At 28.6% G+C, this 52032-nt stretch carries 53 protein-coding genes, 2 tRNA genes, 2 pseudogenes and 2 other annotated features; of the genes and pseudogenes, 50 read left to right on the top strand and 7 right to left on the bottom strand.

The genetic code is table 11. The annotated features are described in order from the left end of the window. Positions 1-420, top strand: a pseudogene (locus BMW96_RS07700) (hypothetical protein); the annotation flags it as partial. Positions 421-725: 305 nt separating this feature from the next. On the opposite strand, the gene BMW96_RS07705 reads toward BMW96_RS07700, so the two are convergent. From BMW96_RS07705 to BMW96_RS07720, 4 genes are all read right to left on the bottom strand, one after another. Further along, the gene (locus tag BMW96_RS07705; RefSeq protein ID WP_092354158.1) at positions 726-3083 is read right to left on the bottom strand and encodes a homocysteine S-methyltransferase family protein; all 2358 of its coding nucleotides are present in this window, start codon (positions 3081-3083) and stop codon (positions 726-728) included. After that, positions 3065-3697, bottom strand: a complete 633-nt coding sequence (locus BMW96_RS07710) for a vitamin B12 dependent methionine synthase (RefSeq protein ID WP_092354160.1) — start codon at positions 3695-3697, stop codon at positions 3065-3067. The genes BMW96_RS07705 and BMW96_RS07710 overlap by 19 nt, the downstream gene beginning before the upstream one ends. Next, a complete protein-coding gene (gene metF / locus BMW96_RS07715; RefSeq protein ID WP_092354162.1) occupies positions 3690-4580 on the bottom strand; it encodes a methylenetetrahydrofolate reductase [NAD(P)H] in 891 nt (296 codons plus the stop codon). The genes BMW96_RS07710 and metF overlap by 8 nt, the downstream gene beginning before the upstream one ends. A 71-nt stretch (positions 4581-4651) precedes the next feature. Further along, complete coding sequence (locus BMW96_RS07720) at positions 4652-5200, bottom strand: DUF1836 domain-containing protein (RefSeq protein ID WP_092354164.1); 549 nt, start codon at positions 5198-5200, stop codon at positions 4652-4654. 125 nt (positions 5201-5325) lie between these two features. Between BMW96_RS07720 and trhA the strand changes: the two genes are divergently transcribed. The 4 genes from trhA (at position 5326) to BMW96_RS07740 (ending at position 7897) form a co-directional block, all read left to right on the top strand. Continuing rightward, positions 5326-5979: a PAQR family membrane homeostasis protein TrhA gene (gene trhA / locus BMW96_RS07725; protein ID WP_092354166.1), complete on the top strand. Its 654-nt coding sequence runs from the start codon at positions 5326-5328 to the stop codon at positions 5977-5979. A gap of 68 nt (positions 5980-6047) precedes the next feature. After that, on the top strand, positions 6048-6533 hold the full coding sequence (gene lspA / locus BMW96_RS07730; RefSeq protein WP_092354168.1) for a signal peptidase II: 486 nt from the start codon (positions 6048-6050) through the stop codon (positions 6531-6533). Next, positions 6520-7440 (top strand): RluA family pseudouridine synthase, encoded by a 921-nt coding sequence (locus BMW96_RS07735; protein WP_092354170.1) that lies wholly within the window; start codon positions 6520-6522, stop codon positions 7438-7440. Before lspA ends, BMW96_RS07735 begins: the two co-directional genes overlap by 14 nt. Next, positions 7433-7897 (top strand): deoxycytidylate deaminase, encoded by a 465-nt coding sequence (locus BMW96_RS07740; protein ID WP_092354172.1) that lies wholly within the window; start codon positions 7433-7435, stop codon positions 7895-7897. The genes BMW96_RS07735 and BMW96_RS07740 overlap by 8 nt, the downstream gene beginning before the upstream one ends. A 381-nt stretch (positions 7898-8278) precedes the next feature. Here BMW96_RS07740 and BMW96_RS07745 read toward each other — a convergent pair whose 3' ends face one another. Then, the gene (locus BMW96_RS07745) at positions 8279-9070 is read right to left on the bottom strand and encodes a ribonuclease HIII (RefSeq protein WP_092354174.1); all 792 of its coding nucleotides are present in this window, start codon (positions 9068-9070) and stop codon (positions 8279-8281) included. A gap of 107 nt (positions 9071-9177) precedes the next feature. Between BMW96_RS07745 and BMW96_RS07750 the strand changes: the two genes are divergently transcribed. The 11 genes from BMW96_RS07750 (at position 9178) to BMW96_RS07800 (ending at position 19154) form a co-directional block, all read left to right on the top strand. Then, positions 9178-9987: a CvpA family protein gene (locus BMW96_RS07750; protein ID WP_092354176.1), complete on the top strand. Its 810-nt coding sequence runs from the start codon at positions 9178-9180 to the stop codon at positions 9985-9987. A gap of 1 nt (position 9988) precedes the next feature. Next, the gene (locus BMW96_RS07755; RefSeq protein ID WP_092354178.1) at positions 9989-12301 is read left to right on the top strand and encodes an endonuclease MutS2; all 2313 of its coding nucleotides are present in this window, start codon (positions 9989-9991) and stop codon (positions 12299-12301) included. Next, positions 12301-14073 (top strand): excinuclease ABC subunit UvrC, encoded by a 1773-nt coding sequence (gene uvrC, locus BMW96_RS07760; protein WP_092354180.1) that lies wholly within the window; start codon positions 12301-12303, stop codon positions 14071-14073. The genes BMW96_RS07755 and uvrC overlap by 1 nt, the downstream gene beginning before the upstream one ends. Before the next feature lie 37 nt (positions 14074-14110). Continuing rightward, positions 14111-14314 carry a helix-turn-helix domain-containing protein gene (locus BMW96_RS07765; RefSeq protein WP_092354182.1) on the top strand — a complete coding sequence of 68 codons (204 nt, stop codon included), beginning with the start codon at positions 14111-14113 and terminating at the stop codon, positions 14312-14314. A gap of 333 nt (positions 14315-14647) precedes the next feature. Beyond that, on the top strand, positions 14648-15811 hold the full coding sequence (locus BMW96_RS07770; RefSeq protein WP_244881286.1) for a M15 family metallopeptidase: 1164 nt from the start codon (positions 14648-14650) through the stop codon (positions 15809-15811). 4 nt (positions 15812-15815) lie between these two features. Next, entirely contained in the window at positions 15816-16601 is a 786-nt protein-coding gene (gene murI, locus BMW96_RS07775; RefSeq protein WP_092354186.1) for a glutamate racemase, read from the top strand. Between the two features lie 76 nt (positions 16602-16677). Continuing rightward, positions 16678-17592, top strand: a complete 915-nt coding sequence (locus BMW96_RS07780; protein WP_092354188.1) for a hypothetical protein — start codon at positions 16678-16680, stop codon at positions 17590-17592. 46 nt (positions 17593-17638) lie between these two features. After that, positions 17639-18103 (top strand): metallophosphoesterase family protein, encoded by a 465-nt coding sequence (locus BMW96_RS07785; RefSeq protein WP_092354190.1) that lies wholly within the window; start codon positions 17639-17641, stop codon positions 18101-18103. Positions 18104-18159: 56 nt separating this feature from the next. Continuing rightward, positions 18160-18236, top strand: a tRNA-Arg gene (locus tag BMW96_RS07790). 135 nt (positions 18237-18371) lie between these two features. Beyond that, entirely contained in the window at positions 18372-18551 is a 180-nt protein-coding gene (locus tag BMW96_RS07795) for a hypothetical protein (protein WP_092354192.1), read from the top strand. Positions 18552-19077: 526 nt separating this feature from the next. Further along, positions 19078-19154: transfer RNA gene (locus BMW96_RS07800), tRNA-Arg, on the top strand. A 630-nt stretch (positions 19155-19784) separates the two neighbouring features. Here the strand turns inward: BMW96_RS07800 and BMW96_RS07805 are convergent. Both BMW96_RS07805 and BMW96_RS07810 read right to left on the bottom strand, forming a co-directional pair. After that, positions 19785-20972, bottom strand: coding sequence for an AraC family transcriptional regulator (locus BMW96_RS07805; protein WP_092354194.1), 1188 nt, complete (start codon positions 20970-20972; stop codon positions 19785-19787). A 107-nt stretch (positions 20973-21079) separates the two neighbouring features. Then, positions 21080-22084: a YeiH family protein gene (locus BMW96_RS07810; RefSeq protein WP_092354196.1), complete on the bottom strand. Its 1005-nt coding sequence runs from the start codon at positions 22082-22084 to the stop codon at positions 21080-21082. 107 nt (positions 22085-22191) lie between these two features. Between BMW96_RS07810 and BMW96_RS07815 the strand changes: the two genes are divergently transcribed. The 34 genes and pseudogenes from BMW96_RS07815 to BMW96_RS07965 form a co-directional block, all read left to right on the top strand. Beyond that, positions 22192-23070, top strand: coding sequence for a LysR family transcriptional regulator (locus tag BMW96_RS07815; RefSeq protein ID WP_100555327.1), 879 nt, complete (start codon positions 22192-22194; stop codon positions 23068-23070). A gap of 75 nt (positions 23071-23145) precedes the next feature. Next, positions 23146-23280: a hypothetical protein gene (locus BMW96_RS14685; RefSeq protein ID WP_257606874.1), complete on the top strand. Its 135-nt coding sequence runs from the start codon at positions 23146-23148 to the stop codon at positions 23278-23280. A gap of 38 nt (positions 23281-23318) precedes the next feature. Further along, a complete protein-coding gene (locus BMW96_RS07820; RefSeq protein ID WP_092354198.1) occupies positions 23319-24242 on the top strand; it encodes a hypothetical protein in 924 nt (307 codons plus the stop codon). Positions 24243-24335: 93 nt separating this feature from the next. Then, positions 24336-25619: a trigger factor gene (gene tig, locus BMW96_RS07825; RefSeq protein ID WP_092354200.1), complete on the top strand. Its 1284-nt coding sequence runs from the start codon at positions 24336-24338 to the stop codon at positions 25617-25619. 50 nt (positions 25620-25669) lie between these two features. Continuing rightward, positions 25670-27988 (top strand): endopeptidase La, encoded by a 2319-nt coding sequence (lon, locus tag BMW96_RS07830; RefSeq protein ID WP_092354202.1) that lies wholly within the window; start codon positions 25670-25672, stop codon positions 27986-27988. A gap of 60 nt (positions 27989-28048) precedes the next feature. Further along, the gene (yihA, locus tag BMW96_RS07835) at positions 28049-28648 is read left to right on the top strand and encodes a ribosome biogenesis GTP-binding protein YihA/YsxC (RefSeq protein WP_092354204.1); all 600 of its coding nucleotides are present in this window, start codon (positions 28049-28051) and stop codon (positions 28646-28648) included. Positions 28649-28711: 63 nt separating this feature from the next. After that, positions 28712-29635 (top strand): LysM peptidoglycan-binding domain-containing protein, encoded by a 924-nt coding sequence (locus BMW96_RS07840; protein ID WP_092354206.1) that lies wholly within the window; start codon positions 28712-28714, stop codon positions 29633-29635. Next, entirely contained in the window at positions 29622-30542 is a 921-nt protein-coding gene (locus BMW96_RS07845; RefSeq protein ID WP_092354208.1) for a hypothetical protein, read from the top strand. The genes BMW96_RS07840 and BMW96_RS07845 overlap by 14 nt, the downstream gene beginning before the upstream one ends. A gap of 22 nt (positions 30543-30564) precedes the next feature. Next, positions 30565-30766: a binding site (T-box leader), on the top strand. A 30-nt stretch (positions 30767-30796) separates the two neighbouring features. Beyond that, positions 30797-31435 (top strand): DMP19 family protein, encoded by a 639-nt coding sequence (locus tag BMW96_RS07850; protein ID WP_092354210.1) that lies wholly within the window; start codon positions 30797-30799, stop codon positions 31433-31435. After that, positions 31428-34049 carry a valine--tRNA ligase gene (locus tag BMW96_RS07855; RefSeq protein ID WP_092354212.1) on the top strand — a complete coding sequence of 874 codons (2622 nt, stop codon included), beginning with the start codon at positions 31428-31430 and terminating at the stop codon, positions 34047-34049. Before BMW96_RS07850 ends, BMW96_RS07855 begins: the two co-directional genes overlap by 8 nt. A gap of 228 nt (positions 34050-34277) precedes the next feature. After that, entirely contained in the window at positions 34278-34436 is a 159-nt protein-coding gene (locus BMW96_RS14125) for a hypothetical protein (RefSeq protein ID WP_169924251.1), read from the top strand. A 1-nt stretch (position 34437) separates the two neighbouring features. Next, entirely contained in the window at positions 34438-34581 is a 144-nt protein-coding gene (locus BMW96_RS14130) for a hypothetical protein (protein ID WP_172472314.1), read from the top strand. 64 nt (positions 34582-34645) lie between these two features. Next, positions 34646-35032, top strand: coding sequence for an SPOR domain-containing protein (locus BMW96_RS07865; protein WP_092354216.1), 387 nt, complete (start codon positions 34646-34648; stop codon positions 35030-35032). After that, the gene (gene radC, locus BMW96_RS07870; protein WP_092354218.1) at positions 35029-35706 is read left to right on the top strand and encodes a RadC family protein; all 678 of its coding nucleotides are present in this window, start codon (positions 35029-35031) and stop codon (positions 35704-35706) included. Before BMW96_RS07865 ends, radC begins: the two co-directional genes overlap by 4 nt. Positions 35707-35765: 59 nt before the next feature. Then, positions 35766-36620 carry a rod shape-determining protein MreC gene (mreC, locus tag BMW96_RS07875; protein WP_092354220.1) on the top strand — a complete coding sequence of 285 codons (855 nt, stop codon included), beginning with the start codon at positions 35766-35768 and terminating at the stop codon, positions 36618-36620. Continuing rightward, entirely contained in the window at positions 36613-37146 is a 534-nt protein-coding gene (locus tag BMW96_RS07880; RefSeq protein ID WP_092354222.1) for a rod shape-determining protein MreD, read from the top strand. The genes mreC and BMW96_RS07880 overlap by 8 nt, the downstream gene beginning before the upstream one ends. After that, a complete protein-coding gene (locus BMW96_RS07885; RefSeq protein ID WP_092354224.1) occupies positions 37121-37696 on the top strand; it encodes a septum site-determining protein MinC in 576 nt (191 codons plus the stop codon). Before BMW96_RS07880 ends, BMW96_RS07885 begins: the two co-directional genes overlap by 26 nt. Further along, positions 37689-38468, top strand: a complete 780-nt coding sequence (gene minD / locus BMW96_RS07890; protein ID WP_092354226.1) for a septum site-determining protein MinD — start codon at positions 37689-37691, stop codon at positions 38466-38468. Before BMW96_RS07885 ends, minD begins: the two co-directional genes overlap by 8 nt. A 48-nt stretch (positions 38469-38516) precedes the next feature. Beyond that, positions 38517-39092 carry a M23 family metallopeptidase gene (locus BMW96_RS07895; protein WP_092354228.1) on the top strand — a complete coding sequence of 192 codons (576 nt, stop codon included), beginning with the start codon at positions 38517-38519 and terminating at the stop codon, positions 39090-39092. Then, positions 39067-39810, top strand: a complete 744-nt coding sequence (locus BMW96_RS07900) for a site-2 protease family protein (RefSeq protein ID WP_092354231.1) — start codon at positions 39067-39069, stop codon at positions 39808-39810. The genes BMW96_RS07895 and BMW96_RS07900 overlap by 26 nt, the downstream gene beginning before the upstream one ends. 41 nt (positions 39811-39851) lie before the next feature. After that, positions 39852-39920, top strand: a sequence feature (ribosomal protein L21 leader region). Positions 39921-39934: 14 nt separating this feature from the next. Beyond that, positions 39935-40243: a 50S ribosomal protein L21 gene (gene rplU, locus BMW96_RS07905; RefSeq protein WP_092354233.1), complete on the top strand. Its 309-nt coding sequence runs from the start codon at positions 39935-39937 to the stop codon at positions 40241-40243. Beyond that, positions 40243-40566 (top strand): ribosomal-processing cysteine protease Prp, encoded by a 324-nt coding sequence (locus BMW96_RS07910; RefSeq protein ID WP_092354235.1) that lies wholly within the window; start codon positions 40243-40245, stop codon positions 40564-40566. Before rplU ends, BMW96_RS07910 begins: the two co-directional genes overlap by 1 nt. Positions 40567-40569: 3 nt before the next feature. After that, positions 40570-40854, top strand: a complete 285-nt coding sequence (rpmA, locus tag BMW96_RS07915) for a 50S ribosomal protein L27 (protein ID WP_092354237.1) — start codon at positions 40570-40572, stop codon at positions 40852-40854. A 63-nt stretch (positions 40855-40917) separates the two neighbouring features. Then, the gene (gene obgE, locus BMW96_RS07920) at positions 40918-42204 is read left to right on the top strand and encodes a GTPase ObgE (RefSeq protein WP_092354239.1); all 1287 of its coding nucleotides are present in this window, start codon (positions 40918-40920) and stop codon (positions 42202-42204) included. A 132-nt stretch (positions 42205-42336) separates the two neighbouring features. Then, positions 42337-43266: pseudogene (locus BMW96_RS14480) on the top strand (AAA family ATPase). A gap of 3 nt (positions 43267-43269) precedes the next feature. Then, complete coding sequence (locus BMW96_RS14485) at positions 43270-43899, top strand: PD-(D/E)XK nuclease domain-containing protein (RefSeq protein ID WP_244881287.1); 630 nt, start codon at positions 43270-43272, stop codon at positions 43897-43899. A gap of 177 nt (positions 43900-44076) precedes the next feature. Beyond that, on the top strand, positions 44077-44637 hold the full coding sequence (gene ruvA / locus BMW96_RS07930) for a Holliday junction branch migration protein RuvA (RefSeq protein WP_092354241.1): 561 nt from the start codon (positions 44077-44079) through the stop codon (positions 44635-44637). Positions 44638-44648: 11 nt separating this feature from the next. Further along, complete coding sequence (gene ruvB, locus BMW96_RS07935) at positions 44649-45641, top strand: Holliday junction branch migration DNA helicase RuvB (RefSeq protein WP_092354243.1); 993 nt, start codon at positions 44649-44651, stop codon at positions 45639-45641. Positions 45642-45671: 30 nt separating this feature from the next. Then, positions 45672-46130 (top strand): ComEA family DNA-binding protein, encoded by a 459-nt coding sequence (locus tag BMW96_RS07940; RefSeq protein ID WP_092354245.1) that lies wholly within the window; start codon positions 45672-45674, stop codon positions 46128-46130. Then, positions 46121-48118, top strand: a complete 1998-nt coding sequence (locus BMW96_RS07945) for a DNA internalization-related competence protein ComEC/Rec2 (RefSeq protein WP_092354247.1) — start codon at positions 46121-46123, stop codon at positions 48116-48118. Before BMW96_RS07940 ends, BMW96_RS07945 begins: the two co-directional genes overlap by 10 nt. A 48-nt stretch (positions 48119-48166) precedes the next feature. After that, complete coding sequence (gene holA / locus BMW96_RS07950; protein WP_092354249.1) at positions 48167-49117, top strand: DNA polymerase III subunit delta; 951 nt, start codon at positions 48167-48169, stop codon at positions 49115-49117. An 8-nt stretch (positions 49118-49125) separates the two neighbouring features. Next, a complete protein-coding gene (locus tag BMW96_RS07955; protein ID WP_092354251.1) occupies positions 49126-50340 on the top strand; it encodes an L-serine ammonia-lyase, iron-sulfur-dependent, subunit alpha in 1215 nt (404 codons plus the stop codon). Next, positions 50318-51424, top strand: coding sequence for a radical SAM family heme chaperone HemW (gene hemW, locus BMW96_RS07960; RefSeq protein WP_244881288.1), 1107 nt, complete (start codon positions 50318-50320; stop codon positions 51422-51424). The genes BMW96_RS07955 and hemW overlap by 23 nt, the downstream gene beginning before the upstream one ends. 318 nt (positions 51425-51742) lie before the next feature. Then, a partial coding sequence (locus BMW96_RS07965; RefSeq protein ID WP_177165830.1) for a PD-(D/E)XK nuclease family transposase occupies positions 51743-52032 on the top strand: 290 nt, incomplete at its 3' end.

Genomic DNA, 52032 nt, shown 5'->3' on the forward strand with positions numbered 1-52032 from the left:
GAAAGGTTATGTTATCTGTTTATAAAGAATGAATATACTGGTATAATAAAAGAGAAAGAAGAAGACATAATCGGGATGGTGGTAAAGATGTATGACAAGTTTAGAAATAATGAGCCAATGTGGTCAATAGCGAATCAGTTAGCATTAGCAAGAATAAGAACAGAATCATTTAAAGATGAGTATCACAGTAAAGGATTAGAAGAAGGTATTGAAATCGGGATAAAACAAGGAATTGAAAAAGGAATGAAAGAGGGATTAGAAAAAGGAAAAAGAGATATTTATATAGAAATGATTAACGGAAGATATCATCAGGAATGTAGAGAATGGATAGAAGGATTAAGTGAAAAACAGTTAAAATTAATAAACAAATATATATTTGAAGAAGATGAATTTGAAGTATTTAAAAGAAAGAATAGATAATAGTAATTAGCAAAAAAGACAATCGCATTTTGATTGTCTTTTTAATAAGATTTTTCAACAATTTGAACACAAATATAAAACTTTAGGTGGATAAAGAAGGGTAATTCAAATATTGGAATTTTTTGCTTGTGGGCTCGCTTCTTTACATAATTGATCAATTCTTTTGGCACAACCAGACATAAAATAATTGCTTGTAAATGGTTGTGTTTGACTATTGTTGTTCATAGTCAATGGTATTTTTTATATTTTAAAATGCTTTTATAGTTTTTTAGAGAGGGAGAATATTAATAATTCTCAAGATTTTTTTAGTCTATAATTTGATTCATTAGCTCTACTGCTTCCATAGCATCTTTAGAATAATAATCAGCATTAATTTCTTTAGCAAAATCAGCTGTTAAAACTGCACCGCCAACAAAAATAGGACACATATCATTAATCTGTTTTAACATGGTAATTGTTTTTTCCATCGAAACAACGGTTGTAGTCATCAAAGCACTTAGACCAATAGCCTTAGGCTTGTGTTTATAGAAAGCTTCAACAACGGTTTCTGGAGGAACATCTTTACCTAAATCAATCACTTTATATCCATAGCTTTCAAGAACAACTTTAACAATATTTTTACCAATATCATGGATATCACCATGAACAGTTGCCATGATGATTGGTCCTTTATTAGTAGCGGTTTCTTTAAAAGTATCTTTAATAGTGCTAAAAGCTGCTTTTGCAGTTTCTGCAGATTGAATTAATTGTGGTAAGAAAATGATATTTTTTTCGTATTGTTTACCAACCATATCTAAAGCTGGAATTAATATATTATTAATGATTTCTAGACCAGATGTTGTTTTAAGGAGTTCTTTAGTTGTGTTTACGGCTTCATCTTTTAAACCATGTAAAACAATCTCATTTAAACTAAAGTTTGTAGTTTCTTTTTTTGTTACTGGTTCTTGATTTGACTGATGTTCGATATAAATAGAAGCATCATGATCATAATTATATAATACATTAAAAGCATCAATTGTAGCCATAAGCTGAGAATCTAGAGGATTGATGATTGGTAAATCAAGTCCTGCTGATAATGCCATAGCTAAAAATGTTTTATTTAGTAAAGGCCGATTTGGTAAACCAAAAGATACATTACTAACACCTAAAACAGTATGTACTCCTAATTTTTTAACCATAGAAACGGCTTTGATTGTTTCCATAACTTCTTTTTGTTGGGCAGAAGCAGTTAAAACTAGGCAGTCAATAACAATATTATCTTTTGAAATACCATAGTCTTCAGCTTTTTTAATAATCTTTTTTGCAATTTCAAAGCGATCTCTAGCTAATGGTGGAATACCATTTTCATCAAGCGTTAAACCAATAACAACACCACCATATTTTTTAACAATTGGAAAAATTGTATCCATTGTTTCATCTTTACCATTAACAGAATTAATCAATGGTTTACCATTATAATAACGACAAGCTTGTTCAATAGCTTCAAAATTACTACTATCTATTTGTAGTGGTAAAGAAATAACTTCTTGTAATAATTTAATTACATGTTTCATTATCTTTACTTCATTAATTCCAGGTAGACCAACATTAACATCAAGTACATGAGCTCCAGCTTGTTCTTGTTTAATTGCTTCAACAATTAATTCATCATATCGTTCTTCTTTTAGAGCTAGTTTTAATTTCTTCTTTCCTGTAGGATTTAGTCTTTCACCACATACTACAACATGATGATCAAATTCAACTGTTTTAGTTCCGCTTGATACTCTTGTAGCATTAATAGGAGTCAACTTTATTTTTTTACTAGGAAGATTTTTTTTCAAAGCAGCAATAAATTCTGGAGTTGTACCACAACATCCCCCAATGATACTGACACCATTGATTACATGTTTTAAACTTTCGTTTACGAAAGTTTCTTTATCCATGTTGTAACAAGTTTTTCCTTCTACTAAACATGGTAATCCAGCATTTGGCTGTATCATTACAGGAACTGTAGCTGTTTTTAAAATATCATTAATAATTGGTGTTAATTCAATTGGTCCTAAAGAACAATTAACACCTAAAACATCAACGTTTAAACCTTCTAAAACATTAACCATTGTAATAGGATCACATCCTGATAATGTTCTTAAATTACTTTCATATGTCATAGTGACAAAGATTGGTAGATTACTATTTTCTTTAGCTGCTAAAACCCCAGCTTTTACTTCATAAATATCAGTCATGGTTTCAAATAAAACAGCATCAACTTTATCTTTAGCTAAAAGAACTTGTTTTTTTATAATCTCATAAGCTTCATCAAATGTTAGGGTTCCCATTGGTTCTAGTAATTGTCCAATTGGACCAATATCTAAAACAATATAACTATCATTTTCTCGATTAGCTTTTTTTCGAGCAATAATAGCATTGTTAATGGCAGCTTCAATCATTTCATCATAACGATAGGGAGCATCTTTCATTTTCAAGGGATTAGCACCAAAAGTATTAGTAGTAATGAAATCAGCTCCAGCATTTAAATAATTAAGGTGAATATTTTGAATTAATTTGGGATTAGTGATATTTAAACATTCAGGAATATCTCCAGCCTTCAATCCTGCCTCTTGTAATTGAGTTCCCATTGCTCCATCAAATATAAGTATTTCTTCTTTTAATCTTTTTTGTAGCATCGTTGTCCCTTCTTTCTATATATACAATTTTCTAAATTTATACATGAAAAACAATGTTTGTTTAGTTTTTCATCACCAATACCAATTAAACCAATCATAGATTTTTGTGGTAATAACAAATTATTCTCTTGAACTGTTAAACCAATATGTTTATCACAATTTAATGCATTGACTAATTTTTTATTAATCTCAAGTGGGACATTACCATATCCAGGGCAAAATCGAAAGGTATGTTTGCCAAAATTTTGCTTTTCTTCAAATTCATCACATTTAATTTCAATGTAACTACTAGCCAAAGCATCCATAACAGTCATTTTAGTCATATCAATTATTGCATAGTAACGTAATAACTTATCTAATTCAATTCCTAAGGTACAAGCAATGACTACTACTTTGTCACAACTATCAAATAAATCAATTAAATCAGAATATTCAAGGGATAAATTTAATTCTTTAATTAATAAAGGATGATGTTCTAATGAAAAAATTTGATACATAAATTTAGGTTTTAATTTTTCAATTTCCAATAAACATTCATTTAAAAGTTTATCTGTTTGTTGATCAACTTGATTATTTAAGTAGCCTAAATACTTTAACGCATTTTTTTTAATCATTGATAAATTCGGCAAAAATATTATTTGTTCTAAGCAAGATTTCTTTAGCTATTTCAGGTTTATTCATTGTATAAAGATGAATTCCATCAACACCATTAGTAATTAAATCAATAATTTGATAAGTTGCATAATTCAGGCCTACTTCTTTCATTGCGTAAGGATTATTTTTAAAACGTTCAATCATTGCAGATAAATTATAAGGAATATTACAGCCGCTTAATTTAGCTATATTTAATAATGATTTAGAATTAGTAGCAGGCATTATCCCAGCAATAATAGGTACATTGATGCCTCTAATTCTAGCTTCTCTAACCAAACGATAATAATAGTTGTTGTCAAAGAAAATTTGAGTGATTAAATATTCGGCACCAGCATCAACTTTTTTCTTTAATGCTTGTAGATCTTCTTCTAAGGAAACAGCATCTTGATGTACTTCGGGATAGCAGGCTCCACTTAAACAAAAAGTATCAGGATAATTTTTACTGATGAATTCATTTAATTCACTAGCATATTTATAATAGTGAGGGGCGTTTACTGGATCATATCCTTTAGGGTAATCACCTCGTAATGCTAAGATATTCTCAATGTTATTTGTTTTTAATGAATTGATGATACGAGTTAGTTGTTTTGGAGTAGCATCAATGCAGCTTAAATGAGCGACAGCTTCAATATTATAATCATTTTTTATCTTAGAAGCAATTTCTACTGTATTTTCAGTAGTAGAACCTCCAGCTCCATATGTAACTGAAATAAAATCTGGTTTAAGTTTTGCTAATTCATCAATTGTATTATAGATAGAACTTATATCTCCATCATGGTTTTTAGGAGGAAAGATTTCAAATGATAAAGTAGGTCGCTGATGTAATAAATCAATAATTTTCATATGTATATTCTCCTTAAATAAATTATGTTAATTATAAAAAAAACAAGAGTTTTAGTCAACTAAAACTCTTATTACTTAGTTAAATCATAATAGTTATCTATAATTCCTTGAATAATACTTGTTAATTGGTTAGATAGTGATGATAATGCCATAATTGTAATTAGCCTCTGGTCATTATTATTGATGTCTAGATTAAAAGTATTGATTATTTTTAAAATTAATGGTTTTAATTCTTCATTTTGAACTTTTTTTATTTTAATAAATTGTTCATAGATATTTTCAAGTGAATCATCATTATCATAAATAGGAGCTAAGATATGTTTGATTTCCTGAATTGTAATTGTATTTTTTAAATTATAAATCAATAACATACCAATTATTTGTTCCTTTGTATATTTTTTTCCTTTTACAGGTTTAATTATACCAGCTTTAGTATAATTATTAATCATTGTTTTAGTTAGAAGTTTATCTTCATTATAACGCTTATTATCTTGAAGATGTTCTTCAAAGAGGGTCATGATTTGATCCATATATAAATCTAATGAAGGTATATCAGATGCTTTTAAATCACTTTTATTTACAACTTTATCAATAATCTCTATTAATTCTAATTTTTCCATAGGATCACCTCATTAATATTTTATCTTATTTTAATAAATATTTCAAGATATGGTTGACATGGATGTAATAAATGATATTATATCTATATAATACAGTTATCAAAACCACATAAGGAGGTTGTGTGATGAAATTTTTTAGAAGAGCGATGGATCCAGTGAGTAGTGAGACACATTTTATTGGTGCAGCTTTATCATTAGTGACATTAATAATAATGATGGTTGTAGCAATTATTGATGGTTCAAATCAGCAAACAATAATTGGAATTACTGTTTTTGGTTTATCGTCAATTTCTTTGTATAGTGCAAGTTGTATCTACCACTATTATAATGCTAGTGAGGATAATAAAATAAAATTAATTTTACGAAAACTAGATCATTCAATGATTTATGTATTGATTGCCGGAACGTATACACCAATATGTTTGTCTTATTTGGAATTTCCACATAGTTTATATTTTTTAATTGCTATTTGGTTAATTGCCATTATTGGAATTATTATAAAATTATTTTGGATGAGGGCACCACGATTCATTTCGACAATATTTTATCTCTTAATGGGGTGGGCATTGATTTTTGATTTACCCGCTTTTTCTGATGTGCCATTAGGGTGTTTTGGATTAATTGCTGCAGGAGGAATTAGTTATTCGATAGGGGCAGTTATTTATATTTTAAAAAAACCTAATTGGTTTAAAAATTTTGGTTTTCATGAATTATTTCATATTTTTGTAATGGTTGGTTCTGCTTTTCATTTTCTGGCCGTTATTATTTATATTTTATAAAGGGCCTTGGCTCTTTATTTTATTGTGGTTATTGAAAGATTATTGTATAATGGCGGTGGGTGATAAAAATGAATTTAACAAAAAGAAATAAATTATTATATTTAATTACATTGATTGTACTAATTGGTGGTGATCAGTTTACAAAACATCTAATCTCATCATCGATGCAATTAGGGCAATCACAGGAAATTATTGATAACTTTTTTTATTTTACATATGCTCATAATACTGGGGTAGCTTGGGGAATGTTAGCAGGACATTTATGGTTGTTTATCATTGTTGCTTTGATATCAGCTGTTTTAATGATTATCTTTTTTAAACGGACTAGAAAAGAAGAAATACTAACACGATTTGGGTTAGTCCTTACATTTGCTGGAATGATTGGTAATTTGGCTGATCGTATAGTATTAGGATATGTTCGTGATTTTATTGATGTGATTATTTTTAATTATAATTTTCCAATTTTTAATATTGCTGATGTGGCAGTAGTAATTGGGGTAGCATTGATAATTATTGAAATTATTTTTGAGGAGCACATACATGGAAAAATATAATATAATAGTTGATAATGAAGATAACTTTCGACTTGATAAAATAATTGCTTTAAATATGAAAGATTTATCAAGAACTATGATCCAGGAGATGATAAATCGTGGTCTAGTTAGTGTTAATGGTAAAATAACAAAAGCCAGCTATAAAACTAAACTTAATGATCAGATTGAAATTATGATTGAAGATAATACAGAGTTAGATATAGAACCTGAAAATATACCCTTGAAGATTGTTTATGAGGATAAGGATATAATTGTAGTTGATAAACCAACAGGAATGATCGTTCATCCTTCACCAGGTATTATAAAGGGGACTTTAGTTAATGCATTATTATATCATTGTAAAGATCTTTCAGGTATTAATGGGGTAAATCGTCCAGGAATTGTACATCGGATTGATAAAGAGACAAGTGGATTGTTGATGATTGCAAAAAATGATGCTGCTCATCGTTCATTATCTAATCAATTAAAAACACATAGTGTTACAAGACGGTATGTAGCGCTTGTACATGGAGTAATACCTCATGTCCAGGGTAAAATTGATGCCCCAATCGGACGAAATCCAAATGATCGTCAAAGTATGACTGTTACTAGAACTAATAGTAAAAATGCAGTTACTAATTTTACGGTTATAAAACGTTATAAAAATATGAGTATGATTGAGTGTCGTCTTGAAACAGGACGAACACATCAAATCAGGGTTCATATGAGTTATATTGGATATCCAGTATATGGTGATCCTAAATATGGTCGGCGTAAGGATGATTTTAGCTATGGGCAATTTTTACATGCTAAAAAATTGGGTTTTATTCATCCAACAACACGAAAATATATGGAATTTGAAAGTGAATTACCAGATTATTTTAAAGACAAATTAAATGAATTAGAGGAGGAAATAAAAGATGAGTAAAGTAATTAATTGGACTCAATACTTTATGGGAGTAGCTAAGCTTTCTGCATATCGTTCTAAAGATCCTAATACCCAGGTTGGAGCTTGTATTGTTAATAATGATAATAAAATAGTTGGTGTTGGTTATAACGGTTTACCTTGGGGGTGTGAAGATAGTGAATTTCCTTGGCAAGTTAGAGAAGGGGAGTTATATGAGACTAAATATCCTTATGTAGTTCATGCGGAATTAAATGCGATTTTAAATAGTACAGGAAATCTAAAAGGGTGTCGAATATATGTTTCATTATTTCCATGTCATGAATGTGTTAAAGCAATTATTCAAAGTGGTATTAGTGAAATTATTTATGAAGATGATAAATATAATGGAACTGATAGTGATCGAGCAGCTAAAAGAATGCTTGAAGCAGCAGGTGTTAAGTATACTAAAGTAGAACCATTTGTAATTGAGGTTAAATAAAGACCTCTTTTTTTGTAATAGTTGATTACCAGCATTAGATATGTGATTTTATATTGAATTGTAGTGATGATTAAATTTGATATTATTTATTGTAATTTTAGGTAAATTATTTTATTTCATGGATTTTTAATGAAAATACAAAAAAGCTTTAGAAGTATTAATTATTGTAGGTAAAAAGTAGATAAGATAGTTATTTTTGCTAAAAATCACAAATATGATGAAACAATATATGAAATAGATATCTGTTATTAAAATAAAGTGTAAAATTGTATATTAAGAGGTTTAGATAAAGAGAGAGAAAGATTACAGCGTTTGTTTTTTAGTGTTTTTTAGTATATTTTAAAGTATATACAGCATAATAAAAAGGATAACTATGTTATCCTAGATTAAATCTTTAATTCTTTTGTAATTAGTCATGTTAGTTTTTGTAACTTTGAATAACATTTTAGGTCCATATTTCTTTGCAATTTCAATTGCAGTAGTATCAACACTATTACTATTACCATGTGGCAATTTCATTTTTAGACTACGTGACATATTGGTAAAATATTGCAAATAGGCATATCTTGATAAAATCATTGAACAAATTATGGCTAAATACTTTTCTTCACCTTTTTGAACAAAGGTTAAGTCTTTAACAACGATAACTTCATTTTTTAAATAATTATAATAAGTTTTTGGTGAAACAAACTGATTAACTAGTTTGTTTTTAACAGGCATACCTACTTTTTGCATAACATTAGTTACGGCTTGATTATATAGCTTTGCTTTGATATTAGCCAAATTGTTCCCTGCTTTTACCATAGCATTATAATGCGAATTATCAAGAATCAACAAACTATAAATAAGTCGATCTTTTATTTCTCTAGCGATGCGAACAAGTTCATGGTTATCCATATCTTTTGGATCACGTACCCCAATGCTAAGCAGCCATTCAAAATCACGTTCATCTATGTAACAGGCTACAACACATAAAGGTCCAAAAAAATCACTAGATCCTGTTTCATCACAACCAATATGATTAATGTTTATATAATTATGAGAATTGTTTTGAATATCATCATTACCATTGGCTGTACTAGAGTCGCTAAAAGCTACAAGTTTATCGTAAGCATGCATATTAATAATATTCATTCTTTTTGAACTATTATTTCTTACTACATTCATGTTCATTACTTGTCCTCCTAGTCCTACTAACTTAGTATAACATATTTTTAAACTTTTTGACAGTATAAATTTGTTTTGCTACAATGTGTATTAAAAGAAATTGAGGTGTTTTCATGAATTTTGTAATAAATTCGCTATTTATTGACATAGTTATTACTTTTATTTTGTTATTAATGCTGATTTTTGGATATTTTAAGGGATTCGTTTATCGTGCTTATGATTTGGTGGCTACGATTATATCACTATTAGCAGCTTTATATGGATCTTCTCCATTATCTAATCTTTATACAATATACGAAGTTACAGGACTTGGTGAGGCTGTTGGTAAGGTAGTAAATCGGTTTATTATTTTTATTATTTTATTTATTGGATTAAAAGTAGTATTATTATTAATTGGAAAGATTATTAAACCTTTATTAAAAAAGGTTATTTATAGTTTTAAGTTATTTGAACAATTAGATAGATTATTAGGAATTGTTGCTAGTTTTTTTGAAGGAGTAATCATGATTTATCTGGCATTGATTTTTATTATCATGCCAATTGTGCCTGGAGGTAAAGAAAATGTAGAAAAGACAGTTGTAGCAAAAAAAGTATTAGAACTTGTACCAACGGTTACAAATGAAATTGAATCTTTAGATGTAATTAGTGAGGTAATTAATGATGGAATAAATTATGATAGTTTTGATGCTGATAGCATTTATACTATCACTGTTTCATTAAATAATGCCTATGATAAAGGATTACTTAGTCAAGAAGATTTAGAAAATTCATTATTAAAATATTATCGTGATATTGATAATATAGAAACACCAATCATATTAAATAAGTCACAGTATGATGAAGTAGAAAAATTGTTATTAAAAATAGATCGTAGTAAAATAGATATAGATAAAATATTAAATAAGATAATAGTGAGTGAGTAGAATGAAAAATACATATGATACATTAGAGTTTAATCAAATAAAAAATAAGGTTGAAGCATTTTGTATTAGCTCTTTAGCTAAAGATAAAATAGAGACTTTACAACCTTATCAGGATTTAGAAGATTTGAAATTAGATCAAAAATATTTAGATCAAGCAATGTGTTTGATTTATAAATATGGTCGCTTACCAATGGGGTATTATAATGATGTTGAACCATTATTATTAAAAGCAAATAAAGATGGAACTTTATTTGGTGAAGACTTTGTTCAAATTGTTTATTTATTGAATAATGTCAAAGAAATAATTAATTATTTATCAGATAAAGAAATTAAAGAAAATGAATTAGTTAATTTATGTAATCAGTTTATATTACCAAAACAATTATTAAAAGAAATAAATCGTTGTATTGATAGTAGTGGTAATGTTTTAGATAATGCTAGTAAAGAACTTAGAAGAATTAGACGTCAAATTTTATCAATTGAAGCTAACATTAGAACAAAAATTGAACAGGTAAAAGCTGCAAATAAAGATTATTTATCACAAGAAGCTATTTCTAGTCGTAATAATCATTTAGTATTACCTGTTAAAGCTGGTAATAAAAATATAGTTAAAGGAATTGTTCATGCAGTTTCAGCTACAGGACAGACGATGTTTATTGAACCTGAAATAATCGTTTCAATGAACAATCAACTAGTTCATGCTCGTGATGATGAATTAAGAGAAATAAATCGAATTTTAACAGAATTATCAAGAATGGTTAAAGATAATTACGATTTATTACATGAAAATCAAGAATTGATGGTAGAAATAGATGTTATTTTTGCAAAGGCTGGATATGGTGTACAAATCGATGGAGTTGTTCCAGAGGTATGCGAGGATTATAGTAGTTTTAGTTTAATTAAAGCACGTCATCCATTAATTGATAAAGATAAAGTAGTTGCTAATAGTATTATTTTAAATGAGCCTAAGCGAATGTTACTGATTAGTGGATCTAATACAGGAGGAAAAACAGTTGTCTTAAAAACTGCAGGATTACTTAGTTTAATGGCTTTATGTGGAATGGCAGTTCCTTGTATTCAAGCTGTAGTTCCGATGTTTGATCAGATCTGTGTTGATTTGGGTGATGAACAGTCAATAGAACAATCATTATCAACTTTTTCTAGTCATATGAAAAGGCTAGTTGAAATTACTAATGATGTAAGTGAAAAATCACTAGTATTGTTAGATGAAATTGGTTCAGGAACTGATCCAAAGGAAGGTCAGAGTATTGCTGAAGCCATTTTACGTTATTTACATAAGGTTAATCCGTTAATCGTAGCTTCAACTCATTATTCAGGGTTAAAAGAATTTGCTAAAAATGAAGAATATATTTTAGTTGCAGCAGTTGAATTTGATCAGGAAAAGATGATACCAACATATCGTTTGATTGAAGGTAGTGTAGGAAATTCTTATGCGATTGAAATTTCTTCACGATTAGGTTTAAAAGAGGAAATTGTTGAATTAGCATATCAAATTAAAGAAAACAGTTTAACTGATAGTGATAAATTACTTGAAAAATTACAAGATGAGTTGACTCAGGTTCAACTTGAAAGGGATCGTTTAGAGTTATTGACTAATGAAGCAAAAAATAAAATGAACCGATATGAGCGTTTAATTAATAATTTTGAAAAACAAAAAGATGAATTAATAGAAAATGCTAAACAGCAAGCTAATCAGTTATTGGAAGATTCTAAACAGGAAATAGATCTGGTTGTTGAGGAATTAAAAAAACAAGCTGAATTAAAACAACATGTAGTAATTGAAGCAAAACGAAATCTTGATTTATTAAAACATGAAGAAAAGAAAATCATTAATGAAGAGAAGCATGCTTATCAAGTAGGAGATATCGTTAAAGTATTGTCTGCTAATCGTCAGGGTGAAATTCTTTCAATTAATAAAAAAGGAATATTAACAATCAGCATGAGTGGATTGAAATTAAATGCAAAACCAGAAGAAGTTATTTTTGTTTCTAAAAAAATCAAACCTAAAAAAGTTAAATCTAATCTTAAATCATTGCGTAAATCAACTAATCAAAGTTATGAATTAAATATTATAGGTAAACGTTATGAAGAAGCTATGCTTTTAGTTGATAAATTTTTAGATGATGCTTTAGTTAATAATTATTCAATGGTTAGGATCATTCATGGAATAGGTACAGGAGTACTTAGAAATGGAGTGAAAAAAATGTTGGAGAAAAATAAAAATGTTGTTAGTTATCGTGATGGAGGACCGAATGAAGGAGGACTAGGGGCGACCTTAGTTTATTTTGAATGATGGATCGTAAAATGATAAAGAACAAGCTTTCATTATTACCGCTACAGCCTGGGTGTTATCTAATGAAGGATAAAGATGGAACGGTAATATATGTAGGAAAAGCTAAGAAGTTAAAAAACCGTGTTTCTTCATATTTTGTAGGAGCTCATAATTATAAAACAACTAAATTAGTTCAAGAGATTGTTGATTTTGATTATATTGTTACAGACTCAGAAAAAGAGGCATTACTATTAGAAATTAATTTAATTAAAGACTATTCACCTAAATACAATATTTCGTTTATGGATAATAAATATTATCCATATATTCAATTAACTAAAGAAAGACATCCTCGGTTAAAAATAGTTAGAAATGCTCAAAATAAAAAGCACAAACATTTTGGTCCTTTTCCTGATGGAACAGCAGCAAGAGAAACATTTAAACTTTTAAATCGCTTATATCCATTAAGAAAATGTAATCATATTCCTAAAAAACCATGTCTTTATTATTCCTTAAATCAATGTATAGCACCATGTATTAAGGAAGTAGATGAACAAAAATATAAGGAAATTACTTCAAGTATTACAAAGTTTATTCAAGGTGATACTAAACAAATAATTAATGAATTACAAGAAAAAATGTTTAATGCAAGTGAATTACAAAATTATGAATTAGCTAAAGAATGTCGGGATTTGATTAATCATATTCAACATGTTACAAGTAAACAGCATGTGCAGTTTAATGATTTAGTTGATCGAGATATTGTTGGATATTATCATGATAAAGGATATTTGTGTTTACAATTGTTTTTTATGCGAAATGGAAAACTTTTAGCACGAGATTTAAATCTAGTACCTTTACAAGATGATTTTCAAGATCAGATAATTACTTTTCTAGTACGGTTTTATCAGGAAAATACTGAGCCAAAAGAGTTATTAGTTCCTAAGGAACTAGATGTAACTTTATTAGAAGAGATAATTAATTGTAAAATTATTAAACCTCAGAAAGGTAATAAGGCTAATCTTGTTTCTATGGCTAATGATAATGCTAAAGAGCAGTTAGAAAAAAAGTTTTTATTAATTCAAAAAAATGAAGCAGCAACAATTGGGGCAATTAAACAATTAGGGGATTTATTAAATATTAAATTGCCAAGAAGAATTGAATTATTTGATAATTCTAATATTCAGGGAGCTTATGCAGTTGCGGGAATGGTTTGTTTTAAAGATGGTGTTCCTTCTAAAAAAGATTATCGAAAATTTAAAATTAAAACAGTTGAAGGTCCTGATGATTATGCTAGTATGAAGGAAGTTATTTATCGTCGGTATTTTCGGGTTTTAATGGATGGTTTAGAAAGACCAGATTTGATTATTGTTGATGGTGGCAAAGGTCAAATAAAGGTTGCTAAAGAAGTTATTGATAGCTTAAATATGGGGATCATGGTTTGTGGTTTGGCTAAAGATGATAAACATTCTACTTCGGTATTATTAGATAGTAGTGGAGAAATTGTGGAAATTAATAAAAAAAGTGAATTGTTTTTCCTGTTGACAAGGATGCAGGATGAAGTTCATCGTTATGCAATTAGTTTTCATAAAAATGTACGTTCTAAATCTTTATTTCAATCAATATTAGATAATGTGGAAGGGATTGGTCCAAAACGTAAAAAACTGTTATTAAAAGAATTTGGTAGTGTTAGACAGTTAAAAAAAGCGAATTTAGAACAATTAGAGAAAGTTTTACCTAAAGAAGTAGCATTAAATCTTTTTAATATCTTAAAAATTGACACCGATAAATAAATGTTTTCATATATTACATTATGAGGTGAAGCAGAAGATGAATATTATCCTAACGCCAAGGGAGAAAGAAATCTTTAATCTTTTAATTAAAAATCAATCAACTAGGGAAATTGCACAAACACTAGGAATTAGTGAAAAGACGGTACGTAATCATATTTCTAATGTTATACAAAAGTTAGGAGTTGATTCAAGAATACAAGCTGTTTTTGAATTGATTAAATTTAAGGAATTAGAATTGTAATAGTAGGAGATAGAGGACTAGTGATAAATATCTAGTCCTTTAAAATATTATTTGAAGTAAATTTGATTTTTTGTTTTTGAATAGCTGATTAATAATATTAATTATACTTTTATGTATACTAAGAATATTAAAATATAAGTGTTTTTATCTAAAGAATTTTATTTAATAAAAAATGGTTAGTTTAGTTGTAAAAAGATAGTGATTTAGCTGTATTGGTAATTTTTATTTGGAAATAAAGATTTATTTAAAATTAAGTATTTAGATATTTTTTGAGTACTATTTTTATTATGGTTTTTTATTAATAGTTAGTATATAATGAAACAAGGTGATGTTATGAAGTTAAAAAGATGGCATTTATATTTGATTGTAACTTTGTGTTTTGTTATGGCATTTGTTGCAATTAATCGTAAATATGATCGTTTTTATCGGGTTAATGGGATAAATAATGATAATCGAGCGTTGATTGAAATGTATTTAGATGATGATGAACAAGAGTATTTAGTTGAAAATGCAATACCAGTAGATAGATTTATTAAATATATTGAATATCCAGAATTTAAATTGGAGTATTATGAGTTCTATAATGCTTTGGATAGAACAAAAAAATATCCTAATTATAATGAATTGATCAATGTAGGTAATCAATTAGTGAGTAAGTTAGATGAGTCGTTTGCAAATACTGCTCTATCTAAATGTAATATATTAATAAAAAATGATTTAATTAGTGCATATATTAACCAGGAAAATTTTGATTTTGATAATATTGAATATTACCAGTTACTTCGTTCGATATATGATGATAATGATTATACATATGTTAGTGATACCAATACCTATTTAGAGATAATGAAAGAATATGATGACTTAGAAGAAAAGAAATTATATACTGTATTTAAACAGTTAAGTAGTAATTTTACCAAAACTTCATTAGTGACACTTTTTAACCATGAATTACAACCTAATGCTAAAAGAATTTATAACCCTAGTGAATTATCACTAGTTGTAAATAATGAAGCATATATTGGTGGTTATGAGCCAAAAAACCAGGTTGTTACAGTTGGGATGCCTAGAGTTAGGTATTCTATGTATCTTGAAGAAGAAACGTGTAATAACTTAATGGATATGTATCGAGCGTGTTATGATGAAGGTTATCGAGATATGATCTTGACAGCAGCATTTATTAGTTATGATGTTGCATCATTAGAAGATAAGGGAGTTATTCCTGGGTATAATGAATACCAGCTGGGAACTACTGTAAATCTGCAAAAAAGTGAAATAAGTGTTGCTGATTTTAATCAAACAGATATTTATCAATGGTTGATTAATCATTGTCATGAATATGGTTTTATTTTACGATATCCAGCTGATAAAGTAATGGTGACAGGGCATGAATACAGTCCAACGACATTTAGGTATGTTGGTAAAGATATTGCTACTGAATTATATGAACAAAATTTAGCTTTAGAAGAATATGAAGATAAGGGAGATAAGGAGTAGTTAGATGGAAAGAGCGATAGGGGTTTTTGATTCAGGTGTAGGTGGCTTGACAGTATTAAATTCGATTAGGTCGTTACTACCGAATGAAAATATTATTTATATTGGGGATAACTATCATTGTCCTTATGGTGATAAAACTCCAGAACAGTTATTTGAATATGCAAGTGGAATAGTTGAGTATTTTATTGAACAAAATGTCAAATTGATTGTTTTAGCATGTAATACTACAAGCTCAACAGTATTAGAAAGCTTACAAGTGGCATATCCACAAATAACGATTATTGGCGTAATCGATGCAACTGTAGAGGATTTTATAAGCAGGAAAGTAGATAATACATTAGTTATTGCAACTTCTGCAACTATTAAATCAAAAAAATATCCTGATACAATAAAACAAATAGATTCTTCAATAAAAACTTATTCATTAGCTACACCTAAATTAGTTCCTTTAGTCGAATCAGGAATGTATAAAGAAGGAATTTATGAAGTGTTACATGAGTATCTTGATAATTATCTTGGCAAAGTTCAGTCAATCATTTTAGGATGTACTCATTATCCTATTTTAAAAGAGCAAATAAAACGTGTTTTGCCTAACATAGAATATGTCTCTAGTAGTGAAGCAATTAGTAAAAATGTTAAAGCATTTTTAGCTGATAAGAATTTATTAAATATCAATCCTGATAATTATATAAAAATCTATACAACTGGAGAAACAGAAGAATTTAGATATTCTTCTTCAGGTTTTTTCGATTATACAGGATTAAAGGTTGAACATATTGTTATAAAATAGATATTTGCAGATGCGAATATCTTTTATTTTGGTATTTTCAGTTTTTTATCTCATATATTAATATTGGGGTGATTTAATGAGAAAAAAGTTACTAACAGGAATTTTAATTTGTGCTAGCTTAGTTATTTGTCTTATTTGTATAAAACAAGATGACAATAAACAAGAAACTAAACAACCACCAGTTAAAACCAATTATCAAACAGTTGTTTTTAGAGATGACAATAATACATTAATACCAATTGAAGTAGATTTAGGGCAGGAGCTAGAAAATGATGCTAAGTATCGTAATATGATAGAAGTTATGAAATCTAAAGATTATGAATATTTAGGATTACACCCGATCTTAGATTCAAATCTCCAAGTTAATGCTATGGCAATGAATGAAAAATCATTAACATTTGACTTTAGTGATAATTTATATGTAAATAATAACCAGGAAGCATTAGATATTTTTGAAATGTTTTCTTATGTTTTTTGTGTGAATGGGATTGAAAAAGTGAATTTAAAAATTGATGGTAATGATATTAGTGAACTGCCTAATAGTACTGTTCCTGCTAGCTGTATTACAAATAGGTTAGGAATCAATAATTTTGAGTCTTCAACTAATTATTTGTATAAAACAACTCCCGTAGTTGTTTATAATACTCAGACAATTAATAATCAAGAATACTATGTTCCAGTTACAAAACGTGTAGAAACTACAGAGAGTGATATTGATACTAAGGTTTCCATCATGTTGAAACAAATGGAATATGAACAGCCTTTATCGTTAGTACAACAATGTTCTTTAAATGAAGGGACTCTACAGATTCATTTAGCAAGTAATATTTTAAATGATAATGAATCAATTGATAATACTCTTTATAATCGTATTGTAAAATCTGCAAGTCATTTAGAAAATGTTGAAAAGGTTTTGTTATTTATTGATGATCAAGAAATAGCTCCAGTAGAGGATGTAAATGGAGAGGTTGACAATCGTATTAAAATGTAATTTAAATTTAGTCAATAATTGTGTATAATAGTTATTGGTGATAGGAATGAAGAAAATAGTGGTAATATCAGATAATCATGGACAGCAAAGTATGCTTGATAAAATTAGAAAATTAGAGTCAGATAGTGATTATTATGTTCACTGTGGTGATAGTGAAGCTTTAGAAGAACGATTAAAAGGCTGGATTTGTGTTCGAGGTAATAATGACTGGATTGCAAGATTGCAAGATGAAATAGTTTTTGAAGTTGAGGGGGTTAATTTTTTAGTAACTCATGGTCATCGTTATGGGTATTTTAATCGTGAAGAAATAATGGTTGATGATTTATTGAGACATGGATGTGATGTTTTATTATCAGGACATACACATGTCCCTCAATGTGATGAAATTAATGGTTTATATTTAATTAATCCAGGTTCAACAACATTGCCACGACAAGGTAGTAATAAATCTTATTGTATTATTTTTGTTGATCAAGGCGAAATTAAGGTTGAATTTAAAGAAATAATATAAAAATACTTGCACATCTCTTTTGGATATGTTATTCTATATAGGCAATCGGAAGAGAGGTCTACGTAGCTCAGCTGGATAGAGCACACGCCTTCTAAGCGTGCGGTCAGGGGTTCGAATCCCTTCGTGGACGCCATTTAGAAAATAAGAAGTCTAAACACATTTATTAATATAGTGTTTAGGCTTTTTTTTGTTTACTACTAAGTTTAGATGAGTAGATAATTTGCTGGTAAATTGTTTAGGTATAAGGTGAATATGTGAGGTAGCTAATATGGAAGATTTAGATAAATTATTTGAACTTATTATAAAAATCGAAAAAGAATTAGACAATTCTAGCAATAGTTGTTTTAATGATGAAATGACATTGATGTTAAAAATTATTAATTGTGAATGTAACTATATTGTTTTATTAAATGATTATATAAGGCTTCAAAAATCAAAATATAATTAAGTTATGATGCTTTAAATAAATTATGAAATATATTAAGTTTTAAGCTAATAGTAATTTGAAAGTTCTTACTCACTAAAAATAAGAAATTTCAAAAACTGTTGTATTTACCAGTAAAACAAGAAATATTTTTTTACATTTATTCTAAAGTGGGTAAGAACTCAATATCATTGATTTAATTTTTTTGTTTATTGTTTTTGTCAGAATTCATTTTAAATGTATAAAAAAGCTTTACATATATTGAAATTATATTAAATGAATTTTTAATACATCATTTTGATTGCTTTTAAAATATGTTTTTTAGAATTGTGGTATTATATAAAGAATAATATGTAAATTCATATTGAAATGTCACTTCTTATGTTTTAAGGGATTTAAATTTGAGTGTCATGTGGCTAAACAGGTAATATTATATTTAAAATGATATATGAATTTAATAAGAGAGACATGTAAAAAATACTAAAATTCAAAAAACTTATACTTGCATATTTTTTTGTTTTATGCTATTATTTATAAGCAGTTAATAGAGGTCTACGTAGCTCAGCTGGATAGAGCACACGCCTTCTAAGCGTGCGGTCAGGGGTTCGAATCCCTTCGTGGACGCCATTTATAAATTACACACTTCGGTGTGTTTTTTTGTACTAAAATCCTTGTTTTATAAGGGGTTAGTATTTTCGTCTTTTCTTCACTTTTATTTTTTATATTTCGTTTTTATTAGTATTTTTATAAAATTCCACCATTGTCTCCAATACGAACAAAGATAGTTCGGTATGAATAGCATACCGAGTCGAAATGAAATCATCATCTCAGTTGTTACGCCTTATTTATCTATTAATTTTTGGGGAGATTTTTTTAAGAGCTTTGTATTACGAGGGTTCAAATTCCTCTGTCTAGAATGTAAAAATATCTTTTTCGTATTCCACAGACATTAAAAAATTACCTTGATATACATCAAGGCTTTTTATTTACTATAAATAGGGAGTAAACTATTTAGAGCTGACATATAATGTATTGGAAACTTGAGTGTAATACAATTGTATTATTTATATTTTAGAGTAAATGATTTTGCAATAGTTATGGCAGAAATAGTTTTAGAATATGATATATATTTAAAATTTAAATTAATAATAATTTTTTAATCAAAGGGATCAAAAGATATATCTTTGCTAGTGGTTAGATAAATTTTTAATAATTGTGAATAACATGTGATTTTGTTAATAAATAAAAAATGGCAAATTATTTTTCGCCATTTTGTTGTGATAGAGATTCTTGTTGATGATATACAAGTTTGGAATATTCACTTGGAGTAAGGTTAAAGCGTTGTTTAAAGGCTCTTGAAAAATAATGGATAGAACTAAAGCCAAGCATATATGCAATTTCTGTGACAGTGTACTTGTTTTCAAGTAATAATTTTTTACTACGATTTAATTTTAAATCAGTTATATAATATTTTGGTGTTTTATTAACGTTTGTTTTAAATAATGTTTGTAATGAACTGCGGGAAATTGAAAAATTATGGGTTATATCTTCAATTGATAAAGGCATGTTGATGTTTTCATCAATATATTTTGCAATTTGTTTAAATAAGTCATAACGATATTCTTGAATATTTGGTGTTTTAGGTGCACCTTTTTGAAGTTGATTATCTTGTAATAAGTGAATTATTGTTTCTTGGAGATAACACAACATTAATGTTTGTGAATAAATATTTTGTTTATCACTTGTTAAAGATAGTTTATTTAATAAATTATGAAGATTATCATTAAGATGAAATACTGTATTTAATAATTTTGAATCATCATTGATATCCATTTCAAAAAGAATTGTTAAGTATGAACAAGTTTGATTATCACCAACTTTTTGTTGATGAAATTGGTTAGGTCCATAAATCATTAAGTCATCAGCATGCAGAGTATACCAAGTATCTTCAACAAAGCAGTCTAAGCTGCCATGATCAATGTATGTAAGTTCATAAAAATTATGTTGTTCACCTCTAAAGTAGTAGTCTGGTTTTTTGATATTGTAATAACACCCAACAATCTGTGGAATTGATAAAACTGGGACAATTGGCCGATAGATATATGGTTTCATAAGATTTAAAGCAATAAATTTAGCATCATGGGGGATGATTAATTTGACTGTCTGTTTCTTATTTTGAGGGATGATATTAAAATATTGAAATGGTTTAATAATTAAGTTTAGACGAATAGAAAATAAATCGAACTGATGTAAGTCTTTACTAACGACAATATTTGCGAAATTAGCTGACTCAACTCGTATTTCTTTATCACAATAAAACATTGTTGTTAATAGATGGCTAGAGATAGCAATCTCTTTATAAATGTATTTATTTTTTTTATTGAAAGCTTCGTTATAAACAAAACCATATTTTTGAAATTGTATATTTGTTGTTTTGCAAAGCATAGCTCCACTCCTTTTAATAATCTAATTGTATTTTATAACAACGTTGATAAAAATAAAACAAAATAATTAAAAAAACTTATATAAATAAAATGACGGTATGACCGTCACTAAAATAAACCTAATAAAACCTGCATTAATAAACATACTCCAGTGATTGCTACCCAACAGCTAAACCCTAATAAAATAGGTTTGCCCCCACTTTTTACTAATTTTACGATATTAGTATTTAATCCAATTGCACCCATTGCCATAACAATAAAGAATTTACTTAATTCTTTGATTGGAGCAGTAGTAGTATTTGGTAAATTAAAAACTGTTGTAATTATAGAGGCTAAGACAAAGAATAAAATAAAATATGGAAAAATCTTTTTTAAATTTACTTTACTATTACTTTTTTCTTTATCACGAGTTCGCTTAAATGCTAAAAATAAGGTGATTGGAATAATTGCTAGAGTCCTTGTAAGTTTTACAATAGTTGCCTGATCTAACGTATTGCTGCCATGAATTCCATCCCAGGCAGTAGCTGTGGCAGTAACAGAAGAAGTATCATTAACAGCACTTCCTGCAAATAAACCAAAACCATCATTTGATAAACCTAGTATTCCACCTAAAGTAGGAAAAACTAAAGCTGCTAAAATATTAAAAAGAAAAATTACTGAAATGGCTTGGGCAATTTCTTCATCATCAGCTTCAATAACTGGTGCTGTAGCAGCAATAGCTGAACCACCACAGATAGAAGAACCAACCCCAATCAAGGTAGCTGTTTTTGAAGGAATTTTTAAAATTCTGTATAAAACATAAGCGACAACTAGTGATACTGTAATAGTAGAAATAATAATAGGTAACGATGAACTGCCGATTTTTAGAATATCTTTTAAATTCATTCCAAATCCTAATAAGATTACAGCATACTGTAAGATTTTTTTTGAAGTATAAGTTACCCCGCTTTGAATCTTACTTTTATCTTTGAAAAAATGAGTGATGATCATTCCAATGATGATTGCAAAAACTGGACCTCCAATTAATGGATATAATTTTCCTAAATAACAGGCTGGTAAAGAAATTGCTAAACATAAAATGATACCTAAAGCATTAGTTTTAATTTTATTCATATGTATCTCCCTTCGATCGATGTTATTATACACAATTAAAACAATAAATAAAAATTATATATATTTATATAATGATAAAAATATGTTATGATTGATGAGGTGATAAAATGTTAGATTTTCGAATTGATACCTTTTTAGCAGTATGTAAATTTATGAATTTTACTAAAGCTAGTCTATACTTAAATATTACCCAACCTGCTGTTTCTAGTCATATTCGTTATCTTGAAAATTATTATAATATTACATTGTTTTATTATTTAGGAAAAAAGATGCAATTGACAAATGAAGCAAAAATATTATTAGAATATGCAACTACACTAAAACATGATGACATATTTTTAAAAAAAAGATTTCAAGATATGAAGATGAAACAGACATTGGTTTTTGGAGCTACTTTAACAGTAGGTGAATATATGATGCCAAATGTAATTGATCATTTTTTAAGTACAGAAAACAATGTGATGATAAAAATGAAGGTTGCAAATACTAAAAAATTATTGAGTTATATGAATGAAGGTAAGATTGATTTTGCTTTAGTAGAAGGATATTTCAATAAGATGGAGTATGATTACTTATATTATTGTCAAGAGTTATTTGTTTGTGTTGGTTCAAAAGAATTTGGGATTGATGCTGTTGATGATATGTCTGAGTTATTTAAATATAATTTGATTATTCGTGAAGAAGGGTCAGGATCTAGAGAAATAATTGAACAATATCTAAGTGATCAGAATCTAAGTATTAATGATTTTAATAATTTAATTGAGATAAGTAATATTAATACTATAAAGCAATTGGTTAGTAATAATCATGGGATTACTTTTATATATCGTGTTGCAGTTGAAAAAGAATTGGAAATAGGGTTATTAAAAGAAATAAAAATAGCTGGTTTGTCAATTAAACATGATATTAATTTTGTTTGGCGAAAAAATAGTGTTTTTGCAGATTATTATCGACAATTATTTAATCAGTATTTTGAGGTTGAATAATCTTAAAAATATAGTTATTTTTACATTGCAAAATAATATAGGATCGTTATAATAGTGTGATGAGGGGTGATGAATATGCCTTTGACAGATGATGATTTTTTAAAAGATAGTAAATTAGAGCTTTATAATGAGGTAATTGAAAGTCTACAAGCTCAAGAACATAACGATGATGATATTAATTATCAATTTGATTTAGAAGATGAAAAGTAAATGATGTATCAATGATACATCATTTTTAAGGAGAATGTATGATTGAAGAATATATTGCAAATAATCAATTTCAGGATGCTTTAGATCTATTAACTGATTTAGATGATGAAACAGTTCGTTATCAAAGATTGGTTTGTTTATATGGATTGGGTGAGTATCATAGAGCTAAAGCAGAAGGAATGTTAGCTAAAGCAAAAGCAAGTAATACATATTATGATGTTATAAGTATTTATATAGCTTCATTAAAGGAATTAGAGGAATTTGAAGAAGCAATTGATATTGTAGTTGAGGAATTATCAATGCCTTATATTCCTTATGAATATGAAACTGTCTTTAATGCTGCTCATGATGAATTATTATTAGCTAAAAGAGAAGCTAATGAAGGGATGGAACGACACAATAATGCTTTTAGTTTAGAAGATATGGAAAATATCTTGATGAAGGATATTTTGAATGAAGATCTTTTATATATGGCAATTGAACAAATGGAAGGGATCAATATTCGTCGTCTTTTACCAGCCATTAGAATCTTTTTAAAAGATAGTAGTAAACCAAGTTTTGCTAAAAGCTTATTAATTGAGTTAATGATTGATCAAGAGATTGATGAAGATATGATATTGATTAAAAATGGAATTGAATATGATATTAATCCTAGTTATGCACCATTAGTATTAAATCAAGAAGTTGGTGGAACAATTTTAGCATTATTGAGTGAAGGAATTGAGGATGAAAATCCATCTTTATTTTGCCTTTGTGAGCAGTTTTTAAATTACTATTTGTATTTGATCTATCCTAAATATATAAATGAGTATGATTATCGTTCACTTGCAGCTGCTATTCATTATCATTTGGCTTCGATGCAATATATTGATTTAGAGATAGATGATATAGAAATGCTTTATAATTGTGATGAAGAAGAAATTTTAGAAAAATTAAATGAAATTAAACAAATTGAATATTAAACTCACAAAAATTAGGATATTAATGTTCAAAAAAGTTGAATTAATAATATTGTTAGTATATAATACGTGATGAAACTAAAGAAGGAGAATTGTATGAAAATCGATAATAAAAAATTAGAAAATGCGATTGTTGAATTAACAGTAGCATTTGATGTAGATGAATGGAAAGAAACTCAAAAAAAAGCATTAAACAAATTAGCTAAAAAAGTTAAGATTGATGGATTTAGACCAGGGAAGGCACCTATTGCTATGGTTAAAGCAAGAGTATCTAAAGGTAGTATCTTAGAAGAAGCTACTGATATGATCTTACAAGCAAACTTTGTTAAAATCTTAAATGATGCTAAGGTTGAACCATTAGCACAACCAGCTTTAAATATTAATAAAGTAAGTGAAGAAGAATTAGAAGTAAGAATATTAGTTCCTGTAAAACCTGAAGTTGAACTTGGAGAATATAAGGGATTAGAAGTTAAGAAAACACGTGTAACAGTAACTAAAAAAGAAATTGAAGAACAATTAACAAATTATCAAAGTCAATTTGCTGAATTATCAGTAAAAGAAGATGGAAATGTTGCTGATGGTGACACTGCTGTGATTGATTTTGAAGGATTTATTGATGGTGTTGCTTTTGAAGGTGGAAAAGGTGAAAATTATCCATTAGAGATTGGTAGTGGTTCATTTGTTTCTGGATTTGAAGAACAATTAGTTGGTATGGGTGTTGATAAAGAAGAAGAAATTAAAATTACATTCCCAAAAGATTATGGAGCTGTAGATTTAGCTGGAAAAGAAGCTGTTTTTAAAGTAACTGTTCATGAAATTAAAGAAAAACATTTACCTGAAATTGATGATGAATTAGCTAAAGATGTTAATATTGATGGTGTTGAAACTTTAGATCAATTAAAGGATCATATCAAGGCTAATATCAAAAATCGTAAAGAAAATGAAAATGAACAAAAATTCATGGATGATATCTATGATGCATTGATTGCTAATTCAAAAGTTGAAACTAGTGAAGCTTTATTAAAAGAAGAACAAGAAATGTTATTAAAAGAAATTGAACAAAATTTACAAAGACAAGGTTTAAACTTTGAAGTATATGAACAATTTACTGGTAAGAATAAGGATGCAATTAAAGAAGATGTAAAACCACAAGCAGAGAAACGTGTTAAAATAAATGCTATTCTTGCTGCTATTATTGAAGAAGAAAAATTAGTTGTTAGTGATGAAGAATTAGAAACTGAATTACAAACAATTGCAGATTATTATAAAAAAGAGTTAGCTGAAGTTAAGAAAATTTTTGAAGGAAATATGAGCCGAATCGAAAATGATTTATTAACTCGTAAAGCTATTGAATTAGTAAAAGATAACTTAAAGAAATAAAAAGGCGCTCATGCGTCTTTTTAGTAAAATAGAAAATAGGAGGAATTAAAGTGAACGAACAAACTGTATTAACTTTACCGGTAGTTTGTACTAGGGGCATGATCGTTTTCCCAGAAAATAAATTGACATTAGATGTTGGACGTCCTGTGAGTTTAAAAGCACTTGAATTAAGTACTAGAGAGCATGATAACAATATAATCTTTGTCTCTCAAATCAATCCCTTAGTGGATAATCCTTCTTTTGATGATGTGTATCATATTGGTACAATTTGTAAAATTGATCGTAAAGTACGTCGTGATAGTTCAGGTACAATTAAATTAACTGTAATTGGTGCAAAAAGAATCAAATTAGAAAATTTTATCGAAAAAGAAGGTGCTATTTATTCTACAGTTACGGTTCTTGAAGATGAATTTGGTGATCGTAATGAAGAAATAGCTTTAGTTCGTAAAACTACTTCATATTTTGAACAGGCAAAAAGAAGTATGCCTAATATGCCTTTAGATTCTATCAATCGTCTAACTAGTGGTGTATCTGCAAGTGTTTTAGCTAATACGATTGGGCAATACTTACCAATTGATTTTAAACAAAAGCAACAAATCTTAGAGACAGTTAATGTTAATGAACGATTGTTATTAGTTGCTAGTTCAATTGAATCTGAAAAAGTAATTGGTGAGATCGAAGAAACGATAAATCGTAAAGTACGTGAAAGTATTGATGAAAATCAACGTGAATATTATTTACGTGAAAAATTAAAAGCGATAAAAGAAGAGTTGGGTGATACTGTTCCTAAAGAAGATGATGCAGAAAGTATTCGTGAAGAATTAGAAAATAATCCTTATCCTCAATATGTTAGGGAAAAAATTGAAGAAGAACTAAGACGTTTTGAGACAATGCCTGCTGCTTCATCAGAAGCAAATGTTGTTAGAACATATATTGATTGGATGTTAAAAGTCCCTTGGTATCAAGAAACCAAAGATGTAGAGAATATCCAAAAAGTTGAGGATGTTTTAAATACAGATCATTATGGTTTAGAAAAAGTTAAAGAAAGAATCGTAGAACACTTAGCTGTAAAACAGATGACTCAAAATCTAAAAGCGCCAATCATTTGCTTAGCTGGGCCACCAGGAGTTGGGAAAACTTCACTTGCTAAAAGTATTGCTAGAGCATTAGATCGAAAGTTTGTTAAAGCATCATTAGGAGGCGTTAAAGACGAAGCTGAAGTTAGAGGGCATCGTCGTACTTATTTAGGATCTATGCCAGGTAGAATTATTCAAAGTATGAAAAAAGCTGGGGTTGTTAATCCAGTCTTCTTATTAGATGAAATTGATAAGATGTCTAGTGATTATAAAGGTGATCCAACTAGTGCAATGCTGGAAGTACTTGATCCTGAGCAAAACAGTCAATTTTCTGATAATTACTTAGAAGAACCTTATGATTTGTCTAAAGTACTGTTTATTGCAACAGCTAATGATTTAGGAAATATTCCAGCACCATTAAGAGATCGTTTAGAAATAATTGAACTTTCTTCATATACAGAACAAGAAAAATTAATGATTGCTAAAAATCATTTAATAAAGAAACAATTAGAGATGCATGGTTTGAATTCTGAGCAGTTAATTTTTGAAGATGATGCAGTAATGGCTATTATTCGTCATTATACTCGTGAAGCTGGGGTACGTGATTTAGAACGATTGATTGCTAAAGTTTGTCGTAAAGCAGTTTTGGTTATTTTAAAAGGTAAAGAGAAGAAGATCATTATAACAACAGAACTTGAACAGTATCTTGGTAAAGCACCATTTGAACATACTAAAAAATTAGATCATAGTCAAATTGGAGTTGTAACAGGAATGGCTTATACTCAGTTTGGTGGAGATATTTTACCAATTGAAGTAAACCATTTCCAAGGTTCAGGTAAATTTATAATTACCGGACAATTAGGTGATGTAATGAAAGAATCAGCTTCGATTGCCCTTGATTATATGAAAGCTAATAAGGATAAATATGGTCTTGATAAAATAGCTTTTGATAAAGAGGATATTCATATCCATGTACCAGAAGGGGCAGTTAAAAAAGATGGTCCTAGTGCGGGGGTAACCTTAACAACAGCAATTTATTCAGCGTTTAAAAATAAACCTGTGCGTAATGATGTTGCGATGACAGGAGAAATTACATTAAGAGGTAATGTTCTTCCAATTGGAGGATTAAAAGAAAAATCTATATCTGCACATCGTTCAGGAATTAAAAAGATTATTATTCCTAAAGATAATGCAAAAGATATTGATGATATTCCAAAATCGGTTCAAGATGATTTGGAAATTGTTTTAGCTGATCATATTGATACAGTTTTAGAACATGCATTAGTTAAATAAAAGGGTTAAAAGACAACCCTTTTTTCATATCTTATGATACAATGAAAGAGGTGATAAAAAATGGTAAAAATTAAAAAAGCTGAATATGTACTTTCAGCAGCTTGGAAAAGTCAATGGCCTGAAGAAAGCTATCCTGAAATGTGTCTAGCGGGTCGTAGTAATGTAGGGAAAAGCAGTTTTATAAATGCAATGTTAAATCGTAATGGTTTAGCTAAAGTTTCTAGTACTCCTGGGAAAACAAGAACATTAAATTTCTTTAATGTTAATGATGCTCTATACTTTGTTGATGTTCCTGGGTATGGATATGCAAAAGTTAATGATAATATCACAAAACAATTTGGTAAAACAATGGATGAATATATTACATTACGTTCGACATTGAAAGGATTTATCTTATTAGTTGATTATCGTCATAAACCAACTAAAGATGATGTAATGATGTATGAGTTTGTTAAACATCATAATGTTCCTGTTTTGGTTGTGGCAACTAAGGAAGATAAACTCAAAAGAAATGATTTAAAGAAAAATGAAAAGATAATTAAGGATACATTGGGATTTCATCCTGAAGATAAATTTGTTCGTTTTTCAAGTTTAAAGAAAATAGGTATAGAAGAAGCTTGGAATTATATTTATGAATTATGTGATATTGATTTTAATTAGACAGCTTGGCTGTCTTTTTTCATATTTTAGTTTTTTTTGCATATAGTTTGGTGGGAGGTAATTATGCAAAAGATATATTTTGAAAAGTGGGTTGATTTGAATCATCAGTTGAAAGATTTGTTATCTTTATCGGTTGATGAGTCGATTAATTACAAGATTGAAAGTGTTGGGGTTAGAGCAATCGGAAGTTTGATTGTTAAAGGAGAGTATAACGAAGGTAAGAATTTTGAAGAAAATATTGAAATGGATGTTTTAGCTACTTTTGATAAGATTGTAGATCAACGAGATTTTAATATTAAAGTTGAAGATTTTGATTATTTTATTAAAGATGGGAATGTACAGATTAAAATTGAAGTCGGAATTCATGGTGTAGTTGAAGGAGAAGATCGTTATGTAAGAGATGATAGTTTTGCAAATGAAGATACTTTGGAAGAAATTGAAAATCTAATTCGAGAAGATAAGCCAGTCGAAACTAAAACAGTCACACCAGTAATGGAAGCGGTTAGAGAGACAGAAGTAATTGAGGAAAATAAGCCAATTGTTGAAGTAAAGCCCGTTAAAAAGCCTGAGGCAGTGAAAAGAGTGGAGGTAGTTGAGAAACCACATGCAGTTTATCAAGATGTCGTAGTTGAAAATAGTGCGACGTTTGTTCCTGAAGTCAAGGCTAAAGAGGTAACTGTTGATAAAATAGTTTCATCAAAAGAAACAGCAGTGACAAAGGAGGCGATGGTGGCAAAAGAAGCGGCAGTAGCAGAGGAAATTAGCGAGCAGTTACAAGAAAAAGTTTATCAAAGCAAATCACGACCAATCTTTCAAGATACCAGTGATAGTGTAGGTACTTATTATTTATACATTGTAAAAGAAAATGATAGTTATGGTGATGTGGCTACTCGTTACAGTGTGGATGAAAATATAATTCGAGACTACAACCAGGATAAAGTATTGGAACCTGGCAGTGTTTTAATTATTCCATATGTATGTAAGTAAGGTAATTAAGGAAGCCTATGCATTAGAAGTTATTGGTTATATAAAGGTATCTAAAAAAGTTTATAAAGTTAAATGTAAAGAAGGCTTTTTTTGCTTAAAGTTTGTGGAAGATAATAGTATAACAGTTGTATGGGATCATATTGAGAGTTTGCATTTAAAATGTTTTTTACCAATTATTAAGAATTCTCGTCAACAAATATTGACAACTAGTGAGGGTAAAACTTTTTATCTTAGTCCTTGGTTAGCAAATGATAATGTAATAATTAAAGAATTAAAGTTAAAGTTTTATTATGAATGTCTTGCTTATCTTCATACAACTTCATTTTTTAATTATAGTGTTTCAAAAAGTTTTTTTAAACGTCAAATAGAAGATATTGAAAAGATTATTTGTGAGCGAAAATTATATTATGAAGAATTGATGAAAAATTTTGAAACGCTAGCATATCGTAGTCCAACTGGATGGATGTTTGTATTAAATTATCATCGAATAGAATGTTGTTTAAATAATGCTTTAGAGTTGTTGGAGTGTTATCAGAATTATGTTTGTAATTTAGATTCAATAAGATTATGTTTAACTTATAATAATTTTAATTATAATCATATTATGATGAAAGAAAGTAAATTGATTTCAATTGATTATATTAAGATTAATTTATGTATTTATGATATTTATAATATGTATCAAAAAATACCAGAACTTATTTTTGATTTTGATATAATTTTAGATAGTTATTTTTGTAAATTGAAATTATTAAAAGAGGAAAGATTATTATTACAATGTTTATTACATGTAGTTCCAATCATTAAATTAGATCATGATGAAATAAATAATATTATTACTATGTCAAGGTTACTATATTATTTAGACTCTATTTCTTCATTAAATAAAAAGCTTTCAATTGACTAGTAGGTAGGATTTTGTTAGAATGGTTTTAGCAATGATCAGGAGGAGTAAATCTAGAGGCTTTATAGAGAGTCCCTTAAGGTGGAAATGGGATAAGATAATAGATTGAAGGTAGCCTAGGAGCATGTTTATTGAAAGTAGTAGGTAGACACGTATAACTGCGTTAAAGTTTTGAGACATAAGTTATTATGTGAAGTAAGGTGGTACCACGAGCATTCGTCCTTATGACGGTGCTTTTTTATTTTGAGGAGGAAAATATGGACAATTCAATTATTTGGATATTTTTTGCAGGTGCTTGTATTTTCTGGCTATATTCTGCTAGTGGGAAAATGAAAGCTCAACAAAAACAACAAATAGAATATGAGGAGAATCGAGTCAAATATCGTAATTTTACAAGTGAGATATTTGATGGAACTCCTGATGATGAACTGACACAAGCGGTAATGTTTCATATTATGACAAAAGAAGATAAATTGTATGAGGGAGAAGAAATTAAAGGCAGTTTAAAAGATATTTTAACTCATGGAGAGTTATTGGTTTATACGATTTGTCAAGTTGAAGCTTCAATGAAAGGGAATCAAGGTTCGATCCACACTTTTTTTATTCAAGAACCTTACTGTATATATCGATCTTATGCTAAAGAAGCATTTGAAGCTGTTGGTTGCCATGATGTTGTAGAATTAATGGAGGCTGCTGAAAAATTGGCAGTAATGATTGAAAATGATGAGGATACAGAAATAGATGATGATAGTGATTATGGTAAATACAATTTTGCTGACTTTACTGATGAATTAAAGTCAATGCTTAAATCATCTGATATTGTATTGAAAACAGGAAAATATATTAGAGAGAATAAAAATGATTTTATTGATATGGAGGTAAAGACTGATGAGTAAACAATTAGAACCAAAATACAATCACCATAAGGTTGAGGAAGGAAAATATCAGCATTGGATTGACAAAAAGTATTTTGAAGCTGGTGATACTAGTAAAAAACCTTATGCTATAGTAATTCCCCCTCCTAATGTAACTGGAAAATTACATTTAGGGCATGCTTGGGATACAACTTTGCAAGATATGATTATCCGTTATAAAAGAATGCAGGGATATGATGCGCTATGGTTACCAGGAATGGATCATGCTGGAATTGCAACACAGGCTAAAGTTGAGGCTAGAATGCGAGAAGAAGGTATTTCACGTTATGATCTAGGACGTGAAGGTTTCTTAGAGAAAGCCTGGTCTTGGAAAGAGGAATATGCTTCTATTATTCGTTCACAGTGGGAAAAATTAGGATTATCATTGGATTATTCTAAAGAGCGTTTTACTTTGGATGATGGTTTGAGTGATGCAGTTAAAGAAGTATTTGTTAAATTATATAATGAAGGATTGATTTATCAAGGGAAAAGGATTATTAACTGGGATCCAGTGCAACGAACTGCTTTAAGTAATATTGAAGTTATCCACAAAGAAATTGAAGGGGCAATGTATTATTTTAAATATCAAATCGTTGATAGTGATGAACAACTAATTATTGCAACAACTCGTCCAGAAACAATGTTTGCAGATCAGGCAATTTTTGTTCATCCTGATGATGAAAGATATACGCATTTAGTTGGTAAAAAAGCAATTAATCCAGCTAATGGTGAATCTTTACCAATCATGGCTGATAGTTATATTGATATGTCGTTTGGAACAGCAGTAATGAAATGTACACCTGCTCATGATCCTAATGACTTTACTTTAGCAAAAAAATATAACTTAGAAATGCCAATTTGTATGAATGATGATGGTACAATGAATGAAATGGCTCATAAGTATCAGGGAATGGATCGTTTTGAATGTCGTAAAGCATTAGTGGCTGATTTTAAAGCAGCTGGAGTAGTTGATCATATTGAAAAACATATGCATCAGGTAGGGCATTCAGAAAGAAGTAATGCAATCGTTGAACCATATTTATCTAAACAGTGGTTTGTTAAAATGGAACCACTTGCTAAAGCAGCATTACATAATCAGTTAAAAGATTCAAAAGTAAATTTTGTACCAGAACGATTTGAAAAAACATTTAATCAGTGGATGGAAAATATTGAAGACTGGTGTATATCTCGACAGTTATGGTGGGGACATCAAGTACCAGCCTGGTATCATAAAGTTACTGGGGAAGTTTATGTAGGTAAGACAGCTCCAGAAGATATAGAAAATTGGAAACAAGATGAAGATGTTTTAGATACCTGGTTTTCTAGTGCTCTTTGGCCGTTTTCAACTTTAGGGTGGCCTAATGTGGATAGTGAGTTATTTAAGCGTTATTTTCCAACTAATACCCTTGTAACTGGTTATGATATTATTTTCTTCTGGGTAAGTAGAATGATCTTCCAATCATTACATTTTACTGAACAAAGACCGTTTGAACATGTTTTAATTCATGGATTAATTCGTGATGAACAGGGAAGAAAGATGTCTAAATCATTAGGTAATGGTGTAGACCCAATGGATGTTATTGATGAATATGGTGCTGATACATTACGTTTCTTTTTAACAACCAATTCAGCACCAGGAATGGATTTACGTTATATTCCTGAAAAGCTAGAATCGTCATGGAATTTTATTAATAAGATTTGGAATAGTGCAAGATTTGTTTTAATGAATATTGATGATGAAATGAAATATGAAGATTTATCTTTTGAAAATCTTAACTTATGTGATAAATGGATTTTAAATCGTTTAAATGAAGTTATTTGTGAAGTTGATATTAATATGGATAAATTTGAGTTTGTTAATGTAGGTAGCGAATTGTATAAATTTATTTGGGACGATTTTTGCTCTTGGTATATTGAACTTACAAAGGTTCATTTAAATAGTGATAATGATGAAGAAAAACAAGCTAGTTTAAATACTTTGGTTTATGTACTAAATGCAATCGTGAAGATGCTACACCCATTTATGCCGTTTGTAACAGAAGAAATTTTCCAAACAATTCCTCATTTAGAAGAATCTATTTGTATTGCTTCATGGCCAGAAGTGAATAAACAATTTAATGATGAAACAATAAATGATCAATTTATATATTTAATTGATATTGTAAAAGGAATTAGAGAAATTAGAACACAATATACAATTAAAAATGCAATTGAAATGCCTTATTCTATCAATACTAAAGATATAGCTTTAGAAGAAATAATGAATCAATGTTTACCATACATCAAAAAATTATGTAATGCTGTATGTCAGGGATATAATTTGGAAACAGGTGGAGAAGTAGCTAATATTACAATTAAAGGTGGTAATTCTTTACTTGTAGAATTGGGTGATTATATTGATAAAGATGCGGAAAAGGAAAAATTATTGACACAGTTGAAAAAACTTGAGGGTGAAATAAAACGTTGTCAAAATATGCTTTCTAATGAAAAATTCACATCTAAGGCACCTAAAGAAAAAGTTGAATTAGAAAAAAATAAATTAGCAGATTATCAATCTAAATATGATGCTGTTAAAGAAAAAATTGAGTTAATGTAATAATTAAGAGGCTGTAACGACTTAATAGTATTTTAACTATTGAAAGGTTGTCAGCCTTTTTTATTCAATTCTAATAGATTATTTACTCACTAAAGCCCTTTTACATACAATATGGTTTATTTTTATAAATAATTTATTTTTTATAAAGTAAAATTGGTAATTATATTGTAAATAATAATAAGAGGTTTAGTGGATGTGTGGCCTGAAATAAAAGAGGAGGAAAAAAAGATGAATGAATTACAATTAAGTAGTCAGATGCAAATATCTGGTGGTGGATTTACGACAGTATTTTTTTGTGTGATAATGGGTACAGCAGTTTATAAGATGGCTAAGTCAGCGGCTGGACGGCTATCAATTCCAAGGATTATTTCAATTGAATGGCGATAGAATGAAGGAATTGCCTGTTTCATCACAAATGCAAGTCAGTGGTGGTTTTGTAATTCCGTTTGTTGTTTCAGTGATTGCTGTTGCAACAGCAATTAATGTTGCGAGATTATTAAAAGGGCATTATTCTATTACAAGACATCGTTAATATGGAAGGCTAAAAGCCTTTCATATTTTATAATTATTTGCATATTCTTTATTGGAGGTAGAATATGAAGATAATTAGATTTATTGTAGTATTAGCAGTAGCATTATCAATATTATTTGGTAGTTTCTATTTAAAGTTTTTTTCATCAATTTCGAGTAATATCAATGCTTACATAGTACAGATTGGAATTTATAAACAGGAAGAAAATGCAAATGAGATGATTAAAAAACTAACAGATTTACAGCAACCTAATTATAGATATCAAAAAGATAATAATTTTGTTGTTATTGCAGGAGTATTTTTAAATGAGGAGGAAGCTAAAAAAATGGGAAATGTTATTAGTGAAAAAGGAATTACTTGTGTAGTTAAACAAGTTAATTTTACTAGTGATTTTAAAGAAGTTATTGAACAACAAAACTATGAAGCAATTATCAAAGAGTTAAGTTCATGAAGATAAAAAATTATCCTCAAGAAGAACGACCACGTGAAAAAGCATATCATTATGGGATAGAAAGTTTAAATAATGTAGAGCTTTTAGCTTTGATTTTAAGAACAGGCAGTAGACAGGAATCAGTATTAGAATTAGCACAACGGGTAATTAATGAGGTTGGAGGTTTAAATTATTTAAAAGATATTACTTATCACCAGCTTGTTTCAATTAATGGGATAAAAAAAGCTAAAGCGATAGAAATATTAGCAGTAATTGAACTTACAAAAAGATTAAAAAATACCCAAATGACAATGCCTGTTATTAAAGAACCTAAAGATGGTTATGTGTTAGTTAAAGATAAATTAATGTTTGAACAACAAGAACGTGTAATTGTTCTTTGTCTAAATTCAAGATTAGAAGTGATGAAAGAAAAAACTGTATTTATAGGTAGTAATAATATCTCTATTATTAGTGGGAGGGAATTATTTAAAGAAGCTTTGATTTGTGGTAGTAGTCGAATCATGGTTATTCATAATCATCCTTCTGGTAATCCTGAGCCTTCACTTCAGGATATTGAAACAACTGAGCGATTATATAAAATGGCTGATGAATTAGAGATAGAAGTAGTTGATCATTTGATTATTGGAAGAAATAAATTTTATAGTTTTGCATCAAAAGAGATTTTTGAGGTCTAAAGTTAATTGATTATTTTATATTAATGCCTTATAATGAAGTGGACGTGTGAGGTGATAATTTGAATAATCGAAAGAAACAACGAAATAGAAGAATTATTTTGATAATTACGGTTGCCATTATTGTTTTTTCAAGTATTTCCTTAATATTTTCTAGAACACAGTGGGGAATTGAAAGAATGATTAGTGATTCAATAGCCGTGGTAGAGTATTATGTAATAAAAAAACCAATCGAATTTGTGAGTAATTTGTTTAATGAGTATAATGAATTAAAAGATGTATATAATGAAAACAAGATCTTGAGAGCTAAGTTAGCAGCATATGCAAGTGTAGAGGTTAATACTGATGTATTATCTAATGAAATTGAAGATTTGAAAAAGATTACAAAACTTGATCATTTACCTACTGAATATAATGTAAAAACTGCTACAGTAATTGCTCGAGATGCTGGTAGCTGGACTAATGAAATAACTATTGATTTAGGAAGTATGGCAGGAGTAAGTAAGGATATGGTTGTTGTTGCTTCTAAAGGAATGGTGGGGAAAGTAACATCAGTTACTGAAGTTAGTGCTACTGTTCAATTATTAACAACTGAAAAACCAATATCTGATTTACCTGTTCAAATTATAAATGGTGATCAAAATATTTATGGTTTATTAAAACGTTATGATGTTGAAAGTAAATGTTATGAAGTTACATTGTTAAGCAATATTGATAAATTAGAGGATAATGCTAAAGTTATTACTTCTGGATTAGGTGGTGATCAAAAAGCACCAAAAGGAATATATATTGGTACTTTTGAGGGTCTTGATTCTTCTAGAGATGGAACAACAAAAACACTTAAGGTTAAGCCAGCAGAGGATTTTAGTGATTTAAGTTATGTATCAGTAGTGTTTAGAGGAAATGTTGATGAATAAGAAATTATATCGATATTATTTAGTAATGGCTTTAAGTTTTATGGTTGATAGTGTAATTAATTATTATATTCCATTTAATTTTGATAAATCTGGGATCACAATTATTCCTTGTATTGGTTTGATGATGTTTACATTATTAAATAATACGATTGGTGATGAGCATCGTTATATTTTTGCAACAGTTACTGGATTGTATTATGCAGTTGTTTATGCTAATAGTTTATTAATTTATGTTTTATTATATTGTTTATATGCTTTTTTAGGTAAAAGATATACAAAATTAGCAACTTTTACCCTTTTAGAAATGTTTATAACTGTAATTGTGACAATAATCGTGCAAGAGATTGTGTTATATTGGTTAGTGTGGATAACTAATATAACACAGCTTTCAATTGCAACCTTTGTGGTAAATCGTTTATTACCGACAGTAGTAGTCAATATGTTTTTGATTGCTCCGATATATTTTATCCATAAGAAATTAGGATTCGAGGGAAAAGTCAATGCATATCAAAGTAAAAGGGGTTAGTGGTCATCTAGTTTTTGTTTTTGATGATAGTCAAGAATTTAATAGTTTAATGAGTGAGTTAGAAAGCCTTTTAGAGTCTCCGTTACTTAAAAGTGATGGTTATTTTCCAAGGGCTTTTTTTGACTTTAAAAGTCGAATTTTGAGTGTTCATGAACTGTCAAAATTATTAGAGTTATTATTTGAAAAACAAGTTTTATTATTTGATGGCATTAATATGGTAAAAAAAGAACAAAAAAATGATATTAAAGTAATTAAAAAGACAATTCATTCAGGTGAAGTATTAGAAATAAATCAAGATACATTAATAATTGGGCAGATAAACCCAGGGGCAATCGTACGCTTTAGTGGAAAATTATATGTAATGGGTCGTGTAAGTGGTTTTATTGAAGGTGTTAATGCAAAATCAAGAATTAGTGGTCAGTGTTTTAAAAATGCTCATATTAGAATTAATGGAGTTTCTCGACAAAGTTATACAAGTTCTGAGCTTACGATGCTTTATTATAAAGACAATGAAATATTCTTAGATAAGGGGGACATGATTTATGTCTAGAGTTATTGTAGTTACTTCTGGTAAAGGCGGGGTAGGTAAAAGCAGTATAAGTGTTAATTTGGCTAGTGCCCTAGCTTTTTCTAAGTTTAAGGTTTGTTTGATTGATGGCGATTTTGGTCTTAAAAATCTTGATGTCATGATGGGTTTAGAAAACAGAGTTGTTTATGATTTGAATGATGTTGTTGAGGGTCGTTGTACGATTGAACAAGTATTGGTAAAAGATAAAAGAATAGCTGGTTTAAGTTTATTACCTTCTTGTAAGTCATTATCATTTGAAAATTTAGATACTGAAATAATGAATTCTTTAATAGAAAGATTAAACAAAGATTTTGATTTTATTATAGTAGATAGTCCAGCAGGAGTGGAAAAGGGATTTGAATACTCTGCTTCATTAGCTGATGAAGCAATAGTAGTAGTGAATCTTGATGTTTCATCTTTACGTGATGCTGATCGTGTAGTGGGATTATTGATGAAAAAAGGAATTAATACAATTAATATGATTATTAATAAGGTAAATGTTGATGATATCGAAAGTTCTCGTTCACTAACAATCAATGATGCTAAAGAGATATTATCATTGCCATTACTTGGAATTGTATATGATAGTCATGATATGATAGAGGCTAATAATCGTGGTGTACCAATCTTTTTGAATGAACATCATTTATTACATAATTGTTTTATTAATATTTCTAAACGTTTATTAGGACATCAGGTACCATATTTAAAATATAAAAAGAAGAGTTTAATTCGTCGATTTTTTTATTCATAAATCAAGTCTTTAATTTAATTGGTTTCATATAATGAATTAGGTGATATGATGAATGATCTTGATGATGTAAGAAAAAGAATGCAAAAAAGGCGTCAAATTAAACAACCATTGAATGATGATAATTTTAAATGTTTTTATAATTTTATGGTTAAGTTTATGGTTGTGATTTTAGTAGTTTTAGTTTCAGTGTCATATGTTAAATTAAACCCAGGTTCAAATTTAAAAAAAATGATTTTAAATGATGCTAATTATAAGATGGTTACAAGCTGGATATCAGATACACTATTTTCTTTTCTGCCTTCTGATGATGTGAGTGTGTCAAGTGAAATTAGTTATCAGCATGTAGAAGATGATTATTATAAAAATAATAGTAATGAAGTTTTAAGTATAGAAGCTGGTCGTGTTATTGAAACAGGAACAGATGAGAGTTTAGGTGGTTATGTAGTTATTTTAGGTAAAAATAATGTATCAATTACTTATAGTGAAATTAATAATGTGATGGTGGCATTATATGATGAGGTTGATCAAGGGATGGTACTAGGAAGTTATGATAAAAAGTTTATTTTACAATTTGAGCATCTTGGTAAAGAGATAAGTTATGAAGAGTATCAAAGGATGGAATAATTGGTATATCCATCCTTTTACTTTGATTTATCTTTTAATTAGTGTCTTAAATGATAATTTTTTTAATTATATTAGTGCACTGATTATTGTTTGTGTTCATGAGTATGGTCATTATTATTTTGCTAAAAAGTTTGATTTTGAAATTGATAAAGTTGAGATCTTTCCTTTTGGTGCTTTTTTAAGTGTAAATGATTATGGGGTTCATCATATATGTGAAGAATTAATTATGGTGATGGCAGGTTTAGCAGTTCATTTACCTATTTATTTTATTATTGAAATATTTATTGGAAGTCAATATTTATTAGAGGTAAATCGTTTAGTCTTTATTTTTAATCTTTTACCAATTTATCCACTAGATGGCTCTAAAATGTTATTGCTTTTATTATCATTGGTTAAAGATTATTATCAAGCAATTAAACTGCAAATAAAAATATCATTATTATCCTTATCGGTATTGATTGTATTATATAATGAAATTGGATATTTACTTGTATATTTTTATTTATTATATGCAAATTATGAATATATAAAAGAATTTCGGTATATGATCATTCGCCTTTATTTAAATCGATTCCAACAAAATAAATATAAACTTTATAAAATAAATCGCAAGTACAGTTTTTATCGACCTTATAATAATATTTATATAATAAATGGCAAAACATACCAAGAAGAGCAGGTTCTACATTTTTTAATAAAAAAACTTAAAACTGATTGACTTTATTGGATAAATTTAATATAATCACTAATGTTGTAGACCTCTAGCTACAACCGCACATAAGAGGTATTAAAGCAATGCTGCCTTGGTTGGCGAGTCTTAGAATATTAATAGGAGGTGCGATATGTACGCAATTATTGAAACAGGTGGAAAACAAATTAAAGTTGAAGCTGGTGATACTATTTTTGTAGAAAAATTAGATGTTGAAGCAGGAGAAAAAGTGGTTTTTGATAAAGTATTATTAATAGGAGATAAAACTACTAAATTAGGTACTCCTTATGTTGAAGGGGCTACTGTAGATGCTACTGTTGAAAAACATGGTAAAGAAAAGAAAGTTGTTATTTATAAATATAATGCTAAAAAACATTACCACAAAAAACAAGGGCATAGACAACCATATACAAAATTAGTAATTAATGCTATCAATGGATAATGATTAATGTATTAATTAAAAAAAAACAAAATCATATTATTAATCTCAAAATAACTGGACATGCTGGTAGTGATGTATATGGTAAAGACTTAGTCTGTGCTGGAGTATCTACTGCTGGAGTTGGGGTATTGAATATGTTATCTAAAAAAGGCTTTTTAGATAAGAGTATTGGAACAATTGAGATTGATGAAGGATATATAAATATAGTTGTTAATCAAGTAGATGAAGTTTGTCAAGTGGTGCTAGAGACACTTGAAGTAACTTTAGATACGATGGTTGAAAACTATGGTCAATTTATTAAGATATCTAAAATGGAGGTGTAACATATGATGTTCAAATTAGATTTACAATTATTCGCTTCTAAAAAAGGGGTAGGGTCAACTAAAAATGGTCGTGATTCTAAATCAAAAAGATTAGGAGCTAAATTATCTGACGGGCAATTTTGTACTGCAGGGTCTATTATTTATAGACAAAGAGGAACTAAAATTCATCCAGGTACTAACGTAGGTAAAGGTGGAGATGATACTTTATTTGCTACTGTTGATGGAGTTGTAAAATTCGAAAGACTTGGTAGAGATAGAAAACAAGTTTCAGTTTATCCAGCTGCATAATTTAATCCCTGAAAAGGGATTTTTTTGTGTCAACTGGAGAATAATAAGAAAAGAGGTGGATTTATGCAATTTATTGATAAAGCAAAAATTAGAGTAGAAGCTGGTAAAGGTGGAGATGGAACTGTTGCATTTAGACGAGAGGCTCATGTCCCTAAAGGTGGACCAGCTGGTGGTGATGGTGGAAAAGGTGGTAGTGTTATTTTTGAAGCAACAACTTCATTATCAACATTATTGGATTTAAAATATAATAGTTTATATAAAGCTCCCGCTGGACAAAATGGAATGGCTAAAAAAATGCATGGTAAAGATGCTATTAATACACTGATTAAAGTACCTGTTGGAACAGTGATAATCAATGAAGAAACAAATAAGATCATGGCAGATTTAACAGAAGATAAACAGCGTGTGGTAATTGCTAAAGGTGGTCGTGGAGGTCGTGGGAATGCTCGTTTTGCAACTTCTAGAAATCCTGCACCACAAATTTGTGAACGTGGTGAACCAGGTGAAAAATTCGATTTACAATGCGAATTAAAGTTATTAGCTGATGTAGGATTAGTGGGATTTCCTTCAGTTGGTAAATCAACACTACTTTCAGTAGTATCAAGAGCCCGCCCAGAAATAGCTGATTATCATTTTACTACTATTGTTCCTAATTTAGGGGTTGTTCAGGTAAAGGATGGTCGCAGTTTTGTTATGGCTGATTTACCTGGATTGATAGAAGGTGCTGCTCAAGGTAAAGGGTTAGGTCATCAGTTTTTAAGACATATTGAACGCTGTCGAGTAATTGTTCATATTATTGATATGGGGGCAGTTGATGGTCGAGATCCTTATGAAGATTATGTAACAATAAATAAAGAGTTAAGTGAGTATCAATATCGTTTATTGGAACGTCCACAAATTGTTGTTGCTAATAAAATGGATGAAGAAGGGGCTGAGGAAAATCTTGCTCGTTTTAAAGAATTAGCTGGTGAGGATGTTAAGGTTTTTCCAATTAGTGCTATTATCCATGATGGTGTTGATCAGGTTTTATATGCAATTGCTGATACTTTAGCAGCTGCTCCAGTATTTACATTGGAGGAAGATAATGAACAAAATACTGTTCTTTATACAATGGAGGATGAAGAAGAAAAACCATTTGAATTACATAATTTAGGTAATGGAAACTGGAAAATTACTGGTAAACGGATTGAGAGAATGGTTGCTATGACTTCGTTAGTTAGTGATGATTCATTAAAGCGTTTATTAATCAAGCTAAGAAATATGGGGGTTGATGAAGCTTTAAGAGATGCTGGGGCTAAAGATGGAGATAATGTAACAATTGCTGATTTTGAATTTGATTATTTTGAATAATTAAAATAATGCTGGATAAAATAACTTAAAATTATTTTGTTCAGCTTTTTTATTGCGAATCAAAAAAGTAAGAAAAATAAAAGAAGTGTTTTAGATATAAAGGTGGTATAATGATATGGAAAGGGTGATCGTATGTCAGTTTATTTAAATCCAGGAAATAAATCTTTTGAAATAGCAATAAATAGTGAAATATATGTAGATAAATCATTGTTGATTGAGTATACAAATAAGGTAATTAACACTAATATGCAATATGTTTGTGTTTCAAGACCAAGACGTTTTGGAAAGAGTACAGATGCAAATATGTTAGTTGCATATTATTCTAAAGGGTGTGATTCATTAAAGTTATTCGATAATTTAAAAATTAGTGAAACTGAGTTGTATCAAAAACATTTAAATCAGCATAATGTTATTCATTTAAATATGCAGGATTTTTTAAGTGAAACATATGATATCGAAAAAATGATACAATTAGTAAATGACTCACTTATTTGAAAATTACTTATAGAATATAAGGATTTATTGTATTTTGATAAAACAAAATTAGTTAGAGTTCTTAATGATATGTACAATCAAACTCACAAGACATTCATATTTATTATTGATGAATGGGATTATATCTTCAGGGAATATTCTCAGAATAAAGAAGCACAGAATCAATATTTAGATTTTTTAAGAAATCTATTGAAAGATAAACCTTATATAGAACTTGCTTATATGACAGGAATCCTGCCGATTAAAAAGTATGGGACACATAGTGCTTTAAATATGTTTGATGAAATTTCAATGATTGATCCAGGTATAATTTATGAATTTATGGGTTTTATAGAAAAGGAAGTCAAGAACTTATGTGCAAAGTATGATGTTAGTTTTGATATACTGAAACAGTGGTATGATGGTTATCAATTAACAAAAGAGATATCAGTATTTTCACCTAGGTCAGTAGTTGCTTCAATTACTAGAAGAATATTTAATAATTATTGGACATCAACAGAAACATATGAAGCTTTGCAGATTTATATTGATATGAATTTTGATGGGCTTAAGGATGATATCATATGATTATTGTCAGGAGAAAAGATTAATATTCAAACAACATCATTTCAAAATGATATGACTTCCTTCAAATCAAAAGATGATGTGTTTACTTTGTTGGTTCATTTAGGATATTTAGCTTATAATCAGGATACAAAAGAAGTATGTATACCTAATAAAGAGGTTATAGATTCATTTGTTCAATCAGTTAAAAATTCTTCATGGGGAAAAACAACTACTGCATTGATAAACAGTGATGAGCTTTTAAAAGCAACATGGAATTTAAATGAAGAAAAAGTTGCTTATTATATTGAACAAGCTCATTTGGAAACATCGTTATTACAGTATAATGATGAAAATGCTTTAAGCTATACTATATCACTAGCATATTATCGTTCGAGGGATTTTTATACAATAGTAAAAGAATTACCAGCAGGGAAAGGATTTGCAGATATGGTGTTTATTCCTAAAGGAGATAAACCAGCAATGATTATTGAATTAAAATGGAATCAGGAAGTAGAAACAGCAATCACCCAGATTAAAGGAAAAGAATATTATTTTGGCTTAGAAAAATATTTAGATAACTTACTTTTGATAGGTATTACTTATGATAAGGATAGTAAAAAATATATTTGTCAAATAGAAAAATATGAGGGTTAAGTCCCTCATATTTTAGTAATGAAGCTAAAGTTTTATAAATAAATTTATTATTGAACAGCTTTATTTTAGTTGGTTTTTTTAATATTCGGTGATATAATTGTTGAGAAACTTTTGATATAGATTTGAGACGAAAAAATAATTAACATATAGTATAATAATAACGTAAAGGAGTCTATCATGTATAGTTATATAATTGGAAAGGTCGTAGAGATTAATATTGATCATATTGTAATTGAAAATAATGGTATTGGATATTTGGTTTATGTAAGTAATCCTTATGAATTTGTTAAAGGTAAAGAGATTAAGGTTTATTTGTATCAATATGTTAAAGAAGATGGTTTGCTTTTATATGGATTTAAAACTAATGAAGAAAAAGAAATGTTTTTAAAGTTGATCTTAGTAAAAGGAATTGGGTGTAAAACAGCAATTGGAATTTTAGCTACTGGTGATGTAACAAGCATAATTAGTGCAATTGAAACAGGTAATGTAGCTTATTTAAAAAAAATACCAGGAATTGGACCAAAAGCAGCTCAACAGATTATATTGGATCTCCAAGGTAAATTTAAAAATACGACAACTACGATTATAAATAATAATGATTTAGATGAAGCATCAGAGGTGCTTGTAGCATTAGGATATAAGAAATCTGAGGTAGATAAAGTTTTGGCAGTTTTATTAAATGAAAAGCTAGATACTAATGGATATGTAAAAAGAGCACTTAGCTTATTAGTGAAATAAGGAGGTAGCATATGAGCAGAAATGAAATTCTTGATGCTAATATATGTGAAGATGATGAAAGCAGTTTAAGGCCTTCATCGTTTGATGAATATGTTGGACAGACAAATTTAAAGGAAAATTTAAAAGTTTTTGTTGGTGCAGCAAAGTTGCGAGATGAATCACTTGATCATGTTTTGTTATATGGACCACCAGGTTTAGGAAAAACAACAATGTCAATGATTATTGCTAATGAAATGGGGACTAATATTAAGATTACTACTGGACCAAGTATTGAAAAGACAGGGGATTTAGTTGCGATATTAACAGCTTTAGAACCAGGAGATGTATTGTTTATTGATGAAATACATCGTTTGAATAAAGTCGTTGAGGAAATATTATATCCTGCAATGGAAGATTTTTGTGTTGATGTTGTTATTGGTAAAGAAGCTTCGACTAGATCGGTGCGAATAGATTTGCCTCCTTTTACTTTAGTAGGTGCTACTACACGGGCAGGAGATCTGTCTGCACCATTACGTGATCGTTTTGGAATTGTTTCTAAATTAGAATATTATGATGAAACAGATTTAAAAACGATAATTGATCGAACTAGTAGAGTTTATCAAATGCCAATGGATGATGATGCTAAAACAGCATTAGCCATGCGTTCTAGAGGGACACCACGAATTGCTAACAGGTTATTTCGAAGAGTTCGTGATTTTGCTCAATTTAATGGTGAAGATGTAATTACAAAAGAAAGAACTATTGAGGCGCTTGATCGTTTAAAAGTTGATCAATTAGGTTTGGATGATGTTGATCATAAGTATTTATTAGGGATTATTCATCGTTTCAAAGGGGGGCCAGTAGGATTAGAGTCATTAGCTGCTTCAATTGGTGAAGAGCCTCAAACATTGGAGGATGTGTATGAACCATATTTATTACAAATTGGATTAATTAAAAGAACACCAAGGGGAAGAATTGCTACTTTTGAAGCATATAATCATTTAAATATTCAAATGGAAGACTAGTTATTCTAGTCTTTTTTGTGAGGTGATGTAATGAAAAAGCATGAGATTATAGGATTGTTTGTATTAATGATTATATCTACAATTTATTCTTTAAACTTGCCTGAAGCTGAAGTTAAACAAATTACAAGTAATCCTCAAATTAAGATCGTTGTTGAAGGTAAGTATAATCAGACTCTTACTTTTGATAAAGCTCCAACAGTTGAAGCAGTTTTTAAACAGTTAAATATTAAGAATATATATGGCTTTGATGATAAAACTGTTCTACCTACAAGAACAGTTTTTTATATTCCTGAAGGTGAAAATCTGATTTCTTTAAATAAAGCAACAAAAGAGCAATTGATGACAATAAAGGGGATTGGGGTTAAAACCGCTGATAAAATAATTGAATATCGTCAAAAAACACCATTTTGTACAATTGAAGATATTACTAAAATATCAGGGATTGGCCAAAAGACATATTTAAGAATTAGAGGATTATTATGTTTATAAAAAATTATTTAATTTATTATGGGATTAGCTGTTTGTTATTAATTGTTAGTATATTAGTACATCCAGTTTTTTTTATATTTTTAATATTTTATGGAGCTTTTATTATTTATCGTTTAAATTTAATGAATTTTATTAGTATTTTTATTTTTACAACTCTCTTTTTTTTATTTGTTAATTGGCCTACACCAATTAATGATTCTATTATTAAGGGTAAAATAGTAGCAGTAGATCAAAAAAGTGTAGTACTTAAAACTAGTCGGACAAAGGTTAAGGTGTATGGAGATTTTATAGGATACCAGATTGGTGATGTTTTAGAAATGGAAGTTGAGTATTTTAATATAAGTGAACCAACTAATGATAATGCCTTTAATTATAAAAGATATTTGTATAGTCAAGGGATTACTAATAATGCTATGATTAAGCGATTGTTAAGTGTTGATTCTACACAGAGTTTATTTAAAGAATTGCAAAAGAGAGTATCGGGTGATGATCTTGAGGATAGTTATGCTTCAATGTTTGTTTTAGGAATAAAAGATGAAATGATAGAAGATTATTATCAGCAGTTAACAGATCTTTCGATAGTTCATTTATTTGCTCTTTCTGGTTTGCATATTCATATTTTAAATAATTTATTAAAAAATATATTAAGGTTTATTGTATCAGATAGGTTTATTGATTATTTTGTAATTGTTTTGATTGGCTTATATGTTTATATAATTCCAATTAATATTTCATTTATTAGAGCATATTTGGTTATGTTGTTATCGGTTTTATATAAAGGATATTTGAATAAATTGGATTGTTTATCAATTGTAACAGTATTAATGTTATTAATTAATCCATATATTATTTTTAGTTTGTCATTTATTTTTTCTTATTTAATTTACTTTATTATTTTATTGTTAAATCAAAGTCGATATTTTAATTTATTAGTATATTTTGGGAGTTTACCAATAATTTTAATAATTCAATATCGAATTAATATTTTATCATTATTTTTAGGAGTTATCTTAGCACCTTTAATAAGTTTGCTGTATCAAATGATTTGGATTTATGTGTTATTAGGTGATTTTGTAAAACCAATAGTAAGAATAATTATTTATTTTTTGAATAATATTATTATCTTTTGTAATGATTTTTCAATTTTTATAAATTTTTCTAAACCAACATTATTTTTTATTCTTAGTTATTACTTTGTTTATTTTAAAATAATTTTAAAAATAAATATTAAACAAAAAGTTATTAGAGAAGTATTGATGTTAGTTAGTTTGTTACTGGTGTTTTATTTTAAACCATATTATAGTATTGAAGGAAAAGTTACAATGATTGATGTAGGACAGGGAGATTGTTTTTTAATTCAGCAGCCATTTAATCAGGGGAATATTTTAATTGATACAGGAGGTTTGAAAAATAAAGATATAGCTTCACTTACATTGGTTCCATATTTAAAATCACAGGGAATTAATAGACTAGATTATGTTTTTATTTCTCATGACGATTTTGATCATTGTGGTGCTTATGATTCTCTTGTTAAAGAGATTGAAATAAAACAAACTGTTACTTCTTATCAGGAGAAAATAGAGATAGGGGACATTGAAATTGAAATGCTTAAAAGTGGGATGGAAACGAAAGATAATAATGATAACTCTTTAGTAATTAAAGCAATGATTAATAATTTAGTTTATTTGTTTACTGGTGATATATCTAGTAAGATTGAACATAAATTGATTGAGAATTATCCAAATTTAAAAATTGATGTTTTAAAAGTGTCTCATCATGGAAGTGTAACGGGAACTAGTAGTGAGTTTTTAGAAGCGGTTAGACCTAAAATAGCTTTAATAAGTTGCGGGAAGAATAATCGTTATGGTCATCCTAATAAAAATGTATTAGAACGATTAGAAGATTATGATGTTAAAGTTTATCGAAGTGATTTAACAGGAATGGTGAAGATTATTTATTATGGAGATGATAATTATATTTATCCATGACTTTATTATAAAAGTAGTTTATAATGGTTACAGTTGGAGTGATGATTAATGATAATTGTAATTTATGGTGAAGAAAGTTTTTTAATGGAGCAGAAGTTACAGGCTCTAAAGAAAGAATATAATTGTAATGAAGAAAATATGAATCTTTCTGTTTATAGGGGGGATGAAGATAGTATTGAAATAGTATATGAAGATATAATTACACCGCCTTTTTTTAGTGATAAAAAGATGGTTATTTTAAAGAATCCCTTTTTTTTAACTACAAAAAAAATAAAGAAAGATAATAATGAGTTGGTTTTTTTTGAAAAGTGCTTAGATAATGATAATGAGGAAACACTTTTTGTGATTTATAATGTTGGTAAAGATTTTGATGAGAGAAAAAAGTTAGTTAAAAGATTACGTAAAGAAGCTAAATTTTTTGAGATAGATAAAGTTAATCACTATAAACTATCAGATAGTACTCGTCAGGCAGTGAAACGTCGTGAGGCTACAATTGATGATGATGCATTAGAATTACTATTAAGTCGTTTAGGTGATAGTTTAAATAATGTTGTTTTAGAGGTGGAGAAACTTTGTTTGTATTGTAAACATATTACATATGATGTAGTGGATAAATTGGTTAGTAAACCCCTGGATGAAAATGTTTTTGCACTTACTAGTGCTATTCTTCAAAAAGATCGAAAAAAAATGTTTTCGATTTATCATGATTTAATGATTTTAAATGAAGAACCAATTAAATTGATTGTTTTAATTGCAGGACAAATGCGTCTTATTTATCAAGTGAAATTATTAGATCGAAAAGGGTATAATGATAAGGAAATTGGAAAGTTCTTAGGTGTAAATCCCTATCGTTTAAAATATATTAGACAAGAAGGTAAAAGCTTTGATTTAAATGAATTATTAAAGTGTTTAGATGAATTATCAAAGTTAGATGTTCAAATAAAGACAGGTAAAATAGATAAAAAAATGGGTTTAGAATTATTTATGATAAGAATATAGGAGAATTTATGGAATCGTTAAGAGAGTTGTATAAAATTGGTGTTGGACCATCATCATCACATACAATGGGTCCTCAAAGAGCAGCTGTTAAGATTAAAGAAACATATAATAATGCAGATCATTTTGTAGTATATTTACATGGTTCTTTAGCATTAACTGGTAAGGGGCATTTAACTGATCAAATTATTGAGGAAACTTTTGGTAAAGAAAATGTTGAAATTCATTTTGTTAGTGATGCTTTGCCAAAACATCCTAATGGAATGGTATTTGAGGTTTATCAAAAAAGTAAATTACTTGATAAAATAACTGTCTATTCTATTGGTGGTGGGGCACTGATGTATGAAGATGATAAACTGCAACAGCCAAAACAAGTATATCCACATCATAATTTAAATGAGATATTGGAGTATTGTGATCAAAAGGGAATAAATTTATATGATTATGTATTAGAATTTGAAGATGGAGATTTTAAATCTTATCTATACGAAATTTTAGATGCAATGTTTAAATGTGTTGAAAGAGGTCTTTCAATAACTGGAATTATTCCTGGACGTTTGCAGTTAAAAAGAGTTGCTAAATCAATTTATCAACAAGCAATAAATACTCATCGTAGTGGTGAACGAGATCGGCTTTTAGTTAGTAGTTATGCTTATGCTGTTAGTGAAGAAAATGCTTCTGGTCATCAAATTGTAACTGCTCCAACTTGTGGGGCTAGTGGGGTAATGCCTGCGGTGATGTATTATTGTTTTAAACAGCTTAATATACCTAGAAAAGAAATAGTTAAGGCAATAGCAGTAGCAGGAATTTTTGGTAATGTTATTAAGACTAATGCTACAATTTCTGGAGCTGATGGAGGATGTCAGGCTGAAATTGGCAGTGCTTGCGCAATGACAGCAGCTGCATATGGCTGGATTTTAGAATTAAACAATAATCTAATTCAATATGCTGCTGAAATGGGATTAGAACATAATTTAGGATTAACTTGTGATCCAGTAGGTGGTTATGTTCAAATTCCTTGTATTGAACGTAATGGCTTTGGAGCTTTAAGGGCAATGGATGCTGCGATGTATGCTAAACAGTTAGGGTATTTAAGAAAAAATAAAGTATCATTTGATGCAGTAGTAAGAGTGATGAAACAAACTGGTAAAGATTTAAATAGTGCTTATAAGGAAACTTCTTTAGGAGGATTGGCTAAAGAATTTGGATTTGAAGATGGAAACTAGATCTTTATATATTCATATTCCTTTTTGTTTACATATGTGTTCATATTGTGATTTTTGTAAAGTCTTTTACCAGAAAAAACAGGTAGATGATTATTTGGCGGTTTTAAAGAAAGAACTGGCTTCGTTAAAAATTGATTTGCCTTTAAAAACAATTTATATTGGTGGAGGGACTCCAACTAGTCTAGATGATGAGCAGTTAGAGTGGTTAATGGATATTATTAAACCATATATAAGTAATGATACTAAAGAAGTAACGATTGAAGTTAATCCAGAAACGCTTGATTGTTATAAGCTTGATATTTTAAAAAAAGGCGGAATCACAAGATTAAGTATTGGAGTAGAAACTTTTAATGATGATTTGTTGAAAGCTATTAATCGTAAACATAATTGTATGCAGATTAAAAGAGTTATTGATTATGCTCATCGTTTAGGTTTTAATAATATTTCAATTGATTTAATGTATGGCTTACCTGGACAGACAATAGAAGATATAAAAAAAGATTTAGATATAATAAAATTATTAAATATTCAACATGTATCTTACTATGCCTTGATTTTAGAAGATCATACAGTGCTAAAAAATCAAAATTATCTTCCCTTAGATGAAGAGGATGAAGCTAATATTAATGAACTGATAGATGAAAGATTAGCTCAAATGGGATTTATAAAATATGAAATCAGTAATTATGCTAAACCTGGTTTTGAATCACTTCATAATTTAGCGTATTGGCAATATGATAATTACTATGGTGTTGGACTAGGTGCCAGTAGCAAAATTGATAACCGAATAATTGAACATAGTCGTAATTTAAATTCCTATTTAAAATTTCAGGATATTACTACTGAATTATGTAATTCTAAAGAAGAAACAATGTTTAATCATTTAATGATGTCATTACGCTTAGTTAAAGGACTTGATTTAAAAGCTTTTGAAAAGTACTATGGGATTAAAGTATTAGATTTATATCCTCGAGCTATAAATAAACATCTTAGTTTAAAAACGCTTGTTATTGAAGATGGTTATTTGCGTTGTACGAAGGATTCAATAAAGCTATTAAATACAATTTTATTAGATTTTATCTAGTTATAAGATAAATAATTTTAAGTGTATTTTATGGGTGGTTAAACAATTTTGATGTTACCATTCACAGTCAAATAAATAGTAGACTTCAAAAAGGCATGTGTGAATTTGATTTTAAATGAATTCACCATGCTTTTTCAATGATCTTAATCTTGTTTTTGTTATTTTATTAGTAAATAAGTTTGTAATCTTTAATGTTTTTTCATATTATCAGATCAGTATTTATTTTTTGAGTGTGAACAGTAATATATAATCGTAAAAATTTGATTTCAAAAGTAATCCTCCTGATTATTTTGTAAAGGATAATAGGAGGATTATTGTATGAGCAAAATAATTAGTTATCAAAATGATTTAGTTAAATTTAATAATGATCTTTTCTTTAAATATCTTCTTTCCAGAGATACTGCTGAATCTAAATTGTTAAGAAAGTATATCGTTAAACTCGTTACCAATATTGACTGTAAAAAAATGATTGTTAAAAATCCTGAAATCAATCAAAATACTGTTCTTGCTAAAAATATTATTTTAGATATTTGTGCTGTTGATGAAACTGGCAGAATTATTGACATAGAAATGCAGATGGCAGGCAGCTCTAACAGTGAATCAGCAAG

This window comes from Thomasclavelia cocleata (assembly GCF_900102365.1).
GTDB lineage: Bacteria > Bacillota_I > Bacilli_A > Erysipelotrichales > Coprobacillaceae > Thomasclavelia > Thomasclavelia cocleata.

What these genes read in the sequence shown, in the direction of transcription:
- BMW96_RS07705 (WP_092354158.1), bottom strand. Translation starts at nt 3,083, where the DNA reads ATGCTACAAAAAAGATTAAAAGAAGAAATACTTATATTTGATGGAGCA.
- BMW96_RS07710 (WP_092354160.1), bottom strand. Translation starts at nt 3,697, where the DNA reads ATGATTAAAAAAAATGCGTTAAAGTATTTAGGCTACTTAAATAATCAA.
- metF (WP_092354162.1), bottom strand. Translation starts at nt 4,580, where the DNA reads ATGAAAATTATTGATTTATTACATCAGCGACCTACTTTATCATTTGAA.
- BMW96_RS07720 (WP_092354164.1), bottom strand. Translation starts at nt 5,200, where the DNA reads ATGGAAAAATTAGAATTAATAGAGATTATTGATAAAGTTGTAAATAAA.
- trhA (WP_092354166.1), top strand. Translation starts at nt 5,326, where the DNA reads ATGAAATTTTTTAGAAGAGCGATGGATCCAGTGAGTAGTGAGACACAT.
- lspA (WP_092354168.1), top strand. Translation starts at nt 6,048, where the DNA reads ATGAATTTAACAAAAAGAAATAAATTATTATATTTAATTACATTGATT.
- BMW96_RS07735 (WP_092354170.1), top strand. Translation starts at nt 6,520, where the DNA reads ATGGAAAAATATAATATAATAGTTGATAATGAAGATAACTTTCGACTT.
- BMW96_RS07740 (WP_092354172.1), top strand. Translation starts at nt 7,433, where the DNA reads ATGAGTAAAGTAATTAATTGGACTCAATACTTTATGGGAGTAGCTAAG.
- BMW96_RS07745 (WP_092354174.1), bottom strand. Translation starts at nt 9,070, where the DNA reads ATGAACATGAATGTAGTAAGAAATAATAGTTCAAAAAGAATGAATATT.
- BMW96_RS07750 (WP_092354176.1), top strand. Translation starts at nt 9,178, where the DNA reads ATGAATTTTGTAATAAATTCGCTATTTATTGACATAGTTATTACTTTT.
- BMW96_RS07755 (WP_092354178.1), top strand. Translation starts at nt 9,989, where the DNA reads ATGAAAAATACATATGATACATTAGAGTTTAATCAAATAAAAAATAAG.
- uvrC (WP_092354180.1), top strand. Translation starts at nt 12,301, where the DNA reads ATGGATCGTAAAATGATAAAGAACAAGCTTTCATTATTACCGCTACAG.
- BMW96_RS07765 (WP_092354182.1), top strand. Translation starts at nt 14,111, where the DNA reads ATGAATATTATCCTAACGCCAAGGGAGAAAGAAATCTTTAATCTTTTA.
- BMW96_RS07770 (WP_244881286.1), top strand. Translation starts at nt 14,648, where the DNA reads ATGAAGTTAAAAAGATGGCATTTATATTTGATTGTAACTTTGTGTTTT.
- murI (WP_092354186.1), top strand. Translation starts at nt 15,816, where the DNA reads ATGGAAAGAGCGATAGGGGTTTTTGATTCAGGTGTAGGTGGCTTGACA.
- BMW96_RS07780 (WP_092354188.1), top strand. Translation starts at nt 16,678, where the DNA reads ATGAGAAAAAAGTTACTAACAGGAATTTTAATTTGTGCTAGCTTAGTT.
- BMW96_RS07785 (WP_092354190.1), top strand. Translation starts at nt 17,639, where the DNA reads ATGAAGAAAATAGTGGTAATATCAGATAATCATGGACAGCAAAGTATG.
- BMW96_RS07795 (WP_092354192.1), top strand. Translation starts at nt 18,372, where the DNA reads ATGGAAGATTTAGATAAATTATTTGAACTTATTATAAAAATCGAAAAA.
- BMW96_RS07805 (WP_092354194.1), bottom strand. Translation starts at nt 20,972, where the DNA reads ATGCTTTGCAAAACAACAAATATACAATTTCAAAAATATGGTTTTGTT.
- BMW96_RS07810 (WP_092354196.1), bottom strand. Translation starts at nt 22,084, where the DNA reads ATGAATAAAATTAAAACTAATGCTTTAGGTATCATTTTATGTTTAGCA.
- BMW96_RS07815 (WP_100555327.1), top strand. Translation starts at nt 22,192, where the DNA reads ATGTTAGATTTTCGAATTGATACCTTTTTAGCAGTATGTAAATTTATG.
- BMW96_RS14685 (WP_257606874.1), top strand. Translation starts at nt 23,146, where the DNA reads ATGCCTTTGACAGATGATGATTTTTTAAAAGATAGTAAATTAGAGCTT.
- BMW96_RS07820 (WP_092354198.1), top strand. Translation starts at nt 23,319, where the DNA reads ATGATTGAAGAATATATTGCAAATAATCAATTTCAGGATGCTTTAGAT.
- tig (WP_092354200.1), top strand. Translation starts at nt 24,336, where the DNA reads ATGAAAATCGATAATAAAAAATTAGAAAATGCGATTGTTGAATTAACA.
- yihA (WP_092354204.1), top strand. Translation starts at nt 28,049, where the DNA reads ATGGTAAAAATTAAAAAAGCTGAATATGTACTTTCAGCAGCTTGGAAA.
- BMW96_RS07840 (WP_092354206.1), top strand. Translation starts at nt 28,712, where the DNA reads ATGCAAAAGATATATTTTGAAAAGTGGGTTGATTTGAATCATCAGTTG.
- BMW96_RS07845 (WP_092354208.1), top strand. Translation starts at nt 29,622, where the DNA reads ATGTATGTAAGTAAGGTAATTAAGGAAGCCTATGCATTAGAAGTTATT.
- BMW96_RS07850 (WP_092354210.1), top strand. Translation starts at nt 30,797, where the DNA reads ATGGACAATTCAATTATTTGGATATTTTTTGCAGGTGCTTGTATTTTC.
- BMW96_RS07855 (WP_092354212.1), top strand. Translation starts at nt 31,428, where the DNA reads ATGAGTAAACAATTAGAACCAAAATACAATCACCATAAGGTTGAGGAA.
- BMW96_RS14125 (WP_169924251.1), top strand. Translation starts at nt 34,278, where the DNA reads ATGAATGAATTACAATTAAGTAGTCAGATGCAAATATCTGGTGGTGGA.
- BMW96_RS14130 (WP_172472314.1), top strand. Translation starts at nt 34,438, where the DNA reads ATGAAGGAATTGCCTGTTTCATCACAAATGCAAGTCAGTGGTGGTTTT.
- BMW96_RS07865 (WP_092354216.1), top strand. Translation starts at nt 34,646, where the DNA reads ATGAAGATAATTAGATTTATTGTAGTATTAGCAGTAGCATTATCAATA.
- radC (WP_092354218.1), top strand. Translation starts at nt 35,029, where the DNA reads ATGAAGATAAAAAATTATCCTCAAGAAGAACGACCACGTGAAAAAGCA.
- BMW96_RS07880 (WP_092354222.1), top strand. Translation starts at nt 36,613, where the DNA reads ATGAATAAGAAATTATATCGATATTATTTAGTAATGGCTTTAAGTTTT.
- BMW96_RS07885 (WP_092354224.1), top strand. Translation starts at nt 37,121, where the DNA reads ATGCATATCAAAGTAAAAGGGGTTAGTGGTCATCTAGTTTTTGTTTTT.
- minD (WP_092354226.1), top strand. Translation starts at nt 37,689, where the DNA reads ATGTCTAGAGTTATTGTAGTTACTTCTGGTAAAGGCGGGGTAGGTAAA.
- BMW96_RS07895 (WP_092354228.1), top strand. Translation starts at nt 38,517, where the DNA reads ATGAATGATCTTGATGATGTAAGAAAAAGAATGCAAAAAAGGCGTCAA.
- BMW96_RS07900 (WP_092354231.1), top strand. Translation starts at nt 39,067, where the DNA reads ATGAAGAGTATCAAAGGATGGAATAATTGGTATATCCATCCTTTTACT.
- rplU (WP_092354233.1), top strand. Translation starts at nt 39,935, where the DNA reads ATGTACGCAATTATTGAAACAGGTGGAAAACAAATTAAAGTTGAAGCT.
- BMW96_RS07910 (WP_092354235.1), top strand. Translation starts at nt 40,243, where the DNA reads ATGATTAATGTATTAATTAAAAAAAAACAAAATCATATTATTAATCTC.
- rpmA (WP_092354237.1), top strand. Translation starts at nt 40,570, where the DNA reads ATGATGTTCAAATTAGATTTACAATTATTCGCTTCTAAAAAAGGGGTA.
- obgE (WP_092354239.1), top strand. Translation starts at nt 40,918, where the DNA reads ATGCAATTTATTGATAAAGCAAAAATTAGAGTAGAAGCTGGTAAAGGT.
- ruvA (WP_092354241.1), top strand. Translation starts at nt 44,077, where the DNA reads ATGTATAGTTATATAATTGGAAAGGTCGTAGAGATTAATATTGATCAT.
- ruvB (WP_092354243.1), top strand. Translation starts at nt 44,649, where the DNA reads ATGAGCAGAAATGAAATTCTTGATGCTAATATATGTGAAGATGATGAA.
- BMW96_RS07940 (WP_092354245.1), top strand. Translation starts at nt 45,672, where the DNA reads ATGAAAAAGCATGAGATTATAGGATTGTTTGTATTAATGATTATATCT.
- BMW96_RS07945 (WP_092354247.1), top strand. Translation starts at nt 46,121, where the DNA reads ATGTTTATAAAAAATTATTTAATTTATTATGGGATTAGCTGTTTGTTA.
- holA (WP_092354249.1), top strand. Translation starts at nt 48,167, where the DNA reads ATGATAATTGTAATTTATGGTGAAGAAAGTTTTTTAATGGAGCAGAAG.
- BMW96_RS07955 (WP_092354251.1), top strand. Translation starts at nt 49,126, where the DNA reads ATGGAATCGTTAAGAGAGTTGTATAAAATTGGTGTTGGACCATCATCA.